This window comes from Acidaminobacter sp., assembly GCF_030247605.1.
GTDB lineage: Bacteria > Bacillota > Clostridia > Peptostreptococcales > Acidaminobacteraceae > Acidaminobacter.
In genome coordinates this window covers 1-57,184 of the sequence record NZ_JAOTSB010000006.1, presented here as the reverse complement: position 1 = coordinate 57,184, position 57,184 = coordinate 1, and the positions used below count along the sequence as shown (strand labels likewise).

The window sequence follows — 57,184 nt, the reverse complement described above, 5'->3', positions numbered from 1 at the left end:
GCCGCCAGACCAAATACCGCCTGAAAATCCGCATCCGCCTGCCTGGAAATGGTGATGATCCGGCAGGCGCCTGCAGCAGCATCTGCGGCGTTTTTTCGATACCGCTCGTCCCGCCTGTAGCCCATGAGGTCGGTACCATGTGAGGTTATCACATAAGGCCTGCCCGTTTCCCGGACCAGATCCGCCAACACCCAGACATGTCCTGCATGGATCACCTCAGCTTCAAAGGTCTCCAAAATCTCAGAAAGCCTCACTCTGAAGGCCTCTCTGTAGGCGTCGATCTGCTCCTGGTCCATGTCGTAAAAAGTGAAGTGGCTTCTGGGATGCGTCGTAAAGCAAGGAAAAGGAAAGCTGAGTGCGGTTGCTGCCCGTGGTTCCCTTTCCACCCCCATTTCCTCAAACAACACTGTATGGGTGATGAATCCCTCGCCAGAGGTATCTACTGACTTATATTCCGGCACCAGCACCTGAACCTCGTGCCCCCTCGCGACCAGGGCTTTGGCGAGATTTCGGGTGTACACCCCGCTGCCGGATCCCTCAAGAGGAAAATGGTTAATCAGGAGCAGCTTCATGGCCTTCCATGTTTTTAAACCGGACGTCATAACTTTGCGCCTCCCGCCTCTGCTTCCGCCTCTGCTCCCTCCACCTGCCGAAGCAGCCAGGCGCCCTCCACCGCTTTGTGCCAAAGCCGCTGAAGGGTGTCATAGGCTTCCAGGGCAGCTGGCAGCTGATCCAGCGCGGCCTTTGCTGCCTCCGGCAGCTTCAAAAACCTGTCATCGCCAAAATAGGCTGCCGCTGCGTCAACACTGCGCGACAGACATTCGATCTGCCGGTTGGAAATTGCCACCGCATCTTTTCCGTCAAGGGCATTGAGAATGGGATTCCGGCCGATCCATCCCAGGCAAGTCGTATAAAAGCGGTCCCTGATCCCTTCGTCACTTAACACATCAGGCACCTCTGGAAAATTATCAAAAGTGTCGTGAAACAGCCTCAGATCAATGTCAACAACTTTCCATTTTCCATCTGCCGCCAAGGATTTCCCCAGCAGCGTATCCTCCCCCCGGGTGAGCCACCATGTCCCTTCAAAGTTATAGGCCGTCGAAAAAAACGGCAGACACGCTCTGAAAATCTCAAGCCGCATGGCGACGTTGCCTCCGAGAATCTTGTCCGTCGAAAAAGGCTGCCTGGCCGCTCCGGCATCAAAAGTCAGCGCGTGGTGCTTACCCGAGTGCCGGACAAAGTCCAGGGCGCCCTCCTTTTGGAGGCCTTCCAGAAAAATGTCGAGGCCCTCGAAGGACATGGGCGGGATTATGTAGTAGCCCGAGTAATCGCTGGTGGTGACCCCGACCATCGGCAAGCCCGGCTCTGTTAAAGCCGCCAGGTGACTGCCAAACACATCCGCCTCTTCGAAAAAATGCTGGTGGGGCGTGCCGCTGAGAAGCAGCGGTGACACATCCGAATCCGCGAAGAACAGAACGTCCCCGCCCGCTTTAATGGCTGCGAGGATTACACCGTTGCGGTTGGGGCCGTAAGGCATGCGGCCGCTGCGTTCGAATACAGGATGAGCGAACAGGGCCGACGCTTCAGCCTCTGTCAGGCCTAATTCGACCAGCTCCGCCATTCTGGCGACCGGACGTTTCAGGTCGATTACCTCAAGGGGCGCATGGGCTTCTATGGCTCGGACCGCAGTGGGGTCGATCTCGCCCGACACAGAGACTATGACGCGTTCAATCTTTCGTTGATGGCGGGCGGCGTTGCTGAGAAAGGCGACTATAGGCCCGGGGTCCGTGAGCTGGCGGGCGATCATGCCAAAGATGATTTTCAATGTGAACGAGCCTCCTTGTTGTGGGGGATGTGTGGCAAAAGAGGACGGCTGGAGTGTTCAAAAAAGCCAGAGTCAAAGGCACGGCCGCCGAAGACGCCGGAGCGAGGAAGCCGTTGCAGACACCCTCTTACATACCTTATGGTGAAAGATGGTGAAGTTGGATGACCGGGTCAACAGGCATAGCCGCAGACACCCTCTTCCATGTTATAATGAGAATGGTTTAACTCTAAATCTGCGCTGTATGCTCAAACGTCAAGGAGGTGCTTTCATGTCAAACGCTGCCGTCATAAAGGTTTCCGTCAGGGAACTCGTCGAGTTTACCCTGCGCAGCGGCGACCTGGACACCTCTTTTAAGTCCAGCATACGCGCCCAGGAAGGCACCCGCCTTCACCAGAAGGTGCAAAGGAGTAGAGACGCGGATTATCAGGCGGAGGTCCCCCTCGCTGTCAACCTCACTCGGGATGGCATCGAGCTAAGGCTCGAAGGCCGAGCCGATGGCATCTTCGAGGAAAACGGCACCACCTTTGTCGAGGAGATCAAAAGTACACTGACGCCGCTGGACAAGCTGAGAGAAGATGACCGGCCCCTTCACTGGGCACAGGCTCAGTGCTACGCCTATATCATCTCGAAGGAAACCTTATACCATGGCAGCCTCAAACTGGGCATACGTCTGACCTATATCCATGCCGAAACTGAGGAAATCCTGCAGTTTGACAAGCCCATGACCAGCCAGGCGCTTTCCGACTTCATGGAGGACCTGATTCAGCGCTACCTGAAGTGGATCAAGTGGCAGCGGGACTGGCGCCTTCTGCGAAATGCCTCCGCAGCCGCTTCAGTTTTCCCTTATCCGGCTTACAGAACCGGCCAGAGAGAACTCGCGGTCCGAATCTATAAGACTATTCTATCAGGTGGAAGAATGTTTGTCCAAGCGCCGACCGGCACCGGGAAAACCATGTCCACCCTGTTTCCGACCATCAAAGCCCTTGGGCTGAACCACGCGGACAAGCTCTTTTATCTTACCGCCCGCACCACGACCCAGGCCGTCTGCGCCGACGCCCTCTCTCTGCTCAGCTCGGGCGGCCTCAGACTTAAATCCGTGGTCCTGACCGCCAAGGAAAAAATCTGTTTTCTGGACAAGCCCTCCTGTAAACCCGAGGACTGCCTCTACGCCAAGGGCCACTACGACAGAATCAACGATGCCCTTATGGAAGCCTTGGAAGGCCACGATATCCTGTCCCGGGAGAGCATCAGCGACATTGCCGCGCGCCACCGGGTCTGCCCCTTTGAAATGGCTCTGGATCTCACACTTTGGGCTGATCTTGTGCTCTGCGACTATAATTACGTCTTTGATCCCCGCGTCAGTCTCAAACGGTTTTTCGATGTGGACCTGGGCGCCAGCTACGTCTTTCTGGTGGATGAAGCCCATCATCTGGTGGATCGGGCAAGAGAGATGTATTCCGCAAGCCTTCAAAAGACCGCCGTCATGGATCTTAAAAAGCGTCTGAAGAAGCCGGCCCCCACCGTCAGCCGGGCTATGGACAAAATCAATACCCAGCTGGTCGCCCTCAAAAAAGAGGCGGCAGACCGGCGCTATACCACCTATGAGGACATGCCCGAACCCCTTCTGGCCAGCCTGAGGCGCTTCGAAGAAGCCGCCCAGAAGTTCCTGGCAAAATCAGAAAAGAGCAGTATAGACCCCGAGCTCAAAGACGAGCTGCTGGATTTTTACTTTGACGTCCTTGGCTTTCTCCGTATTTCCGAGCTTTACGGTCCGGACTTCATCACCTATACGGAGTCCTGGAAGAACGAACTCCAGATCAAGCTCTTCTGCCTGCATCCTAAGCGGCTTCTGAACGACGCCCTCTCCAAGGGGAAAGCCGCCGTACTGTTCTCAGCGACACTCCATCCTCTTCCCTATTTTCGGGATGTCTCCGGGGGAAGCAGGGAGGATCTGTGCCTGCGGCTGCCCTCGCCTTTTGACCAGTCCCACCTGGGCCTCTACGTCTACAGCGCCCTGTCGACGCGGTACAAGGACCGCCTTCAGACGACCGCCAGCCTGGCAGAACTCATTCATACTGTCGCTTCTGCCGGCCGTCCGGGGCACTACCTCGTCTTCTTCCCCTCCTATGAATACCTGCGGCTGGTCCTTTCCGACTTCCAGGCTTTGCTCCAAGACATCAGCGCGTGCACGGACCCGGATGCCGGCCTCACCGTGGACGTTCAGCAGCAGACTATGGACGACGCCCAGCGCGAGTCCTTTATCAAGAGCTTCGACATTTTGCCCCGGCAGAGCCGCGTCGTCTTTGCGGTCCTCGGCGGCCTGTTTTCCGAAGGCATTGACCTTACCGGCGACAGGCTCAGCGGTGTCATTGTGGTGGGCGTCGGCCTCCCGCAGCTCCATTATGAAAATGATTTGCTCAAAGACTTTTACGAGGTAAACACCGGCGACGGCTACGGGTTCGCCTATCAGTTCCCGGGCATGAACAAGGTTCTCCAGGCCGCCGGCAGAGTCATTCGTACGGAGACGGACCGCGGCGTCGTTCTCCTCGTCGACGACCGGTTCACCCATAGCAGGTACCGCAAACTGTTCCCGCCGGAATGGTCTCACGCGGTGACCCTCCATTCCCCTGAGGCTTTGGCCGGCGCGCTGAAGACCTTTTGGAGCAATGGGTAATCCCTAAAAAAGAAAATTTTGCCGATGGTCAACCACCCCACAATTGGCCGGGGTTTTCGAAATGTGACCATCGGCAAACCTCTTTATAGAAAGCTTTTACTGAAGCCGCCTCCAGAATGCAAAAATCCCCTGTCCACGCCGACGTTTAAAGTCGCTGCCACAGGGGATTTTTTTGTATGCGCTTGACGTACACGAAAGTACACAGAGGACTGGTGCTAATCGTTGAAAGCAACGTATTTGGCTTCAAGCTTCAGGACTTTTTTGGAATAGCCCGTCGCGTAGGTCCCATTGCGCTGATAGTAACGCGCCAGGTTATACGGTCCGCGGTTGTATTCCGAAAGGATGCGGTGAAAATTGTCACCGTAGGAGTCCTTCAGAAACGCCAAATAAGTCGCTGCCAGTCCTATGTTGTATTCTGGTTCAAAAATTCTCTTTGGATTGTAATCAAGTCCGATCGCGTGGCCCATATCTTTGGCCAGCCACTTTTCCGTGGGTGGGATGATCTGCATCAGCCCCCGGTCTTGATGGGTTCCTACCTCAGTGGGGTTAAAATTGCTTTCTGTCTCGATGATTGCCAGAATCAGAGATGGCTTCAGACCGAACTGTTCCGCATAGCCGACAACGACTTGCGAAGTTTCAAGGTCCAGCGGAGTCTGTTCTGCAATCGCCTCTGCCTTTTGCTGTAATTTTTTTAAGGTAAGCGTCTCAGGATCCTCAAATTGGATAGCCTCATCAACCTGATTCGCCATGACCGCATAGAGGCGGTTGGCGGCTTCAAAATCGACGGCGTCAAGATTGGACGCGGCTTCAATTTGGATTTCCTGTGCCGAAGTTGTCAACAAAGATCCCAGAATACGTCCCTCGTTATTTAGATGGGCAGGCCCACCTGTCAGCGCCGCAGACCACGTGATCATAAGACCAAGCGCGGAGGCGAACACCTCTCTATAACCAGACATGTATTGGTTCAACACCTTTCAAACATATGAAATATCTATGATCAACATTAAACCCGGGTCATCTTCATAGGACACACCCTCGGATTTAACAGTGACCCGATTATATCACACTGTTACTTTTTATCAACCGTGCGGCACCAGGTGTTAACTGGGAAATACTAGGTTTTTTGTGGTAAATGCATTAAACAGCATACATATTTTAGTTTATTTTGTTATTATTTTACTTATTTTATCTTGCTTAAATACGCAATTTTGGATTTTCATTTTGTCGGCTGTTCCACATTTTTAGCGGTTTATAGGACCATTTTACCCACTCGGCCTCCAAAAACCTCGAATTTTGTCGTTTCACATGCCCACTTAGCTAAATTGGTCATTTTGGATCATGGTTCCGCCCTTTTAATCCATTATTTTACATTTCTAAATGGTAAAACAGCTTGGCAGGTGCCGTATTTTCCATTATATGTTACGCTTTTTATAACTTACTTACAACACCGTTTGACGAAAGACGGAAAAAGGTGTCAGACACCTTCTTCCATCTCCCGCAACCTATTTCTCCTCACTTAAAAAGGCAATTGGCGTCCCGCGCCAATTGCCTTTCCCAGCTTCACGCCTGTTTACTTTTCCGCCCGATGAGCCGCAGGCAGGAACAAGGTTCCAAGATGCTCGCCGGCCATAATTCTGTTGAGCACTTTGTCCGTTGAGCCGTTGGCTATGATCATATACGCGCCGCCCTCCAGGGCAATTTCCGCTGCCCTCAGCTTGGTCGCCATGCCGCCGGTGGCCAGGTCAGAGCCTGCGCCTTTGGCGAGTGCCTTCAGGTCATCATCAATACGCGTCACCGTCTGGATGAGCGCCGCATCTTCATTGGCGCGGGGGTCGTCGTTATAGAGACCGTCTATGTCCGAGAGCAGGATCAGGAGATCCGCATCAATATTGCGACAAACGTAGGCTGACAAGGTGTCATTGTCCCCCACCTTGATCTCGTCGACAACGACGGCGTCATTCTCGTTGACAATTGGAATCACCTGCATGCCGAGAAGTGTATTGAAAGAGTTCCGGGCATGCTGTCTGTGGTTTTCATTTTGAAAGTCCACGTTGGTCACCAGGATCTGTCCAATGATCTTTCCATACTCACTGAAGAATTTCTCATAGAGGTGCATGAGCACCCCTTGGCCGACTGCCGCAGCGGCCTGCTTTTCAGGAATGGTCTTTGGCTTTTCCTTGAGGTTCAGCTTGCCGACACCGGCACCAATCGCGCCCGAGGTTACGAGGATGACCTCATAGCCCTGATTCTGCATATCCGCCAGCTGGCGCGTCAACAAATCGATCTGATTGAAGTTCATATGACCTGTAGGGTGTGTCAGCGTTGAGGTCCCGACCTTGACGACCACGCGCTTGACCCTTTTTAACATTTCTTTTCTTTCCATAATTTCCACCTCTGCCTTTTTCACTTGGATGTCTGTGTCTTTGAAAACTCGAATCCCAGCGGTTCGACGTGCATTGCCCTGTAGAGCCGCCTTTTTTCTCCCGCCCGGAGATGGTAGAGCTTGGCCCGGTCTGTGAGATTCAGGACCATGGGCATCACATCCCCAGCGGTAATCCTCAGGCCGCCGAGACCGCAGGCGACTTCATCAAAGGCGCTTCCCAGGTCGCCGCGCGTCATGGTTCCCAGGAACACCACCGGCACGGATTCGCCGGAGTGAATCAGGCTGCCGCTGCTGGCGGTGCTGTGATCCCCCGTGACAATATACAGATAGTCGTCACTGGCGTGCAGCGCCTCAAAAGTTTGATCCAACGCTTCGAGGACACGGACTTTTTCTTCCGGTCTTTTGGTATGGGCTGCCGTATCCGGCGCCTTTGTATGAACGTGAATGTAATCGTAATCGAGCTGATGGCTCAGCTTGACCGCCTCATGATAGTCCCCGCACTCGTAGTAATCCATTTGCAGGGAAGCCGCGACGCCTTTCAGCAGCTTGCTCGACGCTATGATCGCGCCGCGCATGCCATTTCTGAGCTGGAACGCTTCCGGCAGTTGCAGCCGTCCGGCCCATTTGGTGAGCATGAAGTTGCCGGGAAGCTGGCCGCACGCCACCCTCTTTTGGTTGAGTTCGGAGGTGCTCAGGCGCCTGTGAACCTCTATGAGGTACCGGTTGATCCAGCCGGCCAGCGCCGACGCTTTTTCCGAGGCCGTTTCGAAAGGCTTGCATGCCATCACCTGCTGCCCCTCATAAAAAGGGTCCGTATCCGAGACCTGTGGGTCGAAGTGGGCAGCGCAGTCCCTGAGAATCAGAAACCCATGGCTGTCGTGGGAAAAATGCCACTCCGCGCGAATGCCCTCGAACATCTCGGGCAGCGCTGCAGCAAGGATTTCAGCGGCCTGCCGGTCGATCCCGGGCGTAAATCGTTCCTGAATGATAAAACAATTATACCCCTCACGGGGCGGTTCAGTTTCCATACTTGAGTATACCACTGCCGTACTTGGGCGTTCCACAGCCGTACTTGGGCGTTCCACAGCCGTACTTGGGCGTTTCTGGGCTGCACCCGGACCCACTGTGGCCCAGGAGGTCCGAAGAACAATGTCCTCTGGCGAGAGCTCAAGACCTTCGCCGATGGTATCTATAACCGCCCGCCCCGGATATTCTTCAGGCTGGTAGCCAAAGAGCAAATAATGGGCGTGATCTGTCCCCAGCGGAATTCCGGGCCGGAAAGGCACCATCAGGCCCGTTTCGCCCGCTTTGGCGATTCGGTCCAGATTAGGCAGCCGCGCCGCCTGCAGGGGGGTCAGCCCGCCCAGGGCTGGCTGGCCCCGGTCACCGACGCCGTCCAGCAAAAACATAATGGTTTTAATCATGGATTGAAAATCCCCTTCACAGCATGCTCGAGTTCTCGACGGTCATAGTCGAAGCCTGTGCCGAGGGCCCTCGCCACCAAGCGGTGCACGGGACCGAGATAGTCCGTCAAGAATGTCGCGAGCGCAGCCGGGTCATAGTCCACGCGGCCGTCTGCCAGCTTGTAGTTGCCGCTGAAGGTGCACTCCGGATGGTTGACGCCTTCCTTCCACGCCCAACCAATCATGGTCTCGACAGCATCCCCGTCAGACAGATCCCGAATGGGCTGGAGAAGCTGCACGCCTTCGGCTCCGATCTCACCGCTTAAAAAATCCAGCACCTGAGGCAGCTGATTCAGCTTGACCCGGCCGTCGTGACTCTCGCGCTCGCCGGAGATGATAACCTTGCCAAGACGCTTCGCGAAAGGGAGCTTCAGCAGATGAAAATAGGCGTGGCAGCCTATGCAGGGCGTATAAAAGCCAAACTGACGGGTGAGCTGCGCCACGTGTCGACCATTGATCAGACCCCAAAGAAAGGGATCGCTGTAAAAGATCAGATCGCCGATGGTTTTGGCACCCCCATAGCGGGCTTCGATTTCCGATCGCAGGTGAGCGTGATTTTCCAGAAGGTCCCGGGTATCGCCATATTCAGTGCCCGCAAAACTGGCCACGGGCAGCACAAAGTCACAGGCGTCGTGTTCAAACGCCGCTATGATGGCCGCAACGCTGTCGCGCCCGGAAAATTCGCCAACCCAGGCGTGGACTGGCGCAGACTGGATCGCCGCTTCAATGATTTCAGGTTTTGTGTTGAAATAAATCACCGGGACCACCTCTTTCTATCCAACTATCATACCGCATTAAAGGCGCCTCGAAAATACTTTAATGCCTGAAAATTCAATTTTCTGATGCTTCAGAGCATTTGAGGCTGCCTTATTTCACACTTACGCATTGAACATGACGCGCTCGGAATTGAACATTTTTCTGATGACCGCGACCAGAATCGCCAGAAAAACAAGGGAAACCCCTGTATTCAGCGCCAGCATCTGCCAGGTCATCTCATAGGACAGCGACATTTTCATGAGCATGACGTTGCCGTAGATCGGGATGCCGAATACCCACAAGGCCGGCTGCCCGGTGCCAAAGGTCGTCAGGACCCCCAGCAGCATGACCAGCATGTAGACCGGAGTAATGTATGTGCCGGCCTCCTTGACGTTTCGAGCGTAAACACTGACCAGGCTGATCAGCGCCACGTAGAGCATGGTCAGCACAATGGAGATGAAGAGCAAGGCGGCAATGTAGCCAGGAGAGATCATGAAGCCGGCTGCAGCTGCCGCCCCTTCACTTTCGGCTTCAGGATTGCTGAATAGAAAAGTCGCGAATGGTGCTGAGGCGACCATGCCAATCATGGTAGATATGCTGCTGAGAAATGCCACTACTCCCAGGCTGAGAAGCTTTCCAAAAGCAATGGCCTCGCGGCGCACCGGCGTCACCAGCATGGTCGCCATGGTGCCCCGCTCTTTTTCTCCGGCAATGGCATCAAGTCCGACGCCCATCCCGCCTGCAAAGAGGAATATGGAGAGCAGCAGCGGCAGGAAGCTGCCTATGCCTTTCCCGGCGACTTTCTTGGGATCTGCCACGACTTCATCTGAAGTCTCAAAGGCAGTCAGGTAGCTAGCGTCTCCAAACCTTGTGGTCAGAACACCGGCTTCGTAGTCCTCCAGGAGTCCGTTCATCAGCCTGCTTCGAGCGTCCACCGAGTAATCCTCAGCGGCGTTGTAGTAGATTTTTATCCCTGGCTGCTTTGTCTCACTCTTGTAGTTGATGAGCTGCGTGTCAAAGCCTTTGTCGAAGGCTAAAACGGCGTCGAGCTCCCCAGTGAAGAGGAGGCCCTTGAGTTCCGGAAGGCGTGAGGCATCCACCAGTTGAAGGGTCATGTCCTCCTGAGGATGATGTTCAATATAAGTGGCAAAAGAGGCCGGCGCGTCGATTACAGCGATTTCCGTCTGGTGTTCCTGACGGTCTTCGACCATGCGCGTGATCATGACCCCCATGACGCCATACAGCAGCGCGATGGTCAACGCCGGCATAATAAAGGCTGAGATGACGAGCCTGCGGTCGGTGAAGACGCGGGCAAGTTCCTTGCGCAGGACGGTCAGGATTTCGCGGTTCATGAGATCACCCCACTAGCTTGGTCTTCCAGCTCTTGGCGCTGATAGAACCTGAAAAAGGCGTCCTCGAGGTCCAAGATTGTGTCCGGGACTTGATCCTGGGTTTGGCTTCCGGCGGCTTTCAGAACATCCTCCAGGGTGCCTTGGGCGACGATCCTGCCGCCAAGGATCACAGCGAATCGATCACAAAGTTTCTCAGCGACGGACATAATGTGCGTCGACACAATAATTGTTTTTCCTTCTGCCTTCAGACTCATCAGATAATCCGTGACCGTTCGGGCTGTGATAATATCAAGCCCGTTGGTGGGTTCGTCGAAGATGACGACTTCAGGATCGTGAATCAAACTCACGGCAATGGAGAGCTTTTGCTTCATCCCCGTGGATAGATCGTCGATTTTCGTGTCCTGAAACCCCTCAATGCCAAAGGTTTTGAAAAGCGAGGCGGCTCGGGCTTCAATTTCTTCCGGCGCCATATTGTAGAGGCTCCCAAAATAGCGTATAGTGTAGCGCGGCGTGAAATGGCCGTCCAGCTTGAGCTCATTGGTGAGAAACGCAATGCGCTTTCTGACCTCGACGCCCTGAGCGGCTGTATCAAAGCCGCAAACGCGAATGTCCCCCTCCGACGGAGAAAGCAGCGTCGAAACGCACCGCAGCGTCGTGGTCTTCCCGGCGCCGTTCGGCCCCAGCAGTCCAAAAATTTCACCGGGCCTGGCTTCAAAAGTGATGCCGTCGACCGCGATTTTGACTTTGTCTTTTTCCTTCCGCTGACGCATCTGCCGCTTCGTCAGCTTGTATATTTTCACGAGTCCATTGACTTCAATCATGTCGCGCCCTCCCAATAAGATAAGGATAGATTGCATTTATTGAATGTTCTAAGTCCATCATAGCCCCCTTGGAGAAGGATTTCAAGTTGGGGACGCGGACAAGTTTTGAGTTGGTGACAGGCACTGAGATGAACTTGGTGTCTGACACTCAGTTGAACTTGGTGTCTGACACTCAGTTGAACTTGGTGTCTGACACTCAGTTGAACTTGGTGTCTGACACTCAGTTGAACTTGGTGTCTGACACTCAGTTGAACTTGGTGTCAGGTGTGGTAACATTTCTGTAACATTACATGAGCACGCACCCTTCTTCGTACAGGGTAAGCTGCAACTCACACCAACTGACGTGCACAGTCGCTTCGCCTGTGCTTTAGTCTTTGGCGTCACCTCAACCGAGGGCTGCGCCCTAATAAATCTGCAACTCACGTCAACCGACATGCACCTCGCTCCGCTTTCAACCTCGCTTCGCTCGGTTAAAAGCTGCGCTTCGGTCACGGGCTGCGCCCTATATAAATAAAGACAAAACCGCCAATTCGAGAGCAAGCTCTCGATCTGGCGGCTTTATCTTTATTTATGCATGTCTTTGCTTTCTAATCACCCGGTACGTACGGGTTCTCAATCTTTCCATCCTTGAGGTCCTGAATGGTCGTTTCTATTGTCGCTTTCATCTCATCCGTAACGCCATCTGTCCATTGGACGTCCAGGACACCATCGGCCCAGCCAAGGGATTTGCCGGTGGCTGTCAGTTTGCCGTCAAGGAAATCTTGAACCGCAACTTTGAAGAGACCCGGGGTGTTGTAAGTGACACTTGAAATAACAGTGCCAGGCGCGACTTCATTTTGAGGTGAGATATAGCCAATCGCTTTGACGCCCTTAGTCTTAGCAGCATCAATAGAGCCAAGGCCAACCTGGTTAGCCGAGCAGAACACGAGGTCCGAGCCCGCTTCGATCATAGCAAGGGCAGTCTCCTTACCCTTTTGGATATCATCCCAAGAGTTGACATAAGTCTTGGTGACTTTGATCGCCGGATCCACTGCAATGGCAGCAGCTTCAAACGCGTCAAGGGTCCCCTCGATTACAGGGAACGGGAATGAGCCAATCGCGCCCATTTGCTTGCTGGTGGTGTTCATAGCTGCGAGGGTTCCGGCAACATAGCCGCCTTCCCACTCACGGATGCCAATGCCGCCAACGTTCGGCTCAACGCCCTCTTCAGAGTTGATGACCATGAAGAACGTGTCCGGATACTGAGGACCAATGGCTTTAGCTGCGTCAAAAAATTGAGTGCCATGCGCGAAGACGAGATCATAGCCTTTTTCGCCGTAATCTCTGAAGGTTGACTCAAAGTCTGCCTGCTGAACGCTCTCAACGTATTCCATAGTCACGCCGAGGTCTTTTTCAACGAGCTTCAGGCCTTCATAAGCTGTCGCGTTCCAACCTTGGTCATTGATCGGTCCCGGTAGAATCAGGACGATTTTTGGAGCCTCTTCTGCCGGTGTTTCCGCGCCAGGTGCTGGTTCTGCCGGCGCTGCTGGTTCAGCCTTCGGAGCGCAGCCTGCGAGGCTGGCCATGACGAGCACTGCGACCATGAGCCAAACCAACCACTTCTTGTTCACCATTGCTTCATTCCCCCTTGAAATTTTTGCGCTTTACGTGCACCCGTAAACACGCTATTTTGCATAGGCTTTTCCCAAAGCCTTTGGTGCCACTGTTTTGCCCACAATCCCCGTCAAAGCCACTACCGTCAGGAGATAAGGGAACATCAGAAGAAACTGGTACGGAATCCCAATGCCGGCCGTTTGAAGCCGGATCTGCAGCGCATCCGCCACGCCAAAAATCAGCGAGGCGATCAGGATGCCTTTGGGGTTCCATCGGCCAAATATCACTGCAGCGACGGCGATAAAGCCGCGTCCGGAAATCATGTTGTCGACGAACATATTGAACTGCCCCAGGGACAGAAACGCACCGCCAAGGCCGGCGAGGGCCCCGCTGGCCAGCACGCAAAGGGTGCGGACGCGGTTGACCGGAATGCCCACGGTGTCCGCGGCGGTTGGATGCTCACCAACAGTGCGAATGCTCAGGCCCCAGGAGGTCTTATAGAGGATGAACCAGGACACCGGCACCAGCAGAAAGGCTATATAGACCAGCGCGGTCTGGGAGAACAGGACCTCCCCCACAAAAGGCAGCGTCGACAGTCCCGGAAGTGACACCGGCGAGAACGCGTTAACCGTGATAGGCGTCGTTGTGATGCCAAACAGAGCCCGGAAGAAAAAGCTGGTCAGGCCCACCGCCAACAAGTTGATGGCAATGCCGCTGACGATCTGGTTGATCTGCACCTTCACCGTGATCAGCGCGAACAGCGCGGCAAGGGCGATCCCGCTCAGCATGGCCACTAAAGCGCCCAGCCACTGGCTGCCGGTAAAATAGGAGCCTACGACGCCCGCAAAAGCGCCGGTGAGCATAATCCCTTCCAGTCCAATATTGACGACCCCGGAACGCTCAGAAAACATACCCCCGAGGGCCGCGAACAGAATGGGGACAGAAAGTCTCAGCGCCGCGGACAGCAAAGCGACAATAAAAGCTGCGTTCATGATGTCATTCATGCGTCGATCCCTCCCTCTTGATGTCCCTGACTCTCTTTGCGCGCTTCGCGTTCTTCGCGTTCTTCGCGTTCCTGGCGCTTGACCTTCAATCTCATTTCAAGCTTTGGCCGCATCATGTTCCCGGCGAGAACCAATATGATGATCAGCGCCTGAATGATGCTGACAATGTTGGCCGGAACACCGACCCCGCGCTGCATGGCGCTGGCGCCGGTCTGCAGCATCCCCAGCAGGATCGAGGACACGAAGACCCCACCCGGGGTCGCGCCGCCGAGCAGCGACGCCGCTATGCCGTCAAATCCCACATTTCGCGAGAAGTTGTCCATCATCCGGTGATGGATGCCGTTGATCTCCGTGAAGCCCGCCACACCTGCCAAAGCCCCGGAAATGACCATGGCCAGGATCATGTTGCGCCGTATGTTGATGCCGGCGTATTCCGCGCCGTCCGGGTTGTAGCCCACCGCCCGCAGCCTGAAGCCCAGCGGAGTCTTCCAGAGGACGACATAGACCAGAATGCTGAGAATAATGGCTACGACGAGACCAATATGCAGCCTCGTATTCTGAATCAGAAATGGAAGGAACGCGTTTTCGCCAATCATGTCCGTCTGCGGGTAAAAGCCTGCTGCTTCCCGGAGGGGCTTATCCACCAAAAAGCTCAGCAGATACACCGCCACATAGTTGAACATGATGGTGACAATGATCTCGCTGGACCCAAACACGCCCTTGAGCACCCCCGGGATGAATCCCCAGATGCCCCCCGCCACAATGGCCGCCGCAAGGCACAGTCCAATCGTCACAAAAGGAGGCAGATGACCCGTCTTCAGTCCCACGAAGACCGCCGCCATGGCGCCCGCGAACATCTGTCCCTCGCCGCCTATGTTGAAGAGTCCCGTCCTGAACGCGAAGGTAAACGCCAGGCCCGTGAGCGCAATTGGCGTCGCCTTGACCAGCACTTCCGCAACGTTATAGGTGTTGCTGAAATTGGAGAAGATCAAATACCAGTACGCCTCCAGCGGGTTGATGCCAATAAACAGCAGCAGCACGCTGCCCAGCACCAGCGCCAACAGGACGGAGACAATAGGCACCAGCAGCGAGTAGACGCTCCACCGCCGCGCGCCCGGTTTCAAAAAGGCGTCTTTAATGCGTTTGTCCAGCGCGCTCATGCGTTCACCTGCTCTTTCGTGGGTTCTGCGTTTTGGGCGGGCACATGACCATCGGCTAAAAACTCACTTGCTTTTGTCCCCTGGCCCGTCCCACGGTTTGCTGCCATGGCCTTCTCATAGGTCATCCCGGCCATCATCAGGCCAATCAGGCTCTCCTCGAAAGCTTCATGCGGTATTTCCCCCATGATCTGCCCCTTGTAAACCACCGCGATCCGGTCCGACAGCTGGTTGATCTCCGACAGCTCCGTCGAGATCAGCAGCACCGCCGTGCCGTTTTCCTTCGCCTTCAAAATCTGCTTATGGATGAATTCCGTGGCGCCAATGTCCACGCCCCGGGTCGGCTGCACCGCGATCAGCAGCTTCGGCCCCTTGTCCACTTCCCGGGCCACGACGATCTTCTGCTGGTTGCCGCCGGACAGCTTGCGTGCCTCGGACTCCCGCCCCGCCGCCGACGTCTTGATGGAGTATTTCTTGATCATGTCGTCCGCGTGGCCGTGAATCTTCCCGAAGTCGAACAGCCCGCCCTTCGTGAATGGCTTCTTATTATAATCCTTAAGGATCAGGTTTTCGCCGATGGTGAAGTCAAGCACCAACCCGCGCTTATGTCGATCCTCCGGTATGTACCCAATGCCTTTGCCGATGATTTCAAGAATCGACTTCCCCGCAATTTCCTCACCGCTGAGGAAGATACGCCCGCTTTTCAATGCACGCAGCCCCACGACAATCTCAGCGAGTTCCTTCTGTCCGTTGCCGTCAACACCCGCGATACCTAGAATCTCCCCTGCGCAGACCGATAGCGAAACGTTTTCCAGAGTGTGATTGCCCATTTCCCCTTCGCAGGTCACATGATCCAGCTCCAGGACCAGCTTGTCCCCGCAGCAGCGGCCTTCCCGGCACGCCGGCGACAGCTCCCGCCCAATCATGAAGCGGGTCAGCTCGTACTCGCTGGAGTCCCTGGTCATGACCGTGTTGGTGACCTTGCCGTCCCTCAGCACCGTCACCCGGTTGGAGACCGACATGACCTCATTCAGTTTATGGGTGATGAGGATGATGGACATGCCCTCGTCCGACATGCGCCGGAGGGTTTTGAACAATTCCTCTGTTTCCTGGGGCGTCAGGACAGCTGTAGGCTCGTCCATGATCAGGAGCTTGGTACCGCGGAACAGCGCCTTGACAATTTCGACGCGCTGCTGCTCCCCTACCGACAGCTCGGACACAAGGGCCCTGGGGTTGATCTCCATGCCGTAGCGCGCCGCAATCTCGAGCACTTCCTTTTCCAGCTGGGCTTCCTTGACCAGAAACCCTTTCTCTTTGCCCATGCCCATGATGATGTTTTCAAGAACTGTATGTACCGGTACCAGCATGAAATGCTGATGTATCATGCCAATCCCCGTCAGGATCGCGTCCCGGGATGAGGCGAAGTGCCTTGTCTGCCCGTCAAACCAGATCTCGCCCTTATCCGGCCTGTATAGTCCGTAGAGCACATTCATTAAAGTCGACTTGCCAGCCCCGTTTTCACCCAAAAGCGCGTGGATTTCACCGGGCAAAACATCAAAATCGACACCCTCATTAGCCGCGAAGGTGCCAAAGTACTTGCTGATGCCTGTCATTCTCAATATTGGATCCATGAAAGTCCCCCTGACACGATTAGGTACCACCCCTGGACGAATTGTCGAAATAGGTTGAAAATTCGTAGAGTTAAGATTCTACAAAACACGAACGTTCGCCTTTGTTACTTTAGCATAAAAACCATTGGTTTAGGACAACAAATAACATTACGTTTTTATGTTTTTTTACTCAAGAAGGAGAGAAACTCAGTGTCAGCGGCTTTGGCCTATCGTCCTCGAGTTTCTGAAAGGGTGTCTGTCGTTAGAGAAACTCGGTGTCAGACACCGAGCTTCCCTCCCTAAAAAAAAGTGCCTGACACCGATTTCCAAAAAGGAAATTGGTGTCAGGCACCTTATTCTCATTTACTTCAGCACAATCCTGTGATAAATCTTCTTGCCCTTGCGGATCATCAGCGCGCCGTCTTCGAAGCGCTCAGCTCCGACGACCAGCTCGTGGCTCTCCACGACTTCGCCGCCAAGAGTGATACCCTTCTGAGCGATCAGTCTTCTGCCCTCGCCCTTGGACGGGATGAGTCCGGCAGCCATGAGCAAATCTATAATGTTCATGCCCTTGCCATCAGCGAAATCAGCGGCCGCCATCTCCGTAGTCGGCATCTCTGCCAGATCCCCGGAATTGCCGAAGAGCGCGCGAGCCGCAGCCAATGCCTTGTCCGCCTCGTCCTTGCCGTGAATGATATTGGTGATCTCGTAAGCCAAAACCTCTTTAGCCTTGTTGATCTCTGAGCCTTCGACCTCAACAAGCGCCTCGATTTCCTCCAGCGACAGGAAGGTGAGGAGTCTGAGGCAGTTCTCGACGTCCGCGTCTTCCACGTTTCTGAAGTACTGGAACAGCTCGTATGGGGACGTCTTCTCCGGATCGATCCAGATGGCGCCCGCTTCGGTTTTGCCCATTTTGCGACCATCGGAAGTCGTCAGCAGTTTAAACGTCAGGCCGAACACCTCGCCCTGATCCGCCTTGCGCACGAGCTCGACGCCCGCCAGGATATTGGACCACTGGTCGTTTCCGCCAAGCTGCATCTTGCAGTTGTAGCGCCTGTAGAGCTCCAGGAAGTCGTAGGCCTGCATAATCATGTAGTTGAACTCCAGGAACGACAAGCCCCGCTCCAGGCGGGACTTGAAGCATTCCGCCGACAGCATGCGGTTGACCGAGAACTTCGAGCCCACATCCCGCAGGAACTCAATGTAGTTCAGGTGGTCCAGCCACTTGGCGTTGTTGTCCATGAAGCCCGTCACGCCGTCAATGGTCAGGTGATTCTGAAGCTGGCGCTTGATCTTGGCAGCGTTCGCGTTGATCGTGTCGTAGACCAGCATCTGCCTCATCTCCGTCTTGCCGGACGGGTCCCCGACCTTGACCGTGCCGTCGCCCACCAGCGCAATTGGTTTGTGGCCGTGGCGCTGCATGTGCATCATGACCATGATCTGGATAAAATGGCCTATGTGCAGGCTGTCCGCCGTTGGGTCGAAGCCGATGTAGAACGTCACCGACTCCTTGCCCAGCAGCTCCCGCAGCTCTTCCTCGTGCGTGGCCTGCTCAATGAAGCCCCGCGCCTTCAGTACATCAAATACGTTTTCCATGTTAATGTGAACCTCCCTCACAAAATTGACTGATTTTATATTTCCATACTTCAAAAACAACAAAAAACCCTCCCGTCCTGGTTAAGGACGAGAGAGCTCGTGGTACCACCTTAATTCATACCATCCTTTTGCCGCCAGGACCTTAAAAATCAAAGCCCCTGCCGATGGTATCTTGAAGGCGTCTTAACGCGCGCCCGCGCAGCCCGGCCCCTGGCTCACCCCTGTTTGACAGCGGCGAAAGAAACCGTTCTGAAGCTCGGAAAACCGTAATTCATCCCATACCTTCGTCAGGCCTCGCACCACCGACCTGCTCTCTGAATCCCGTGTACCGGACTACTTTGTTTCGTCATAGCTCTTTATTCTTTAAAATAACTATGTCCCTATCCTAGCCGTTTTGCAGCCGGCTGTCAAGATGTTACTCATAGTCATCTTCAAGAACAAGGGCCTGACGTGAGAGATGCTCCTCAATTTCGCGGATCAGCTCCTCAGGGATAAACTCGATCAGTACCCGGGTCTCATAGCCCATGGCGGTCTGCCGCACGCTGACGACCTTGGCGACGACGCTGTGCACGTCCTTTTCCAAAATCATTTCAAATCCAATCACAGATCTGGGTTCTGCGCGCCTGGAGAGCACCACAGTCACAAAATTATCAAACAATGACGTCATATCGATATAAACGGGTCGTTCCACATCTGCCATCTGGCCGTTGTAGAAAATCTTCCGCGCGCCGTCACTATAAATTTCAGGAGCCTGGGACTTTTTGCCTTGTAGTGTCATATCAATCCCACCTTTTCTGTCGTTTCTGATATTTATTTACCCAGACGGAGGCGAATCACGCAGAGAAATTTGAAGTCAGGAAGGCGGGACAGCAGGCAAAACCGAGGCCGCCCTCTTCCGACAGTGCTTGAGCCGAATATCTGCGGCGAATGCCTATCACCCCGCCTTCCCCCTCTTTTGAAAAACCCCCGCCGGCACGCGCCTGCGGGGGTTCAAAACATCTTACAGCCAACCCTATGATTTTCGCCCTGCACCGCTGACAGCCCTCAGCAGAATGACCACACCCACAAGGATCAGCACCGCCGGCAACCCGTAGAGCGCTAATACCTCACGGGAGATCCAGTGATTCTCTGCCACAAAGGTCAATGCTGCAATGACCAGCAGAATGGCCCCCACTAAAAGCGCCCAGTGGGCTGTTTTCGGACCGAGGACTGAACTGGCCACATAAATAACCACAAAAGACAGACCAATAAAGACAAGAGGTGCCATGCTTTCGAGTGACCTGGGCAGCAGATTCAGCGACTGCATCAAATCATTGAAGCCCAGGAATAAAAGGATGGAACCCGGAATCAAAAATCCAATGTTGCGGCCGCCATTCTTCTGAACCCCAAAATAGGCGGCCAGAAACAGTCCGCCCAGCACAAACAGCGTCACATCGAAATCAAAGCTGAACACGTTCTTTAAGAGCAGCAGCGCGCCTATGACAATGAACGCCAAGCCCATCCATTTGCCTTTCATGGATCCATGCACCTCACAGTTTTTTCAGGATCGTCCGCATTTTTAAGATCTGCTTATCTTTTCGAAACAAGGCAATTCCGACATAGGCAAACACAAGAAATATGAAGCCTGTCAGGATTCCCACCAGCTCAGGATTCGCCGGCACAAAACCCGCGAACACCTGCATGCCCAGGACTACGCCCAGAATAAAGACTACCAGCGGAAGCGTGTACATAATCATAGTCGATTGGATGATCGCGTGCTCCGGCGCCTCGAGGACTACAAAATCCCCTTGTTTTGCCTGAAGCGCGTTGTCCACCTCTACCACCAGAGGCGGTGTACTGCATCCGCCTGCGCAGGTCGCGCATTTGTCTCCGCAGCTCGACATGCGCGCTATTTCTATGATAGCCTTACTCCCCCGGAGTCCGACAACAAGTCCGTTTTTTTCCATTTTTAAAGCCTCCTGATTCAGGTTGATGTTTAGGAACCCCCTGTGTACGGGGTCCTATTTAAATTATACCCCTTTTCAGGAAAAAGTGTGACTTTTTTTGAGAGCGATTCTCAAATTGCCCTCACTTTTCACTCACCAGCAAACGATACAGCCTTTGTCTCAGTGCATTAAGCGTCGGATCAAACATGGATCTGCCAACCTTGGCCAGAGGGACTTCAAGCACCTCCACAATCCGCAGCGGCGGCCCGCTGACCACCACAACAGTGTCCGCCGTCAGGAGCGCCTCGTCTAGATCATGGGTGACTAAAACTGCTGTCACCTCTGACTGTGACATAATGATCCCGAAGTCCTCCATCAGCTCAAGCTTAAGCTCCAGGTCGAGACCTTTAAAAGGTTCATCAAGCAGCATCAGACGCCGGCCGGTCGCCAGCGCCCGCGCCAGATCAATCCGGCTCGCCTGGCCGCCGCTGAGGGCGTTTGGCAGACGCCGCCTGAGAGACGTCAGGCGCGTCAGCGTCAGACTCTCGTCGATCGCTTGCTCTCGCTGCTCCGCTGTCCAGTCCTCCGGCAAAGCAAAGGCAACGTTCTCCTCCACATTCAGCCAGGGGATGACTCGGTGATCCTGGAAGACAAAGGCCGGCCCTGTTTCAGGAAGACCGCGAAGGACGCCTTGATCCGGGAGGTCTATCCCCCCCAGCAGCCTCAACAGAGTGGTCTTCCCACTTCCCGATGGCCCCAGGAGCGCGGTGACCCGCCCCGTCTTAATCTCAAGAGAAAACTCATTCAGGATGACGGTTCCGCCCTTTTTCTTCGACAACGCTTCAGCTTGAATCATGCCGTTTCCCTCCTCTTACGCAGACGATTCAGGAATACCTTCAACCAAACCTCAAACAGCAGGCTCAGGATTAAAATCACAAAGGTCCAGGCATAAGCCTCTTCTGTGTCCAAGTATAGCTTGCTGACATAGAGCCGGTAACCAATGGCATAACGGGGACTAGTCAGGACCTCTGCCGCCACGGTGACCTTGAAGCCAAGACCCAGGCACGTAAAGAGTGCCGCGCTCAGATAAGGCCAGACCGACCGCAGGTAGAGCTGCTTCCATACCCTGGCACGCCTGACGCCATACAGCGTCGCCATCTCCACCAATCGCTCATCCACTGCCCTAAGCCCCTGCAGTACGTTGCCCCAAACCACCGGGAGGCACATTAAAATTGAAATTAGAATTGGAACATAATTCGAGTCCACCCACAGCGTGGCCAGGACTATAAAAGACACCACCGGCGCGCTCCTAATCGCCAGCATGGCAGGCGCGATCAGCCTTCGCAGTACCGGCGACACAAAGGAAACGCCCCCCAGGATTACCCCAAGGCCAACCGCCAGAACCAGACTCATCACCACGCGATAGACTGACCACAGAACCGCCAGCAGGAAATCCTGCTCAAAAATCAGCGTAGAAAGCCTGGCAAACACGCTCAGTGGCGAAGGCAGAATCAGCGACGACCCCACGAGCCGGTACCCCGCGTGCCAGAGCAGCATCCAGAAGACAGCTACTCCAATTCCCCCCGCGATCCGGCTTAGACTTTTGCCGGTCGCCACTTTATTTCACCGTTGAAAGATCAGCAGGCGCGAACAACGCATCATCCGGCATAGCCCCGCCGATGGTCTTAGGATCATAAGCCATCATAATCTCAAAGAACGACATCAGGAACGTCTTCGAATCCTCTGCGTTGATAAAGACGATATTGGACATTGGAATAGCCTTCTCTGCGATGGCTGCCTTAGGCAGAATCCCGAACTGCTCTACCAGCAGCGACGCCGCCTTAGGGTCCGCGTTGACCTGCTCCACAGAAGCCGCGTAGTCCGTCAAAAAGCGCTGCACTGCCTCAGGATGCGCTTCCAGATAGTCCGTTCTCACGATCATACCGCCGGTAGGAAGAACCGCGTCCTTACCTTCCACTTCTGCCCAGGCCGCCGTTAAGTCTATAGCAATCTTAATATTTTCGTTGGCCATCATGGATGTCGTCACGAAAGGCTGCGGCAGCACCGCAATATCAACTTTACCCGCTGTCAGCATTGATGCCAGGTCCGCATGCTGAAGCGAAAAGTCAAGTGTGACATCCTTTTCCGGATCAATGCCGTTTTCGGTGAGCAGGTGTCTGAAAATAAACTCCGCTGTAGTCCCAAGACCGCTGATGCCGATGGTCTTGCCCCTCAGCGCCTCAAAGCTGTCAATCGACGGATCGGTGGTCAGCACGTAGTTGACGCCCAGGGTGTTCGTAGCAATATAGCGCACGCCGCCTTCCGTCTTTTTATAGAGGGACGCCGCGAGGTTTGTCGGCACTGCCGCCATGTCGACCTCTCCGCTGACAATTTTTCCAACGAGTTCATCCGGCGCGCCAAATAAGCTGAACTCATAAGGTCTGGCCTCATCCGGCCCGCCCATGAGGTAAACGAGACCCATACCTGTTGGGCCTTTCAGTGCCGCTACCTTGATTGGCGTTTCAATGGCTGCCGGTTCTGCAGGCGCAGGTGCCGGAGCCGCCTCAGGAGTTTCAGCCTTAGGGGCGCAGCCCGCCAAGAGGCCCAGCGTCAGAGATAATACCAACAAAAGAGCAAAAAAACTGCGAGTTCCTTTAACCTGTTTGTGAATGGATTTGAATGTCATAATGCACCGCCTTATCGTATTTGCCCCAAAGGGCCTTTCTTACAGAAAAAACGCCGCGCAGGCACGTGCAGGGCGTTTGTCTGGCAGAAGCAGCTTGAGTTTGGTTCGCTTTTATTCGACCGGCTTCAGGTAAAAGGCCGCCAGGACCCCCGGTCCGGTATGAGCGCCTATAACCGCGCCGACCTCACCAATGATAAAGGACTCCGCGCCGTAGGCTTCCCGGATCAGCTCCTGCAGCTTGTGGGCCGCTTCCAGGTCGTCACCGTGATAAATGAACACCGTCTGCCCTTTGAGATTGCCGTCCGTCCGCTCGCCCATCAGCTCGGAAATCCGTTTGATGGATTTCAGGCGGCCGCGGGTCTTCTCGAGAGGCGTCAGCTTGCCCTCTGCTACTGTCAGGATTGGCTTTATGTTCAGAAGCCCGCCTATGAGGGCGGATGAACGTGACAATCGGCCTCCCCTGAAGAGATATTCCAGGTCGTCCACCGTAAACAGGTGCTCGCTGCGCGGAATCAGGGACTGGGCATAGGCAAGGAGCCCTTCGAAATCAGTGCCCGCCTTGGCGCGCTTCGCGACTTCATAGACGATCAGGCCAAAAGCCCCCGACGCCGCCTGGGTATCCAGAATCTCGATTCTCGCCTTGCCACCCTCCTCCTTGTAGAGGTCCCGGGCGATCAGGCCGGAGTTGTAGGTGCCGGACAGACCGGAGGAGAACGCCAGATACAGGACTTCATCCTCGTCCGAAAAGGATTTAAAGATCTCCAGGAAGGATTCCGGTGTCGCTTGGGAGGTCTTGAAGCTCTGGCCCCCGCGCATGCGGTCGTAAACCGTTTTAGGCTGAATGTCCACCGCGTCCCGGTACTGGTGCTCGTCATCATGGACGAGGAGCGGCGCGACGCTGAGATTATATTCCGCGATCAGGTCATAGGACAGGTCGGAAGCGCTGTCCGTTACGAGTCGAATCATGTGATCGTCTCCTTTCAAAAATAAGTTTTTGCCGATGGTCACCCACCCACACCCTTCAGGCAGAGGTTCAATTCTCTCGGCTTCAAGTCTTTATAAAACCATCATCACCTACCATGTTAACCATTTGTCAGGTTTTTTTCAATATCCGACAGGCAGGTTTCAAGGATTAAGTTTTTGAAGCGCTCTGCTTTGGGTAAGAATTACCAAAACACTAAAGGAGGCAACAGCATGATGAACTCCGTAAAATATAGCGTACTAACGGACAAAACACCGGCGCAGGCCATTGAGGCCCTCAAGGCGGAGCTCGCCAAGCAAAGCTTTGGGGTGCTTTGGGAGCTGGACTTCAAAGAAAAATTGAAAGAAAAAGGCATCGAAGCGGACATTGAGTTCCATCTTCTCGAGGTCTGCAATCCTTCTAAGGCAAAAGTGGCACTTGAAGAAGACATTGAAACCGGCTATTTCCTGCCTTGCCGCGCAGTGGTCTATGTCAAGGAGGGCAAGACCCGGATGGGGCTCCTCAAACCGACGGTTCTTCTGATGGAAGCCGCCAGCCCCGCTTTGATGGCTGTAGCCCACGAAGTTGAAGCGGTACTTGAGGACGCTTTGGTGAAGGCAAGATAAAAAAATTAAAATATTTTATAATAAACCGTTGACACTTCGCCCATTATGCTTTAACATTAGTTTTGTTCTGATTTGCGGGCGAGAGTGGCGAAACTGGCAGACGCACTATCTTGAGGGGGTAGCGGGCTAATGCTCGTGCGGGTTCAAATCCCGCCTCTCGCACCAAACTGAGAAAATGGAAAAGCGATCCTGAGGGATCGCTTTTTTATTTTGAAGATTGCGAATGTTACAAAATCATTACCGTCCCCAAGTTGAAAGTTGTCCGCGTCACCAACCTGAAGCTTTGTCCTGATTGCTTAAAAATGTGAAATCTTCGGTCAAAAAACAACGAAAAATGTGTTTTGAATGCGGTGATTTATATAGAAAAATGTGTTTTTTTTGATTAAAAAAACTCGAAAAATGTGGAAAGCTTGTTATATCAATGGATTCACCAGCCCTCCGAACTTCACTTCCGAACAAGTATGATTACCCCTCACAAAACACGAAAGAGGCGCCCGCGGGCGCCTCTTTTCCTTTTGATTTTTTCAGTTTTCCTAAAGCGCCGCACTCTCCGCTGCCAGAATCAGACTTGAGTCGCTTTCGCCGAGACCTAGTCTTCGGAGCTGCCAGTAGATTCCTTTTTGCTCCAGGAGCTCATCTTCGGTGCCCTCTTCTGCGATTTTGCCCTGATCCAGGACAATGATCCGGTCAGAGCTGCGGAGGGTCGATAGACGGTGGGCTATGATGATGGCGGTGCGACCATCGGCTAAAGCTTCTAAGGAGCGCTGGACAATGGCTTCGTTCTCATTATCCAGGGCGCTGGTGGCCTCGTCGAGGATCAGAATCTCGGGATTCTTCAGGAAAAGGCGGGCAATGGAGAGGCGCTGCTTCTGGCCGCCGGAGAGCATGATGCCGCGCTCGCCCACAATGGTCTCGTAGCCCTTGTCCAGGGAGAGGATGAAGTTGTGGATGTTGGCGCGCCTGGCGGCCTCGAAGACCTCGTCGTCGGTGGCGTTCGGGCGGCCGTAGAGGATGTTCTCCTTGATGGTGCCATAGAAGATCAGGACGTCCTGGCTGACTATGCCAATCTTGTCCCTCAAAGCGCTGAGCTTGATTTTTCTGATGTCCTTGCCGTCCAGGCGGATGGCGCCTTCCTGGATCTCATAAAACCTGGGAACGAGTTGGGCGATGGTCGTCTTGCCCACCCCCGAAGCCCCCACAATGGCCACTTTCTCGCCGGGCTTGATCTTCAGGGTGAACGCCTTCAGGACGTCGCTATCCTCCTGGTTATAGCGGAAGGAGACGTTGTCAAATTCGATCTCGCCTTTGATGTCGTCAAGGTCTACGGCGTCAGGCGCATCGACGATCTCGGGGTCGGTGTCCATGATTTCCGCGAAGCGCTCAAGACCCGAAAGGCCAAGCTGCAGCTGCTGGGTGAATTCCATCAGGCGGCGGACCGGCTTGAGCATGAAGCTGACGTAGAGGATGTAGGCCAGCAGGTCCCCCAGGTTGATCCAGCTCATGAAGACGAAGTATCCGCCCACAGCGATCACAGCCAGGTTGAGGAGATCGGTGAGAAAGCCGTTGACCATCATGAAGATGCTCATTTGGAAGAAGGATTGACCTTTGGACTCGTAGTACTGGCGGTTGTAGTATTCAAACCGGTCCTGCTCGTAGCCTTCGTTGGAGAAAGCTTTGGCCAGGCGGATGCCGGTGACGCTGTTCTCAAGCTTGGAGTTGAGGTCGGCGTGCCGGGCCTTTTGGGCGCGGAAGGCCTTCAGCATGGCGACGCGGCGCCAGAGGGTGAAGATGATGAGGATCGCAATGAAAGAGAAGACGATCAGAGTCAGAGGTACGTTGATGGTCAGCAGGATGAAAAAGCTGCCCAGCAGCATGACGGCGGAGATGAAGAGATCCTCCGGGCCGTGATGGGCCAGCTCCGCGACCTCGAACAGGTCGCCGGTGAAGCGGTTCATGATCTGGCCGGTCCGGTTCTTGTCGAAGAACTTGTGGTGGAGCTTCTGCATGTGGGTGAAGAGGTCCCGCTTCATGTCGACCTCGATTCTGGCGCCCATGATGTGGCCCCAGTAGCCCACGACATAGGAGCTGAACATCCGGATTACGAAGAGGCCCAGGGCGATCAGCGAGTAGTTGATCAGCATAGCCAGGTTTTGATTGGGAATGAAGTCGTTGACGATCTGACGGGACAAGACCGGGAACACCAGGTCAATGGCCGCGATCAGAAACGCGAAGACCATGTCGAGTACGAATAAGTGAAGGTGCGGCCGGAAGTATCCGGCAAACCGTTTGATCATATAGGAATCTCCTTTTATTACAAATTCATTACCGTCCCCAAATTGGTTTTTGTCCGCGTCACCAAGTTGAAAGCCGTCCGCGTCACCAAAGCGAAAATCTACCGCCCCAGCGCTGCCATGACAGTTGGAATCAGCCCATAAAAGCTGACGAACAGCTTGAGGCCAAAGTAGATCACAATGACACCGCAGACCAGGTTCACTATTTTGAGCACCTTCAGGTCGATCAGTTTGTTGAAGTGGTTTGTAACCAGGGAAAGCCCCGTAAACCAAGTCATGGACGCCGCGCAGACGCCAAGGAGAAACAGGTTGCCCTGGGCTGCCGTCAGCGTGGCCTTCATCCCGCCAAGGAGCAGCGAGCCGTCAATCAGCGCCTGGGGGTTCATCCAGGTCACCACAAAGCAGGTCAGCGCTATGGCCTGGATCGTCTTTGGCGTCCGGTCTGTTTCCAGCTTCGGTGTCGACCGCATGATACTCACGCCAATACTGACGACCATAATGCCGCCCACGAGAAGAAAGGCCGCGCGAATCAGGTCATTGGCCCCAACAAGGGTGCCCACGCCCAGAAAACATACCACCGCCAGGGAAATGTCAAAGAGAACCGTGATCCAGGCCACCATGAGCGCCCGCCATCGATCCATAGTCAGGGCGGAATTGATGACATTGAGATTCTGCATGCCAATTGGCGCCACATAGGCCAGCCCCAGCAGGAAGCCCTGAAACAGGCTATTCATCTTGATCGCCTCCCCTATTAATGACTGTCTCATCCAAATAGCCGGCAGAGGCGCCGTCAGTTCCTGAACCAGCCTCATTGTCCATTTCCAGCCAGCTCTTAGGCATCCTTTCCTCATAGGCGTCCAGGAAAGAGTGCACGGCGCCGTCCTTGCGCCAGCCCAGGACCATCCCCATATCCACGTTTTCCGCCGCGTGGAAGAGGCACTTCTCCACATCCGGGTTCATGGTCTTCAGAGTCTCAAGCAGCGCCTTCAGCTCGTAGCGGCGGTTCGAAGTCCGCTTGGCGGCTACCATGCAGGCGCAGTTCAGCGGCCAGATGCCTGAGGACTGGGTGAACCTCAGGATGTCCTTTTCGCGGATGTAGTACATCGGCCTAATCAGTTCTATGCCAGGATAATTGGTGGATTTCAGCTTAGGCATCATAGTCCCGAAGGTCCCCTGGAAGAACAAATTCAGCAGGGTCGTCTCAATGACGTCGTCGTGGTGATGCCCCAGCGCCACTTTGTTGCATCCCAGCTCCCGGGCTTTCTTGTAAAGGATCCCCCGTCTCATCTTCGCACAGAGGTAGCAGGGATAATCCGACGCGAGCTTTTCAATGGATTCAAAGACCTTCTTATCAAAGATTTCCAGTTGAATCCCCAGGTGCCGGCAGTTCTCCTCCATCAGTTTACGGATCTCCGGATGATATCCCGGATCCATGGAGATGAATTCCACCTCAAAGGGGAACTTCTGATGGCGCTTCAGCTCTTGGAACAGCTTCGCCATCAGCATGCTGTCCTTGCCCCCGGAAATGGCCACTGCCACCTTGTCCCCGGGCTTAAGCATGTCATAGTCGTTGATGGCCTGCACAAACTTGGACCACAGGTCCTTCTTGTAAGTCTTCGTTAGACTGCGTTCGATCTCCCGCAGCGACTTCAGCGGCCCCTCCGGCTCAATGATCTCGCAGCCCGGCCCGGACAGCCCAGGCCCCGCGATACCGGGTCCAGTATCCGCCGCGTTTGAAAGGACGGTGTCTGACACCGCTTGTCCAAATGCTTCTATTTCCTTCAACCTCTTCACCTCATAAAAATTACATATTCACGACGCCAAGACGCGGCACCGGACTCAAAGATTGGCCCGGCACCGCGCGGCAGTAAAAACACTTCTCATCTTTTCAATGTTACCTGATCTCGCGCCCAAGATCAAATGCTTTCAGGTTCAGCGCCAGCGTCTTTTCCGGCACGTGAGCCTCTATGGCTTGGCGCCAGCAGTCCACCGGAATGTCCTCCAGCACTGCAGAGAGCATACCGATAGTCACCATATTCACCACTTTCAAATTACCCAGCTTCCGGGCCTCTTCCAGCGCATTGACCGCCCTGACCTCGACCGCTCTCTGGCCATCCCCCGCAATCAACCCTTCGATGTCCTCCGGATACGCCGCCTTCTCCGTAATCACAGGCACCGGCGGAATCTTCGCAGTATTCAGGATCACCACGCCGCCAGCCTTCACGAACCCGCTCCACCGCAGGCCTTCCAGCGCCTCCAGAGCCAACAGCACATCCGCGCGGCCAGGCGCAATGTTAGGCGAAAAGACCTCTTCCCCATAGCGCACGCTGCCCCATACCTTGCCGCCCCGCTGAGACAGCCCGATCACGTCGTTCGTCTTGACGTCGAAGCCAGCCAGGAAAGCAGCCTCGCTGATAATGGCCGTCGTCATGACGAGCCCCTGGCCGCCGACGCCGCCCAGCATAATGTTTTTAACCATCACCGCTTCCCCCCTTCTTCCGGAGACTTGTCCGCCGGCAGGGCTTCAACCAGCGTTGAGGCTTTTTCCCCGTTTCGGCCTTTGTCCCCGACACGCGAAATCGCGCTGACCGGGCACACTTGTGAACAGACCGAGCAGCCCACGCAAAGGTCCGGGTCAATGGAAGATTTGAGCTTTTCGATGCCGTTGTAGGCTTTCATGACTATCGGCGGGCAATTGGTTTTGACACAGCTGCGGCAGCCAATACAAATCTGCGGGTCCACGACGAAATAAGGCTCGCGGATCTTGAAATTGAGGGCACACGGCCGGGTGGTCATCACGATGGACAGCCCCTCAAACTTCAGCTCCTCCTCAATGGCCGCCTTGGCCCCCTTGTAGTCAAACTGGTCCACGACCCTGACTCTCGGGAAGCCCATGGCCTTCAGCAGCTCCGGAATGGAGGTGTTCATGTCCCAGTCCTTCGTGTAGCTGCCGGAGGTGGCGGTCATCTGGCCGCCTGTCATGGCTGTGGTCCCGTTGTTCAGGATGATCAGCGTCAGGTTGGCTGCCGGATCCAGCTGGTGCAGCAGGTTCAGCGCTCCCGTCATGCCCGAGTGGAAAAACGTGCCGTCCCCAATCACGCTGACCAGTGGCTCCGCCTTCCCACTGAGGGACAGCGCCTTGCTCATGCCCTTCATTATGCCGATGGTCGCCCCCATACTAATAATCGTATTCAGCATATGCAGCGGCTCCAGCACCGCCAGGGAGTAGCAGCCAATATCGCCAATCACGCTGATTTTGTTCTTCTTCAGTATGTCAAACACCGGCCGGTGCGGACAGCCCGCGCAGAACATGGAAATCCGGGCTACTGTGTCCACTTCTCCGGCGGTCTCATAATTCGCTGCCTTAAGGACACCGGCTTTCACCAGCCCCGCCTCAATCAGCTCCGTATGCAGCTCTCCGGTAAAGCTGAAGTATTTTTTGCCTTCACAGGCAATGCCGTGGATCTTGAGCTCGTTCTCAATGAACGGCGTCAGCTCCTCCAGAACCAGCACCTGCTCGTAATCCTCTGCCAGAGACCGGAGTGCTTCTATTGGCAGCGGATACACCATGCCCAGCTTGTATATGTCGACAGGCGCCTCCAGCTCTTTCAGGTTGTAGTACAATAGCCCCGAGGTGATAATCAGGGTCTTGTGCGGAGAGAGAAACTGGGGGTCGATAGGCGCTAGCCGCTGCACCGAGTTTCTCCCATCTCCCTCCCAAACCTCAAGGAAGTTGATGTCCCATCCGCAGGCTTCCGCCGTCAAGCGCTCGATGCGCTTTTTCATCTCAAATTGCTTTGGAAACGTGTTGGGCGGCACCATGCCAAAATCCTCCGGGATCTTGGAAAAGCCCGAGATGTCCCGAACTTCCCGCTCCAATTCTTCAACCGGCCCCCGGCTGTGGCAGACCCGGCTTGTCATGCGGAGCATAACCGGCAGACCATAGTCCTCGCTGAGGGAAAACCCAAGCTTGGCAAAGTCCTTGGCTTCCTGGGAAGAGCCCGGATCCAGAATCGCCATATTGGCGAATTTCCCCAGCACCCGGTTATCCTGCTCGTTTTGGGAGGACGCCATGCCGGGGTCTTCCCCTGACACCAGCAAAAATCCACCCTGAATAGGCGTTTGCGTAAACGTCATGAGTGGATCCATGGCTATGTTGACCCCCACATGCTTCATGGATACCATGGCCCTAGCCCCCGTGAAGGACGCGCCAATCCCGACCTCCAACGCCACCTTCTCATTGACGGAAAACTCTGCATAGACCTCTGGTGAATACGCCCGGACCGCCTCCAGCAGCTCTACTGTCGGTGAGCCCGGATAGCTTGACGCCACCAGACCGCCGGCCTCGTAAAACCCCCGGGCCGCCGCCTCATTCCCTGTCATCAGCTTGACTTCCAAGAAGATCCCTCCCTCAAAGACTATTGCCTTAAGTTCCCTATCACGCCTGCTCAAGCACAAGAAATTTCAAATTGTATTACGCTGTCTTCCAAGTCAGAATTCGCATCCAACACAGCCAACAAATTCGATTACCCTCTGTCAAAATAAGGGCTCTTCCCCTTGACCGACAGCGGCATCCCATACGCAATCTTAACCTCAGACTCAAAAAGACCCAGCTCAACCGCCGCCTTCCCAATAGAAAACATCACCCGGTTGTCCACCCGTCGATCCGCCGCCAGTGACACCGCCGACCCCACCGCAATGCCCAGGTCTGTCACGTCGAAGGTGCAGATCCCGCCCGCGGCCTTGCTCGCCCCGCAGTCCTTATACCCGCACATCCCGCAGAGGGGCACCCCGCGCTGAGACAGCGTCGTGCCTATGAGCACCACCGCCTCCGAATTCAGAACGTTGGCCGCGTCCCGGACAAAAAACGCCGCGCCGCCCTCTTCACCAATCGCCTTCATGCGCTCTGCCAGCGGCTCCAAAGCCTCCGCCCCAGACAAAACCACCGTTTCAATATGATCCACGCCGCGCCCCTTTGGCGCCGTCTTAGCCGCCACGCACATATCCTGAGCCGTTCTCAATACCGCATCGTGATAGACATTGTTGTTTTTCACTGTTAACCCTCCCTGATTTTCGACAGCTGACCCCTCGGCCCGCCTAACCTGTTCCCTTCAAAGCTTCAGCCGATGGTCACCTAACCCAGCCACCCGCAAAATTGACATCCCGGCAAACCCTACAACCCGTAAAAGAACGGCACCAGCACCGGCACCAGGGCAGACAGCACCACCCCGCTGAAAAACGCCATGATGGCCGCCTCAGGATCCGTATACCTCGAAATCACCGGCAGCGTCGAGTCCATGGCAGTCGCCCCCGCTGGGGCAATTGCCGAATAGTGGTTCAAATATTTTGCCAGGAACGGCACGCTGATGATCGTCATGAGCTCCCTGAAGATATTGGTCATGAACGCCACCGCCCCCGTCTGGGCACTGTCCAGCGTCGTCAGCAGGATCCCGGAAAGGCTGTACCAGCCGTACCCCGCCGCTATGGCGAGCCCCGTAGATGCGGGCTGGCCAAACATCAGACTCGATACAAATCCCCCCAGAGCGCTGCCGGCAATGATCCCAAGGGGAATCGCCACCAGCATGGTCCCGTGCTTCCGGATCTCCTTAAACACCGAGAGGTTCTGGCCCACCTCGATGCCAATCATCAGAATCAAAAAATTCAGCGCCCACAGGGTGAGCTCCCCAATCAGACCTCCCGCCTCAGGCGGAAGGGCGACGTATCCCACGCCAATCCCCGCTGCGATCGCACCAATCAGCATCCAAATCATTTGTGGCGCACCTCCCGAACAAGCACCCGGCTGAGTCCGTAGACCACCAGGATGCTGAATACACTGGTCAGCGCCGCGTAGGTAAACGCCTGCATCCCCAGCGACCGAAGGTTCCCCAGAATCTCCTCATTGAGGCCTATGGACAGCCCCATGGAAAACAGCAGCAGGACGACCCCAATTTGTTGAAGCCTCCCAACCCACTTCTTCTGCCGCTCCCCAAACTTCACTACCGCGCCGATGGTCACGCCCACCGCCAAAAACACCAAAATTCGCCACATGTCAAATTTTCTCCCTATTGTTGAATTGTTACTTCTATTCTACACGAAAATTTGAACAGCGGCTTTGGAAATTTGGAGGATTTAATGACCATCGGCAAAGTCTTTGAAAAGTCTTTGAAAAGTCTTTGGAAGGGAGGTTCAAAACGGGGCTTCTGCGCTGAAATCACCAGTTGACAGCCGCCGGAAGTCGTATATAATTTTAAAGGATGCTACTTAAGAGAAAATTTCCCCCATGCGGATGTCGCGGCGGGGGTGTGCTGCGAGGGCCTGTGCTCTCAATTATAAAGGAGTTTGAGCATGAGTATTTTGAATGTCAGAAACCTGAGCCACGGGTTTGGCGACCGGGCCATCTTCCAGGACGTCTCGTTCCGCCTGCTGAAGGGTGACCACATTGGGCTGATCGGGGCTAACGGCGAGGGCAAATCCTCGTTTATGAACATCATTACGAACAAGCTGATGCCGGACGAGGGCAATATTGAATGGTCCAAGCGCGTGCGCGTCGGTTATCTGGACCAGCATACGTCCCTGAGCCCGGACCTGACCATCCGGGACGTGCTGAACAAGGCGTTCCAGTACCTCTTCGACCTGGAGGCGGAGATGCACAGCCTCTTCGAGGCTATGGCGGATGTGGAGCCGGACGAGCTCGAGGACATCCTCGAGGATACCGGGACTATTCAGGACCTGCTGGATCACAATGACTTTTACAACATCGACTCCAAGGTGGAGGAAGTTGCCCGCGCGCTGGGGCTGTCAGAGATCGGTCTCGAAAAGAGCGTCGCGGACCTTAGCGGCGGTCAGCGGACCAAGGTCTTGCTTGCGAAGCTATTGCTTGAGAAGCCGGACATTCTGCTCCTGGACGAGCCGACGAACTACCTCGACGAGCCGCACATCGAGTGGCTCAAGCGCTACCTGAACAACTACGAGAACGCGTTCATCCTGATCACCCACGACATTCCGTTCCTGAACTCGGTGGTCAACCTGATCTATCACATGGAAAACCAGAAGCTGGATCGTTATGTGGGCCAGTATGAGGACTTCATGGCGGTTTACGAGATGAAGAAGAGCCAGCTGGAGTCTGCCTACAAGCGCCAGCAGCAGGAGATCTCCGATCTGGAGGACTTCGTCCAGCGGAACAAGGCCCGCGTGGCGACCCGCAACATGGCTATGTCCCGCCAGAAAAAGCTGGACAAGATCGACCGGATCGAGCTGGCCAAAGATAAGCCAAAGCCGGAGTTCAATTTCAAGGAAGCCAGGGCGTCCGCCAAGGTCGTCTTCAAGACCACGGATCTGGTGATTGGTTATGACACGCCGCTGTCGAGACCTTTGAACCTGCAGCTGGAACGAGGCCAGAAAGTTGCCCTGACCGGCGCTAACGGCCTGGGTAAGACGACGCTTCTGAGGAGTATTTTGGGACTGATCCCTTCCATCAGCGGAACAGTAGAACTGGGGGATTATCTGTCAATTGGGTATTTCGAGCAGGAGATCAAGGAAGCCAACTACAACACCTGTATCGAGGAAATCTGGCAGACCTTCCCGTCCTATAATCAGTTTGAAGTGCGCTCCGCACTGGCCAAATGCGGTTTGACCAACAAGCACATCGAGAGCAAGGTGCTGGTCCTCAGCGGCGGTGAGCAGGCGAAGGTGCGCCTGTGCAAGCTGATCAACCGCGAATCCAACCTTCTCGTCCTGGACGAGCCGACCAACCACCTGGATGTGGACGCCAAGGAAGAGCTCAAGCGAGCCCTCAAGGCCTACAAGGGCAGCGTCCTTCTCATCAGCCACGAACCGGAGTTTTATCGCGACGTCGCGACTGAAGTTTGGAATTGTGAGGATTGGACTACGAAGATTTTTTAGTTTTTATGATAAAATGTTTAAAGGTAAAAAATGAAGGAAGGCGGGGGCACCGCCTTCCTTCATTTTTCTTGAATTAAGTTAAGAAATTAACGTGGTGACAGTCACTCATTCAACTTCAGTGCCTGTCACTCATTCAACTTTGGTGCCTGTCACCAATCTAAATTTTGTACCAGAGCTTGGTGTAAATTTACACCTCGTTTTTTAATGGAAGGCGGTGCCACCGCCATCCTTCCCTATTTCCTTTTTCTTACATTTTCTTCAACAAACCTCATTCTCCCAAACCCGCTGATACTCATGACTGACCACCAGATACACTGAATCCAGGTCCTCGAAGGCCAAGCTTCGAAAATCGCTATAGGTAAACCTGGCGCAGACGCCGCAGCTGGAGCTGATCGTTCTCGGGACTGGCAAGAGCTTGCAAGCCTCATTCAAAGCCTTGAGCTTTCGCTCAAATTTCAAAGCGCCTGCATGGGTGTGAAAGGTGGCTACAAAATAGGTTTCCGCCATTGTCAGACCGCCTATTTGCTCGCGCGAATCAGCGTATCATCGCCATTCGGGCTGGCATCCACGTTCTTGAAGCCCGCGCTTTTCAGAAAGCGCGTCACATTGCCGAGCGCTGCCGCGTTGTCCACGAGGACTTCCACTTTTGAAGTCAACCCAGAACCCGCCACAGCCTTTTTCGTCATAAGCACAGGCTGAGGGCAGGACATGCCACGGGTATCGATGACTGCCATGTTACATCGCCTCCTTGAGTTCTTTGGCTTTTTCGGTGACCATCGGCAAATTCATGACGGAAATGACTGCTACTACGACCAACAGCAAGATCACTGCCATTTGGCCATTCGCCGTCACGCCCTTGGCACTGGAAGCCAGGCCAAAGTTGTGGGAAATCGCCGCGCCGACAATAAGACCAAACACCGTCACCGCCGAGTCGGAGTTGCCCTCCCCGGAGAGGATGAGCTGGCGAAGCGGGCACCCGCCGAGCAGCACGCTGCCCCAGCCCGTCAGGAACAGGCCTAGGAAGTTCCACAGACCATCCGTATGGGCAATAGGCTGGCTTTCAAAGCCAAGGGCAAACGTCCCAGTCGCCAGATTTCCAATAAAAGCGGTCACGAGAATGGCGCCAACACCCATCAGCAGGTAGAAGTCCTTGAAAAGGATCGCGTCCCGGATCCCACCCATGGTGCAAAGGCGCGTCCGCTGCGCTGCCACGCCGGCAATAACGCCAGCCCCCAATGAAATCAGCAGCGGCGCGTGCAGGGATCCTGGACCCTCTGCGCTAAAGAAAACAAACGCCGGCGCTATGACGAGCAGCCCTAAAAGCCCCATCATCACCACAGGCAGCAGGCTGCCTTCCAAGGTGTTTTGCTTATAATTCCGCTTCAGGGAAAAGCCCTTATTCAGGAAGACTATTCCCATGCCAATACCGCACGCAAAGCCGGCTAGGCCTATCAGGGCGTTCAAGTCACCCGCCGCGAGGCGAAGGATCATGCGAAGCGGACATCCCAAAAAAACCAAAGCGCCTATCATGACTGCCACAGCCAAGACAAACCGCGTCAGCGGCGATGATCCCCCACGCGCCGAAAACTCCTTAAAGTACATAGCCGACCCCATGGCACCAATGACAATGCCTATAACTTCCGGCCGGATATACTGCACCACTTCTGCCCTATGTAGTCCCAGCGCCCCGGCAGTGTCCCTCAGAAAACAGGCAATACACAAGCCCATATTGGCTGGGTTCCCAAACTTGACCAGTGCCACTGACATCAGTCCGATCAGTGCCCCAGCCACAATTATACTGCTTTTTCTCATGACTTCTTAACTCCTCTCATTACCTCAATTTATTTAGTTCATTTTGTTCACAGTTACCATAATATCGCAATTACCATTTCGCATCCAATTGCAAATATAGATTGAGAGTCATTCTCGATAAAATAGTTCTATAGCAACCATCGGCAAAAATCCAGTATTCTAGAAGTAGATAAAAGAGGAGGACACACCATGCATTATTTCGACAACGGCGCAACTTCTTTTCCGAAAGCACCGGGCGTTGCCGCGGCCGTCGCTGATTATATCGAAAACATTGGCGTCAACGTCGGGCGCGGTTTTTATTCCGAAGCCCTGGGCGCAGCGGGCGTCATGCTGGACTGCCGCGAAAAGCTGCAGCGGCTCTTCAATGCCCCGGAAGGCTTTGAAACCATTTTCACCATGAACATCACCGAGGCCCTCAACCTGATCCTCAAGGGCTGCCTCAAGCCCGGGGACCACGTCATAGTCTCGAGCCTTGAGCACAATGCGGTTATGCGACCCGTGGTCTCCCTCGAGAAACGCGGCGTCACCTTCACCCGCGCGCCCTTCGACGAGGAAGGCGAGCTCGACACCACAGCCCTGCCCGGCCTGATCCGGCCAGAGACCAAGCTGATCCTGGTCACCCACGCATCCAATGTCTGCGGCACGGTGAATGACATTGAACGCATTGGCGAAATCGCAGCAGCCCATGGGATTCCTTTGGTGATCGACGCGGCCCAAACCGCCGGCGTCATCCCAATCGATCTGCAAAAAAATAAAGCCAAGGCTATCTGCTTCACCGGGCATAAAAGTCTTCTCGGGCCGCAGGGCGTTGGCGGAATGGTCATCGACAAGGCGTTCGCGGTGCTGGTCGACCCCCTGATTGAAGGCGGCACCGGCAGCCGCTCGGATTCTGAGGAGCAGCCGTCCATGCTGCCGGACAAATTCGAGTCCGGGACCCAGAACCTGCCGGGAATTTACGGTTTGAACGCCGCCCTCGACTATCTGTTCAAAACGGGCATAGATAACATTCACGCTAAAGAGATGCTCCTGACAGAGCGCTTTATGGCGGGCGTTAAAGACCTCATCGGCGTCCGTCTGGTCGGGCGGTCCGGTGTCGATAACCGCACGGCGGTGGTCTCCATTGATTTCGAGCTCCACGACAACGCGGACATAGCCTTTCTCCTCGACAGCGAGTATGACATCAAGACCCGGGTGGGCATGCACTGCGCGCCGGCCGCTCACAAAGCCCTCGGTACGTTCCCCCAGGGCACTGTCCGCTTCAGCTTTTCGTATTTCAATACGGAAGAAGAGATTGATTATTTGATTGAAGCGCTGAAAAAGATTTTGGCGTAAATCGCCCAGTGTTCCTAATGTGGCTGAGTAAACCATAGAAGTACAAAAAATAAACCCCTGCCGATGGTCGCGGTTCCAACCACCATCGGCAAGGGCTTTTTAGTTTTATCAGGCACTTCACAGCTTGGGGACGCGGACAGCTTCTGAGTTGGGGACGGTAATGTAAATGTAACATTCCACATGCGCTATCGTTCATTTTTATACCCAGATCACTTCGACCTCCGTGTCTGGTGTAAATTCAAACTCACACCACCAAACGTGCACCGTCGCTGCTGACGCCTATTGCTCCGCCATGCTGCGCTCCGGTCGCGCCCTTGCTTCGCTCGGTTATAGCTGCGCCCTATATAAACAAAGAAGACGCCGTACGGCAGAGAGCAAGCTCACTGTCCCACGGCGTCTTCTTTGTTTATGCACGTCTGTTAGCCTTTGCCCTTTCCACCGCATCCCGGATTCCTTCGTAGCCGGTGCAGCGACACAGGTTGGCGGAGAGCCACTCCCGCTGAACCGCCTCATCCGCTTCCGGATGGGCCTCCAGCATAGCCCAGGCATTGACCAGAAAGCCGGAAGTACAATAGCCGCACTGGAAGCCGCCGCACTCGATAAAGGCCTGCTGAATCGCCGTATTTTCCAGCCCTTCCACGGTCATGACCGCTCTGCCCTCTGCCTCAACCGCCAACATCAGGCAGGACTTCACCGGCCTTCCTTCCAGAAGCACCGTACAGGCGCCGCAGTCCCCGTTCTCACACCCCGGCTTGGCGCCGGTATGGCCCGCCGCCTGCCTGAGCACATTCAAAAGTGTTTCGGATGGCCGCACAGCCAAAGTCCTCAGCTTGCCATTGATCGACACAGAAATTTCAGTCAGCCCCGAATAGCACGCCGCTGCTGATGATTTGCCAGCTTTAGCTTCAGTTTCAAGCAAACGCCCTTCAAGCCTTGCCAGATCCTCAATCCGCACTCCGGTGCCTTTTCCTGCTCCAGTCTCAACCGGATCTCCCAGCTTCGAAAACGCCTCCACCAGATCCCGCTTCAGCAGCCCTAGCTTGTAGACCTTCGACGCTCTTAGGTCATCCACCGCCAGTTCCGAGAGCCGCTCCCAGATGACCATGGCCCGGGCTTCCGGCGACGCCTCCGCCTCAAGTCGCGCCGAGGTCTTCTCCCCGTACCAGACATACGCTGAAACCCCGCTGACCGCCACGCTGTAAGCATCCCCCCGCCGCGTCACCACAGTGTGGCAGATAGGATAATCAATATCCGTCTGCTTTTGGCGGCGACGCCTGAAATAGCGTGTCTCTGCCAGCGCTGCCGGCTCCAGCTCAAACCCCAGCAAAAACTCGCCGGCCTTCAGCTCCAGCCGCTTGTGGAACACCTCCGCCATAGGCCGCTTCACCAGCCCTTCCGGCCCATAGAGCACGACCTCCGCCCCCAGCGTCAGCAGCCCCAGCGCCATTTCCCTATAAGCCAGGCGCCCACAGATGTTCCCGCCGATGGTCAGCGTACCGCGCACCGTATGATCCGCAATCCCTCGGGCAACTTCCGACAGCAGGGTCCCCGGCAACGCTTCCTCAAGCGCCCCAAGGGCCAGGCCGCCACCGATCCAAAGGGCGTCAACCGACACCGGACTGTTCCCAATTCCCAGCGTCTTATAGGCTTCAATGCCCTTTAGGTCAATCACAACGTCCGCTTTGACGGTCCCTTTGCGCATGGCAGTCACCACTTCTGTACCGCCGCTGAAATAGAGGGGCTTTTTGCCCGCCTCAACCGCCTGTGACCACAACTTGTAGGCAGCCTCCGGGTTGACCGGACGTTCAAATACAAAATCAAAGGCGATCATTCGAGGCCACCTGCCTTCTCTGATATTTCTATTTCGACTACTTCTTCAATGTTTTTGCTGGAAGCATTGTTTGGAAGGTCACCATCGGAAACAGGTTCTTCCGGTTCTTTTTTTGTGAAATCCTTGTTGCCCGCCATAGCCAGCCAAACGGATTCCGGCGTCAGCGGCAAATGATTCAGAGGCGCGCCGGACGCCCTGGACAAAGCGTTGGCAAGGGCACCGGGCATGCCAATCACAGCCTGCTCGCCCAGCCCTCTGGCCCCATAGGGTCCATCCAATTGAGGCGTCTCCAGAAACTCAATGTGATAGGTCGGCGCATCGCCATAACGCATGATCTTAAAGTCACGGAGATCATCATTCAGCACCTGCCCCCGGCTGTTGAACTGAAAGCCCTCGCAGGCCGCGAAGCCCAGTCCCATAGCCATGGCTCCGGCGATCTGGCCCCTCGCCAGGGCTGGGTTGATGACTTTGCCGGCATCCAGGCAGCAGGCCGCATTCAGGATCTTGTACGTGCCATCTTGAGGATCCAGGAGGACTTCAACCCCTTGGGCCGCCAGGGTCCATTCGAGATCCGGGTGGCCGGCACCCGTTTCAGGGTCAATTCCCGTCAGCCGCCTGGAAATGTAGCGGCCTCGTCCAATCACTTGGCCTTCAATGGCATTGCCGTTTGAATAGGTGTACCCAAGTGCCACGTCTTTGAGAAGCAGCCCCAAATGAGGCTCACCTTTGACATAAATCCTGCTGTTAGCCACCGTCAGATCCTCCGGTGGCACGCGCAGCACAATGGACGCCGTTCTCTTAAGCTGGTTTAACGCATCCTCACAGGCATCAAGGGCTGCCCGGCCGGCCATGAACAAGCCGCGGCTGGCGGCAGTTGCCCAGTCATGAGGTGCCACCCTGGCGTCTACGGTCATCTGGAGGTGAACCTGTGCCGGTTCCAGGCCGAGGCGCTCCGCGACAATTTGTGCCAGGCCGGTCTTGGTCCCCTGTCCCAGTTCCACAATGCCTGTCTGAAGATTGACGGAGCCGTCCCCGTTAAAAGTCAGCACTGCGCCCGCGTCCGTGTTGGTCGGCATGGCCGGCGCTTTCCAGAGGCAGGTCACCGCTTTGGCCAGGATCCGACCATCCTCCAGCACCTGCCTGCTGCCCTCATTCCAGCGGAGCGCCTGCGCCACTTTGCGGATACAGCCCTTCAGGTCTCCGGTGCTTTCATCCAGCACACTTTGAACCGGCGTCGTGTCGCCGGCGGTGACCGCGTTGCACAGGCGTAGCTCTACAGGGTCCATGCCCAAGGCGTCCGCCAGCGTCTCCATAGCCCTCTCAACCGCGAAGGAAGCCTCCACGTGGCCAAAGCCCCGGTAGGCCGTCGCAAAGGGATGGTTGGTGTAGACGCACAGCGAGTCGCAGCTCACGTGTGGGATTCTATATGGTCCGGTGCAGGAAATCGCCGCCGCCCGACTGATGTTGACCGCGTAATCCGCGTAGGCGCCGCTGTCGAACAGGAATTCCAGGTCTGCGGCCAAAAGCGTGCCATCCCCGGCCGCGCCCAGCTTGACCCTGGCTTCCAGTCCCATGTTGCCCGGAGAGCTCAGGAGGTCCTGCTCCCTGGTGTTGACCAGGCGGACAGGACGGCCGCCAACAGATTTGGACAGCAGATACGCCAGCCCCTCCAGCTGAATGCCGGCTTTGCCGCCAAAGCCGCCGCCTATAGGCGGCGCGATCACGTTGATCAGGCCTTCCTCAATGCCAAAGAAGACACTCATCAGCCCCTTGACCACAAAGGGCGCCTGGGTCGTGGAATGGATTTCCACCTCGCCGCTGCCGTGGATGCGGACCAGCGCCGCCCTCGGTTCCATGGCCACGTGGTCGCCTGGCGGGAACGATGTAGAGACTTCTACAATGGTTTCCGCCGCCGCGAAAGCCTCCACGGCGTTGCCTTTTCGAATCTTCGTGCGGTTCGCCACGTTGGTTCCGGGCTCCGGCAGAATCGCGGGGATGTGAACGTAATCCGCCATCTCAGGGTGGAGGAGCGGGGCGTCCGGAGCCAGTGCGGAGGAAGGTCGGTCGACCATCGGCAAAACCTCATAAACGACCTCGATCTGGTCCGCAGCCGCCTGAGCCTGACGCAGGGTGTCTGCCACCACCGCGGCCACGGGCTCGCCGTGATGGCGAACCACAACCCGGGCAAGAGGCGGCTTGTCCCCGAGATAAAGGCCAATATTTTGGGCATGGAACTCACCGGTCACCACGGATTGGACCCCGGGCATGGAAAGCGCTTTTTCTACGTTGATTGAGAGAATTTTGGCATGGGCATGCGGACTGACCTTGACTGCGGCGTGCAGGACGCCGGCTTCCGTGTTGTCCCCCAGATACTTTTGGCGCCCGGTGACCTTGTCCCGGCTTTCCTTGCGCGGGATTGACCTGCTTATTGCGTGATGCGTGTTTGCGTCGACTTTCTTGTCGTTCACTTCCCTAGCCCCTTCCACAATTGAGAATCATTTTCGCAAGCTCTGGCACCGAATTTATTTCTGTCCGCGTCACCAACTCAAAACCTGTCCGCGTCACCACACTCCGTGAAGGCTAACAGACGTGCACAAGTGAAGGTGATTCCGTTCAGAAGAGAGCATTCTCTCGGAGGAATGGAATCGCCTTTACTTGTATAGGGCGCAGCTATAACCGAGCGAAGCAAGCCCGCGACCGAAGCGCAGCACAGCTGTGCGGTGCGAAGCGAGGTGCACGTCTGAAGCAAAAATAAATTATAAAACCGCAACACCCTACCCCAGCACCAGCAGCCAGTGCAGACCGCCAATCAAGACCAGCATCCCAAAGAACGCCATTTCCACGTCCGGCACAAAACGCCCCAGCTGCACAGCCCAAGGGGGCTTGTCCCTGAGAACAAACCAGTACACCCCCAGCGCCGCCCCCACATAGCCCAGATAGGTCAAGACCTCAGAAGACAGCTTGTATAGCGGATCCAGCCCCAGGACAACGACCTCCAGCGGATACAGCACTACCACCAGCACAGTCATCATACCAATGGCAAAGGCCTTCCCGCCGAATAGCTTCATGGATTTTTCGCGAGGCCCGAACAGCATGGCAATCCACTTCGAGAAGGACATAGCTGTCCCCAGGTTGATGAGGGCAAGGGCATATGTGACCCACCTCACAACCGCCGGCGTTAAGAGACCATCAGCCACACTGTATTTGATCAAAGTCTTGCCCACACTGCCAATCATCCAAGGCGCGCCGCTGATCGCCAAAACCCCGACCAGTACAGCCACACCCAAAAACGGATTCGAGCGCATGACCCCGTGGATCCGGGTCAGATTGCGGGTGCCGTACATGCGGGCCAGCGCCCCGGCCGCCAGGAAAAGCAGGCTTTTGAACATAAAATGGTTGAACGCGTGCACCATGCCGCCCAGTCCGCCATCCGCCAGATACATGGAAAGGCCAATCACCATCAGCCCCACCTGAGACACCGTGTGGAAAGCCAGCATGCGCTTGATGTCCGTCTGAAATATGGCCCGCCCCACCCCGTAAAGGGCCGCGCACAGCCCCAGGACCAGCGTGATCCCAAAACCCATGGAAGATCCAAACGGCGCAATGACATTGACATAGAGAAACAGTCCCGACTTCACCACAAGCCCAGAAAGCAGCGCAGAGATAAAGGTCGGTGCATAGCCGTGGGCCACGGGCAGCCATCCTCCAACCGGAAAGGAAGCGGTCTTGACGGCAAAAGTCGTCATAAAGCAGGCCAGGGCAAACCGCGCCCGCACAGACAGAGCCACCCCCGCGGCAGCCTCCGCCCCAAACCACGCGTGAATCCGCGTCAGGTTGAGGGTCCCCACCTCCGTATATAATGCAATGACGCCAATCAAAAAGATCAGCATCCCTACACTGTTAAAGATCAAATAATAAAGCCCGGCACGCACTGACACCGCATCCCGCTCGTAGAGAATCAGGATGCTGGCCAGAATCGTGATCACCTCAATCATCAGGTACATGGTGAAAAGGTCCCGCGTCAGATACAGCGCATAGAGCGCCCCCTGCAGCATTCCCAAAAAGAGAAACAATTTATGGTCCCCCTGATGCTGGTGCCACAGATAGCTGTAGACATACATAAACGCCACAGCCGTCATGATCAAAAAGAGCCGCCCAAAGCCCCCGGAGGCCAGCTCAATGCCTATGCCCTCCGGCCAGCCGCCCAGGACGAGGCTGACCTCCCCCTGGCGAAGCAGCCAGAACACCAGCCCACTCAGCAGCACCTGCTCAACAAAAACCGTCCGCGTGAAGCCCACCCGGTCCACCAAAAAAATCAGCAGCCCCCAGAGAAACGGCAGGAAAATCAGAGTCAGCATGAGCGCTTCCATCAGTCTGTCCTCTCAAAGGTGTCTTTGTGGAAGATGACCCGCCAGTCGAGACTCCCGTAATAGTGGAACAGCTTGCCCGACATGAACAGACCCAGCGCCGTCACCGAAGCCCCTATGACAATGGCTGTAATCATCATGGCCTGAGGCAGCGGATCCACCATGCCCCCAGTACCCATGCCGATGATTGGGATCGCCGACCCCGTCCGGCTGGCCAGGCTCAGGAGCAGAAGAATCACCGCCGTCTGGACCAGATTCATACACAGGATGGTCTTGACCACCTGCCGGGAAGTCACAATGCCGTACAATCCAATCAAAATGACCAGACATGCCGTTACTGTCACGAACATCATAAGCTTCCCTCCTCGAAAAACATGGTGATGATGCCGCTCATCCCAAGGGCGACCTTGGCCCCGATCAGCATATTAAAAGCAATCAGAATGATGCGCTTGAGCCGCATGGCCTCCGGTGTCACCAGGGTTGCCAGTGCGCCTGAAAAGAACAATAGATGCACGACACCGGCGACAATTAAAGCGAAGAAGAGCACTTTTTCGATCCGGATCAATCGGCTAAGCTCCACGGTCTTTTGCTCTGAGATAAAATAGACCAGGATATAGGCCGTAGCCAGGACGACCCCGCCTTGAAAACCGCCTCCCGGAGACAGGTCCCCGTTGAAAACAATATAGAGGCCGAACATGAGCATGAAAGGCAGCAGCAGAAGGCTGATCACTTTCAGCAAATCGTAGCTCTGGCTGATTCTGGGTCTCAATGAATTAAACGGACTCACGGCCTCTTCACCTCATTTCAGGCAGCCCAGCCTGACTCAGGGGTCAGGCCGCTGCACACTCACGTTTCGCAAAAAAATTCAAAGTCGGCAGCACTTCAGCGTCATAAACCTCCCGCCACCACCGGGCATCAGCGGATCTCTTCATCCTTCCTGCCCATGAACAAAATCCCCGCCGTCACCACGAACAGCGTCGCGGCCTCAAACAGCGAGTCAAACAGCCGGTAGCTCAGGTATATGCCGGTTACAAGATTCTGGGAGCCCGTCTCCGGAAGCGTCTCGCCAATAAAATAATCCATGCTGAAGCGGCCATACGCCGGCGCGTTCAGAACGAAAGCCTCAAACAGGCCGTTCCCCACAAAGCCTATGGCCGCCAGGATCATCAGCCCCTTGATTGTCTCACGGGTTCTCATCTTTAACCACCTCCACCGCAATGCCGTATGACCATTTGTGTTCGTGCTTGATCGTCTTATGGGTTCTCCTCTACAAGTACCTCCTGCAGGCTTTAGCCGATGGTCATCCTGCCAAAACCCCTACCACCAAGGCTTTTCAGGCTTCCCATACATTTACGCTTCCACTTCCTCGTTCTCCGACACCCCAACACCCACGAACGCCACACCGGGCGTCTGATTCAGCCATCGCTCCAAGGACTCAATCAGGCAGTTGTTCTCATTGCCTTCAACGCGAATGAGGTCCTGAACAGGATCATAGTCAATCAAAAGATCCGGGCTGCTGGGCCGGAAAATGCCGGCCACCGTTGTGACTTTTCCCTCCAGCCCCCCGACCAGCCTGGCTTCGAGACCGTACAGGTCACAGAAACGCCCAATCTCCTCCATGAACGCCTCCAGACGCTCCGGATTCATATAGCAGTCGCATTGCTCCGAACCCGCGCACCGGACGACCACATTCAGCGTGGTCTGCTTCATGACCGCTATGGTATAGATCAGGGGCACAAAAGCGCAGCCCACGGCTATTTCCGCAAGGGCTATGTCCGGGGCGTACAGGAGCATATAGAGCCCCGCCGCCGTCAACGAAAACGCAGCGAAGTACAAAATCAGCCTGAAATTGTTCTCCGTGATCAGCGTCATGAGCGCCGCGATCAGGAGCGCCACACATAGAACAGCCATCAGTATCATCAGCGGATCCACGGATGGATTCCCCCTTTCTCAGGAAGCAGTCCGCCGCGGTAAGCAGAGGCCGCGATCATCTGATTGGAAACCGGATTGGTCGCCAGATAAAACACCAGAAGGATCAGCAGCCGCAGGGTCATGGGACTGAAGCCCAAGCGGATCATCAGAGAGATAATGACGGTCAGCACTACTACGGAGTCAATTTTGCTGCTGCTGAGCAGGGTCTCATAGACACCCTCCAGCCGGAATATGCCCGCAACGCCAAAACCCAGGAAGATCCAGGCAAGAACGAGAAGCAGATCTGCAATCATTTCAGCCGCCCTCCCTTCAGGACAAAACGCGTCAGGACAATAACCGTCATAAACCCTATAATACTGTAGGTCAGAGTGATATCCAGCAGCTCGCTTTGCCCGGAATACACCGCGTACACGGTCATAATCAGGGCAATTTTAACTGCAATCAGATTGAGCGCGACCAGGCGCTCGTAAATGGTTTTGGCCAGCGTCAGCTGATAGAGAAGAAACAATACAGCAATGCCAATGAGGACCATGGTCATCTCAAGCATGAGTCCGACCTCCCCTCAGCACCTGTTCATAACGGGTGTGCACCTGCTGGCGGAACGCCTGCACCTCTTCCTCGCCGTCCACGAAAGCCAGGACAGTCAGCTCTGAACCATTGACCTCCACCGTCATGCTGCCCGGCGTCAAGGTGATGGCATTGGCGATCAGCGCGATCAGCATAGGTTCCTCCAGTGACAGCGTCACCGTGAACATCTCAGGAGATGGCGATCCATACACCACCCGTTTCATGTGCGCCCAAGCTGAGACAAAGATGTCCTGGCCCACTCGGACCGCGAAGCGCAAGATTCTGAAAAACCCCGTCGCCGCCACCGGCTCAAGGTTGAAGTAGTTCAGGAACCGCCGGTAAAAACTCAGCGTAATCCCGACGGCAAGGATGCCGGTCACCGTCATGCGAAGACCAAAGCGGCCGGTCAGGAGCAGCCAGAACACAAACAAGGCGCCCGCGAGGGTTAGCCCTCCCCTCGAAAGCTCACCGCGTCTTTTCTTTTCAGACTTGTCATTCACCCTTGCCTCACCACCTCTCACTCGCTTTTTAAAAAAACACGCCATAAAACAGCCGCAGTTAAGTTTCTCTCAACTTACCGTCACTGATCATGGCGTGCTTCCTTTTTATTCTATTGCATCAGACATGCCTTCATGACGTCAATGACCGTATCAATGTCCTCTTTTTCAATGCCGTAATGGGTCACAAATCTGTACTCCCCATCCTCCATGCCATTGGACTTGATCCCTGCATCCATGAGCTTTTGAAGGAATGTCGATTCCTTGATCATGCCTTCTTCAAGCTTGAAGAAGACCATGTTGATATCTCTGCGGTGCTTCATAATTTCAATCCCCGGAATCTCCGCCAGGCGGGAAGCCAGATAAACCGCGTTCTGGTGATCGTCCTTCAGACGGTCCACCATGTGGGTCAGGGCGTAGAGACCCGCCGCCGCCAGATAGCCCGTTTGCCTCATGCCGCCGCCCATGCGCTTTCTGTTCTTGCGCGCTCTGCGAATAAAGTCCTTGCTTCCCAGCAGCAGCGAGCCAATAGGCGCCGCAAGGCCCTTGGATAGACAAATATTCACTGTGTCCGCCTGAGCCGCGACGGTCTTGGCCGGTACCCCGAGGGCCAGCGCCGCATTGAACAGCCTCGCGCCATCCAGATGCACCGGAATATTGTGAAGATACGCCAGTCTGTAAATTTCCTTCATATTGTCCAGCGTCAGCACGCAGCCGTTGCCCAGGGCGTTCTCAATGCAGATCAGCGCAGTTTTCGGATAGTGGACATCATTCAGGTCGCGGATCGCGCGACGAACATCCAGCGCCTCAATCTGATTCAGGTGCACCGGCACCGTCTTCAGCTGTACCCCCGCCAGAGCGGCAGCCGCGCCCACTTCATGGGCCTGGATATGCGCGTCCTGTCCTATGATGATCTCATCCCCGCGCCGGGTGTGAGTCATGATGGCCAGCTGATTGGCAAAGGTGCCGCTCGGCACAAACAGCGCCGCGTCTTTTCCAAGGAGCTCCGCCGCATAGCGTTCGAGTTCTGCCGTCGCCGGATCGTCCTCATAGACGTCATCCCCGACCTGCGCCTCAAACATGGCGCGTTTCATTTCCTCCGGCTGCAAAGTTACCGTGTCGCTTCTCAAGTCAATCCAACGCTTCGTCATTCCGCGCTCATCCTCCAAGTCATGGTCAGTTGAAATTTGGTTTGTCTGTGTGGTTTATTTGAGGCGGCGTGACCATCGGCAAACACTCGCCTTAGTCTTTCACCGCTCAAGATTAGGCATGCGAATAATGGTATATGCCGTCTATCAGGGTCCTGTTCAGGCGCCCCCGCAGGTGCAGGTACTCCAGGTGGGCCATGGCCTCGGAGGACGCGAACCACTTCTGGGCCTTGGGAAACTCGTCCCAGCCCGCCGCGCGCAGCTCCCAGTGCATCCTCGCCGCGATCTCGCGTACCGTCTCATGACCCTGCCCCACAATTTCAAAGACTTCTTTCAGCCGATGGTCATGGTGGGCCACCAGCTCATCAATCCGGCGGTCCGGATCATCAATCACGTTGCGGTGAGCGCTGTAAACGCGCTTCAGTTTCATGGCCCTCGCCTTTTCCAGCATCTCGAGGTAAACGCCCAGACTGTCGAAGCCTTCCTGCCAGTAACTGATATTCGGTGTAATCTTGTCGAGGATGTGATCCGCGCCAAAGAGACAGCCCCGTTCGCGGCAGTAAAGGCCAATCAGCCCCGGCGTATGCCCCGGCAGATCCACCACCTCCAGGCTGAAGCGGCCCATCTCAATGCGGTCGCCTTCCTCGACAATGTCGAGCTCCGGCGTGGACTGCGGCGCGTATTTATACCCGGGATTATCATAGTAATGGATCCCATCCCGATCAAGGTCAAATCGTTCGATCAAAGTCTTAAAGCCCTGCGCCATTTCCTCCGTACGCAGCCTGCGGATCCACCAGCTCTCGGTTTTTCCGGCAATAATTTTGGCGCCGCGGTCGTGGAGCTCGCCAGCCAGGCCTGTATGATCCGAATGAAGGTGGGTCAGCACGACCGTCAGCTTGTCAAAGGAGACGCCGAGTGCCTCCAAAGCACCGTAAACCGCCTCCCTGCAGGCATCCATTGCAAAGCCGGTGTCAATCATCACCGCGCCGGTGTCGCCCAAAATGATGTAGCCGTTTAAAGCTTTCAACGGGTTATTGGGCAGGGGTATGGGAAAGGTGTAAAACCCTTCTTCGAGTTGATGCATTTCGGTTTCCTCCAAGTGTCTTTATCTTTGGACGCTGTCACTGTTGTCAGTTTTGTTCGTACCATTCGTCCTATTCGTCCGTTTCGTTCTTGTCGTTCTTTTCGTTCTTGTCGTTCTTGTCGTTCCAGCAGCCTTCCCTGATTTTGTATCTGTTTTTAGGCCGTCCGACTTTTCCGTATTCCAGCTCAATTTCAAGCTTGTCTTCCTTCTCCATGTAGTCGAGATAGCGACGGGCCGTAATCCTCGAAACGCCAATTTTTTTGGCCACCAGCTGCGCCGTGAAGGTTTGGGTACCAAACTCGCGGATGCATTCGCACACCTTGTCATAAGTCAACTGACTGAAGCCCTTGGTGTCGATCATTTCATGATCTTCGTCTTCCTCCCGTCCGCCACTAACGCCTTCGCGCATGACCATCTTGTCGATCACATCCTGTTCCACGTTCTCCGACTGTGTCAGATTTCGCTTGCGCAGGCGGTACTGGGATAAGGTTTCCTCAAAGCGTTTGAATTTGAACGGTTTTATCAGGTAATCCACCGCGCCGTAGCGCAGGGCTTCCTCCACAGTTTCGACAGAGCGGTCCGCGGTAATCATGATGACATCCGAACGCATGCCCTCCCGGCGAATCCAGCGCAGAAGGTCCACGCCCTTCCCTTGAGGGAAAAACACGTCCAGCAGAACCAGGTCCGGTTCTGCGATCTTCATCAGCTCTTTGGCCCGGTCCAGGGTGGAGACGCTGTCGAGAAGCACGTAGCCTTCAATTTTTGCTAAAAACCTTTCATTGATTTCTCTGACCATGGGATCGTCTTCAACGATGAGCACTTTAATCATAATCTAGTGCCCGCCCCCCTTCATAGGGTATTGTAATGCGCCATTCAGCGCCCAGTTCATTATCAAGCTCAATGACGCCGCCCGCCTCATCAATGATTTCCTTGACAATAGTCAGCCCAAACCCGCGGCTGCCCATTTTGGTCGTCACGCCTCGCTCAAATATTTTGTCCGCAATGTCCTCGCGAATGCCCGGACCGTTGTCAGAAATCACCACGTCCAGCGTTTCCTCACCGGAAGTGATGCAGACATAAATCTGCCCGCCTTCGATCTTGACCAGTTCCTCAATAGCATTCTCAATCAGATTGCCCAGCACCGAGCAGAGCTCATCCTCTGAAATTCTGTCCGGCAGCCGGTTCAAGTAGGAAGCAGGATCGATTTCCATGTCAATTTTGGCTTCCGTTGCACGGTTGTACTTTGCCAGCAAAATAGCGGAGACGTGGGTGTTCTCAATCCGGTCATTGATGATCCCAGACAAGCGCTCGCGCTGGTCTGAAACAACGGAAATGTAGTCCACCGCTTCCTCATAGGCCTCAAGCTGAATCAGCCCCGAAATGGTATGGAGCTTGTTCATGAATTCATGATTCTGAGCTCTCAGGGCGTTGGTCATTTTCTGATAGCCCGTCAGCTCCTCCGCCATGAGTTTGACCTGAGTCAGGTCCTGAATGTTGGACACGACGCCTATAAATTCTCCCCTGTGATCTCTCAGCGGTGTGTGGCTGCACAAAATAGTCTTCCCCGGACTGAGACGGATTTCCTGGTTCAGGATCGTCTCTTTTGTATCGAGAGTCCTAAGCATTTGATGGGCGTAAAGATCGCTGTAATCCTTCAGAGGCTTGCCCACATCCTCCGAGGAGAGACCCAGAATGTCCCTGGCCAATTTATTGAAGAGAAGAATCTTTCCGCTGCTGTCTATGGTTAAAACCCCATTGTTGAGACTTTGAAGGATGATGTCCCTCTGTCCCAGAAGCAGGGCGATTTCTTTTGGTTCCAGCCCAAAGATAGTCCGTTTGATGTTGAGACTGAGAATCGCTGCGCCCAGGATCCCCACCAACAGCCAAACCACCAGCGTCGTCTCGAGATTCCTGATCTGCGTCCCCACCTCTTTATAGACCGTGTCTGTCAAGAGGCCGACCAGGACAGCGCCAACCTGAACGCCGTTCTCATACACCGGCGCGAAGGCCCTTATGGCTGAGATCAGCTCGTTGCGGTCCGCAGAGACGTACGCCTCGCCTGAAGTTAAAACCCGTTCCTCGCCCCCGTTGCGATACCTCTGCCCCAGCAGATTTTCCGATGGATACGAGTACTGAATGCCCTCCATATCCATGACGATAATGTATTGAAAACGCGTCTGCTTCCTGAAATCCTCCACCAGCGTCTGAACGGTTTTGTCTTCATTCTGGTCAGCAAGCGCATGCTTGATCTCCGGAATGGCGGCCACCGTCACCGCCAGGTCCATGGCGTTGTTGCCCATCTGAGTCTCAATGGTCCGCTCCATATAACCAAAGGTCATGATGCCAATGCCCCCGACAACGAGGACCAGCATCACCGACAGAAAGAGCGCGATTTTGAATTGAAGTTTCAAGGCACGTCCCCCTCATGTCTGCTATTCAGCGTCTTCGCCGCCGGTCTCCGGTTCGGCCGCGTCCTCAGACGGAATAAGCGCTTTGTCTAACCCGTCCCGGATCGCTTTGATCAGCGCCGTGCTGGTCATGGTCGCGCCGGACACCACGTCCACCTCGGTAGAGTTATTGCGACGAACCCGTTCCGGAATGGTCTCGTAGACAATGTCGACGACTTCTCCCAGCACCTGCTTCTCATGCTCTTCAATTATGACAATGGATTCAATGTCCATGGCGGTGGTCGTCACTACCACACGGATAGGACCATGATATCCCTCGGAGACGCCTTCGTAGCTGCCGGGCACATAAATCTCCTTTTGAATCTTGCAGGCAGACAGCCCCAGGATCAGCAACGCGGCAATGATCAGCAAGGCTGCCCCGCGCCTGATCAGAGCATGGATGCCGATGGTTTCACTAACTTCAACCCTGCGTTCAAACATACCCGGCACCCCCTGCCATCCAAAAGTGTAAACCTAACAATATTTTACCACATCTTATGAACAAAATAGCAGAAAATTCTACATCCTTTGGCATTACTTGTCGCCAGCCTGCCCCCCTGGCATCACGCCGTCCAGTATATGGCACAACTTCTCTGGCTCGTACCTGGCACGTTTTTCGGAACGCCGACGTATAAATGAATTGAAAAGATTGATAATGCTAGTTTTCAACAAAAACAACTTCTTCAACTTCGTTTGGGGTGACAGGTACGGGAAACTGAAGTTAATCAGCAATTTGATGAATTGACGAAAAAAACATAACCACCAAATAGTTTGACACGTGTATAGTACGTGTTATAATAAAGGTGTGGGGGGATTAAATGAAACGAAAGCATTTACTCCGATTACTTGAGCAAGCTGGCTGGATATTTACATCCGGCGCCAAGCATGACATGGCAAAACACCCGGATCATCCAGGCGTCAAAATTCCAATTCCACGTCATTCAGAAATAAATGATTATACCGCTGCTAGTATAATGAAAAGTGCGGGACTTAAATAGTCCGGAAAGGAGACCATCATGAAATTTATTTATCCCGTAATATTCCGTACCGTCGAAGATGGCTTCTACGCTGTCAGCGTACCCGATCTGCCAGGATGTTTCACTCAAGGAAAAGATCTTCAAGAAGCCTACGAAATGGCACAAGACGCCATAGCGCTTTGGATTTGTGATTCAGAAGATAATTCAGAATCAATTCCTTTAGCATCTGACATCCACCTCATGCAGCATGACGAAAACGAGTTTATCAGTTTAGTTTCAGTGGATACAACTGAATACAGAGCTGCAATTGACAACAAAGCCATTAAGAAGACACTCACTATTCCTTCATGGTTAAATCGTGCAGCTGAAAAACAGCATTTGAATTTCAGCCAAATTCTTCAGGAAGCATTGAAAAAGAAGCTTCATATTTAGTCGATTGATCAGTGTTGATTGTGATCTTTAATATTTCGGCTTTAAATTTGCCCGCTAATAACTTAAAAGTTAATGCACATAAGGCTGCCGATGGTTATTAAACCTGCCATCGACAGCCTTTGTCGTCTGCAAGTGACCCAACAGGCTCTGCCTCCGGCGCCCTGCGGGTAATCATTTCTTCTCATCATAAACTTACACACACTCGGATTCCGCTGCGCTTCATCCTTCGCGAGTGACCCAACAGGCTCTGCCTATTCTTTTTTCTGCCTTCCAGGCAGAAAAAAACAGGGCGCCTCCGGCGCCCTGCGGGTCTCTCTCGCTAGCAATCTCTCCCAATCAACTGATTGGCCAATTTTCTCAGCGTCTCTTTCGCCTCATGCTCCGGCAGGGCCTCAATTCTGGCCATAGCCCTCGAAGTGTAGCGGTCCGCCAGCTTCTTGGCACGGCCTACGCCGCCGCTTGACCTGACCAGCGCCAGGAGATCATCCACATCATGTTCGCTCAAGCTGCTGCTCAGCTTAGTCTCAATAGCCTCACCCTGCGGGGTCTCTAAAGCATACAGCAGCGGCAGGGTGTAGAAGCCCCTCTGCAGGTCCCTCTGCGCGCTCTTTCCGAGCTTTTCGGAATCGCCGTTGTAATCCAGCAGGTCATCCACCACTTGAAATGCCATGCCAATGTCATGGCCAATTCTGCCCAGAGCTTTGCACAGCTTCGGTTCACAGCCCGCTTCAAAAGCGCCGGCATAGAAGCTCATGGCAAACAACGCCGCGGTTTTTCCGGAAATGACCTTCAGGTAATTCTTGAAGGACATGTGGGCATTATAGCGGAAGTTGAACTGACGGATTTCGCCCATGCAGATCTTCATGATGGCTTTCGAGATATCCTGAAGATTCTCCCGGGTGTAGTCGTGGGAGGACAGCATCATGAAGCACTGACAGAAGAGCCAGTCACCCAGGTAGACCGCGTAATCCTTGCCATACTTCGACTGTACGGTTTCAATTCCGCGTCTGAGCCTGGAATCATCCACAATATCATCATGGACCAAGGTTGCCATATGCAGCATCTCAATGACGGCAGCAAGCGTCCGGATCTTCTGCGGCTCGACTTCACCAAACCTGGCGGAAAGCATAAGGAACGCCGGGCGCAGCATTTTTCCGCCGCTGCCGACCATTTCCGTCAGCGCCTCTTCAAAACCCGCGTCTGATGACTGACTGTGCTTTAGGATCAAGCCCCTGACCAGTTGAAGCTCATTATTCAATTCGGGGAAGTCTTTCCAGAAAGCGCTCATAGCTTCTCCTTACGATCTTAATTTCAATCTTTATTGTTAGCTTTGGCTTATAGCTTTATCTTTGTTATACAACCCGTCCGGGTTTTGCCTTCAATCCAGTTCAATTGTTCTGAAACAGCCGCGTTGCCTTCAGCGCCTTGAGCAGATATTGTACCGTGAGTCCGACAGCAATACCGGTCCCGATGGCGGCTAGCATGAGCATGGGCAAATAACCCAAAATAAAGGCGTTCTGAATGATAAACGCCGCCATGAGCAGCTGTCCCAGGTTATGGGCCACCGCGCCCACTACGCTGATGCCGATGGTTCCGAGATTCTTAAAATCCAGGTATACCAGCAGGGCCATGATGAAGTAGCTTAGATAGCCGCCGGCCAGACTGTAAAGGAACGACGAAAAGGAACCGACGATAAACGCCGTCATCAGGATCCTGAGGGTGACCACCAGAAAGGACTGCCTAAAAGGCAGCAAGTAGATCGCCGTCAGCGTCACGATATTCGCTAGTCCGAGCTTCGCGCCGGGCACGTTGAAATTGAAGGGAATCATCCGTTCCACCAGACTCAGGACAATAGCCTGGGCCACCAGGACCGCGATGAGGACCATAGTTCTCGTTTTGGAATGCTTACTGCGCAATGGCATCCAGACCCCCTTCAGACGACCCTTTAATCTGCACGACGACCTCATGAGGCAGGCAGACAATGGTGTCTCCCGGCTGAACCGCAGGTACCGTGTTGACGCAGATCTGATCCCTGCAGTCCGCTTCGAACATCAGGATTTGTCCATTTTCGATTTTGAGAAAATTGTACCCTTTCTCAGTCCGGATTTCAATGACCTGAGGCTCAGATAGATTCACAGTTTTAAACAGCTCGCCTTCGACGACGATTTCTGCCTCAATCACATCCGCAGACTCTGCCGCTCTGGCCTGTAAAAGTCTCATTATGCCGAGGGAACCGAGGGCCACCACGGCAAGTACAACGATCAGGATGATGTCCGTTTTTTTCATGATAAAAACCCCTGTCCTTAAGAACGTTGACATAACGAAATGTCCCTTCAAAGCAAAGGCAAACTTCAAAAGGACATTTCATGCCAGACGTCTAGCAGTGCTATTCGGTGTACAGATAATATTTTTTGACGAAACCTATCTTCTTCCAGATCTTCTTGAGGAACGGAAGGACATAGTAGTCCATGCCAAAGGTGCTGCCGGATCCGCCGATCAGCGCCACGCCGCCAGCCATGTACCAGAGCATCTCAAGCGGAGCCATGCCGGAAGCCCAGATCATGCCGCCCATGGCGATGGTCGCAATGGAAGAAACCGCCGTAAACAAACCTGCCATAAGCGCGAGGCCAAAGAGCACCTCACCAATAACCATACCGGTCTGGAACACAGACGCCAACGTTGTAAATCCGCCATCCGCCGTGTAGAAGAACGCGTCCATAGACCATTGTACCATAGAAGAGATGAATTCAGGAACAGGAAGTGCTTCGCCCCATGCAGACGCCGTTTCAGCAGCAGCGCCTGCTGCAGCAGATGCAGCCGTAGCAGCGTCAGCCACTGTCGCGACCACATTGCCGCCGCCATTCCAGGCAGGGGATGCGGTGGTGCCGCCGTCAATGACCTTCGCAGGAATCAGGAAGATGTTGGACGGATCCGCGAGGACGCCAGGCAGCTTGTGCCAGCCCTGCTCAAACCATTTCCAACCCACAAATAGGCGCAGCGGCAGGAGCCAGAAGTTTGGAGACGCTTTAGCGAAGTGACCGCCGACAAGACTGCGGTTGTCTTCAATATGGAAGATCTCATGCATCAGGTAAGTCCAGCATTTGTTGAAGCCAGCGACCTGAACGAAATAGACGAGGTTGATGAAATGCTTGACGAACATAGCGAAGAATCCGGTGAGACCGAAGAACTTGCCCGGCATACCCAAGTGGGCGACGCCTGTACGTCCGCCAATACAGACCATGGCGCCGTGGAACTCAGGCTTATAGACTTCCATTTGGCCGCCTTTAATTTCAGAGACAATATTGTGCGCGACTGTCGCTGCAGAGTGCTCAGCATTTTCAACCATCTGCGGCACCGGTCTTTGCTCGCCTTCAGGGATAAAGAAGATGTTGTCACCCACGACATAGACGTTTTCATGGTCAACGGACTGAAGCTTGTCGTTGGTAACGATCCGGTTTCTGCCCTCACGCTTGACTTCGAGGTTCGCCATAACGTCAGCGCCTTCAACGCCGGCAGCCCAAATGACAGTTCCCGCTTCAAGCCTGCCCTTGTCGCCAAGCTGTACAAAATCTTTGCCAACTTCAGTGATAGGAGAGCCTGTGATAATCTCAACGCCCAACTTAACGAGAACTTTCTCGGCCTTCTTGCTGAGGTTGTCAGGGAAGATTGGCAGTACTTTTGGCAGGGAGTCCACCGCATAAATCTTGACCTCATTAGGGTCAACATAGAAATCCTTACAGAGACGGCCCTTCCACTCTGCAAGTTCGCCGACCATCTCGACGCCCGTAAAGCCGCAGCCCACAACGACGAAAGTCAGCATTTTCTTTCTTTTTTCGAGATTCTTTTCCTTAACTGCCATGTGGAAAGTCTTCATGATATGAGCATGGATCTGAACAGCGTCGTCATAAGTCCAGAGCTGGAAAGCGTTCTCCTTTGCGCCCGAGACGCCGAAGAAAGTCGGCTTTGAGCCAGCTGCCATGACCAGATAGTCGTAAGGGTAGCTCGTGTCATCAGATTTCAGGACTTTTCCATTGAAGTCGATATCACCTAGATTCTACGTGCAATCTACTCATATAACCCTTTAAGCAAGTATTTATAATCGTTAAGCCAAAACCATTCTTTCACCCAATGGG

Annotated in this window: 56 protein-coding genes and 1 tRNA gene (1 of these 57 cut by a window edge); 7 read left to right on the top strand and 50 right to left on the bottom strand. The window is 54.6% G+C overall.

Annotation, left to right across the window (positions count from 1 at the left end):
• Window positions 1-602: the beginning of a glycosyltransferase family 4 protein gene (locus OEL90_RS04640; RefSeq protein WP_300687307.1), read on the bottom strand. Its footprint begins 682 nt before the window's first position; only the first 602 of its 1,284 coding nucleotides appear in the window; its start codon is at window positions 600-602; the stop codon falls past the left edge of the window.
• The gene (locus tag OEL90_RS04635; protein WP_300687306.1) at window positions 599-1,825 is read right to left on the bottom strand and encodes a hypothetical protein; all 1,227 of its coding nucleotides are present in this window, start codon (window positions 1,823-1,825) and stop codon (window positions 599-601) included. Before OEL90_RS04635 ends, OEL90_RS04640 begins: the two co-directional genes overlap by 4 nt.
• Before the next feature lie 268 nt (window positions 1,826-2,093).
• On the opposite strand from OEL90_RS04635, the gene OEL90_RS04630 reads away from it, so the two are divergent.
• A complete protein-coding gene (locus tag OEL90_RS04630; RefSeq protein ID WP_300687305.1) occupies window positions 2,094-4,499 on the top strand; it encodes an ATP-dependent DNA helicase in 2,406 nt (801 codons plus the stop codon).
• A gap of 215 nt (window positions 4,500-4,714) precedes the next feature.
• Here the strand turns inward: OEL90_RS04630 and OEL90_RS04625 are convergent, their stop codons facing one another.
• The 18 genes from OEL90_RS04625 to OEL90_RS04540 form a co-directional block, all read right to left on the bottom strand.
• The gene (locus OEL90_RS04625) at window positions 4,715-5,455 is read right to left on the bottom strand and encodes a lytic transglycosylase domain-containing protein (protein ID WP_291399676.1); all 741 of its coding nucleotides are present in this window, start codon (window positions 5,453-5,455) and stop codon (window positions 4,715-4,717) included.
• A gap of 614 nt (window positions 5,456-6,069) precedes the next feature.
• Entirely contained in the window at window positions 6,070-6,882 is an 813-nt protein-coding gene (proB, locus tag OEL90_RS04620; RefSeq protein ID WP_307730853.1) for a glutamate 5-kinase, read from the bottom strand.
• 20 nt (window positions 6,883-6,902) lie between these two features.
• A complete protein-coding gene (locus tag OEL90_RS04615; protein WP_300687302.1) occupies window positions 6,903-8,306 on the bottom strand; it encodes an alkaline phosphatase family protein in 1,404 nt (467 codons plus the stop codon).
• Window positions 8,303-9,103 carry a hypothetical protein gene (locus OEL90_RS04610; protein WP_291399672.1) on the bottom strand — a complete coding sequence of 267 codons (801 nt, stop codon included), beginning with the start codon at window positions 9,101-9,103 and terminating at the stop codon, window positions 8,303-8,305. Before OEL90_RS04610 ends, OEL90_RS04615 begins: the two co-directional genes overlap by 4 nt.
• A 120-nt stretch (window positions 9,104-9,223) precedes the next feature.
• Complete coding sequence (locus OEL90_RS04605) at window positions 9,224-10,453, bottom strand: ABC transporter permease (RefSeq protein WP_300687300.1); 1,230 nt, start codon at window positions 10,451-10,453, stop codon at window positions 9,224-9,226.
• Complete coding sequence (locus OEL90_RS04600) at window positions 10,450-11,274, bottom strand: ABC transporter ATP-binding protein (protein WP_291399668.1); 825 nt, start codon at window positions 11,272-11,274, stop codon at window positions 10,450-10,452. Before OEL90_RS04600 ends, OEL90_RS04605 begins: the two co-directional genes overlap by 4 nt.
• A gap of 587 nt (window positions 11,275-11,861) precedes the next feature.
• Window positions 11,862-12,887 carry a BMP family protein gene (locus tag OEL90_RS04595; protein ID WP_291399666.1) on the bottom strand — a complete coding sequence of 342 codons (1,026 nt, stop codon included), beginning with the start codon at window positions 12,885-12,887 and terminating at the stop codon, window positions 11,862-11,864.
• 51 nt (window positions 12,888-12,938) lie between these two features.
• Entirely contained in the window at window positions 12,939-13,871 is a 933-nt protein-coding gene (locus OEL90_RS04590; RefSeq protein WP_291399664.1) for an ABC transporter permease, read from the bottom strand.
• Entirely contained in the window at window positions 13,868-15,031 is a 1,164-nt protein-coding gene (locus tag OEL90_RS04585; RefSeq protein ID WP_300687297.1) for an ABC transporter permease, read from the bottom strand. Before OEL90_RS04585 ends, OEL90_RS04590 begins: the two co-directional genes overlap by 4 nt.
• On the bottom strand, window positions 15,028-16,659 hold the full coding sequence (locus tag OEL90_RS04580; protein WP_291399661.1) for an ABC transporter ATP-binding protein: 1,632 nt from the start codon (window positions 16,657-16,659) through the stop codon (window positions 15,028-15,030). The genes OEL90_RS04585 and OEL90_RS04580 overlap by 4 nt, the downstream gene beginning before the upstream one ends.
• Window positions 16,660-17,001: 342 nt before the next feature.
• Entirely contained in the window at window positions 17,002-18,234 is a 1,233-nt protein-coding gene (tyrS, locus tag OEL90_RS04575; protein WP_300687295.1) for a tyrosine--tRNA ligase, read from the bottom strand.
• A 415-nt stretch (window positions 18,235-18,649) separates the two neighbouring features.
• A complete protein-coding gene (locus OEL90_RS04570; protein WP_291399656.1) occupies window positions 18,650-19,012 on the bottom strand; it encodes a hypothetical protein in 363 nt (120 codons plus the stop codon).
• Between the two features lie 234 nt (window positions 19,013-19,246).
• Window positions 19,247-19,750 (bottom strand): hypothetical protein, encoded by a 504-nt coding sequence (locus OEL90_RS04565; RefSeq protein ID WP_300687294.1) that lies wholly within the window; start codon window positions 19,748-19,750, stop codon window positions 19,247-19,249.
• A gap of 13 nt (window positions 19,751-19,763) precedes the next feature.
• On the bottom strand, window positions 19,764-20,180 hold the full coding sequence (locus OEL90_RS04560; protein ID WP_291399652.1) for a SoxR reducing system RseC family protein: 417 nt from the start codon (window positions 20,178-20,180) through the stop codon (window positions 19,764-19,766).
• Window positions 20,181-20,301: 121 nt separating this feature from the next.
• Complete coding sequence (locus OEL90_RS04555; RefSeq protein ID WP_300687293.1) at window positions 20,302-21,015, bottom strand: ABC transporter ATP-binding protein; 714 nt, start codon at window positions 21,013-21,015, stop codon at window positions 20,302-20,304.
• Entirely contained in the window at window positions 21,012-21,776 is a 765-nt protein-coding gene (locus OEL90_RS04550; RefSeq protein ID WP_300687291.1) for an ABC transporter permease, read from the bottom strand. Before OEL90_RS04550 ends, OEL90_RS04555 begins: the two co-directional genes overlap by 4 nt.
• A 1-nt stretch (window position 21,777) precedes the next feature.
• A complete protein-coding gene (locus OEL90_RS04545; RefSeq protein WP_300687289.1) occupies window positions 21,778-22,845 on the bottom strand; it encodes an ABC transporter substrate-binding protein in 1,068 nt (355 codons plus the stop codon).
• Window positions 22,846-22,956: 111 nt separating this feature from the next.
• Window positions 22,957-23,811 carry a DegV family protein gene (locus tag OEL90_RS04540; protein ID WP_300687287.1) on the bottom strand — a complete coding sequence of 285 codons (855 nt, stop codon included), beginning with the start codon at window positions 23,809-23,811 and terminating at the stop codon, window positions 22,957-22,959.
• A 228-nt stretch (window positions 23,812-24,039) separates the two neighbouring features.
• Between OEL90_RS04540 and OEL90_RS04535 the strand changes: the two genes are divergently transcribed.
• Together OEL90_RS04535 and OEL90_RS04530 are read left to right on the top strand one after the other, a co-directional pair.
• Window positions 24,040-24,432 (top strand): DUF302 domain-containing protein, encoded by a 393-nt coding sequence (locus OEL90_RS04535; protein WP_291399642.1) that lies wholly within the window; start codon window positions 24,040-24,042, stop codon window positions 24,430-24,432.
• A 78-nt stretch (window positions 24,433-24,510) separates the two neighbouring features.
• Window positions 24,511-24,597 (top strand) — tRNA-Leu (locus OEL90_RS04530).
• Between the two features lie 368 nt (window positions 24,598-24,965).
• Here the strand turns inward: OEL90_RS04530 and OEL90_RS04525 are convergent.
• From OEL90_RS04525 to OEL90_RS04490, 8 genes are all read right to left on the bottom strand, one after another.
• Window positions 24,966-26,726, bottom strand: a complete 1,761-nt coding sequence (locus OEL90_RS04525) for an ABC transporter ATP-binding protein (protein ID WP_300687285.1) — start codon at window positions 26,724-26,726, stop codon at window positions 24,966-24,968.
• Between the two features lie 98 nt (window positions 26,727-26,824).
• Entirely contained in the window at window positions 26,825-27,457 is a 633-nt protein-coding gene (locus OEL90_RS04520) for a LysE/ArgO family amino acid transporter (RefSeq protein ID WP_300687283.1), read from the bottom strand.
• Window positions 27,450-28,433 carry a tRNA 2-thiocytidine biosynthesis TtcA family protein gene (locus OEL90_RS04515; RefSeq protein WP_414635015.1) on the bottom strand — a complete coding sequence of 328 codons (984 nt, stop codon included), beginning with the start codon at window positions 28,431-28,433 and terminating at the stop codon, window positions 27,450-27,452. Before OEL90_RS04515 ends, OEL90_RS04520 begins: the two co-directional genes overlap by 8 nt.
• A gap of 184 nt (window positions 28,434-28,617) precedes the next feature.
• The gene (locus OEL90_RS04510) at window positions 28,618-29,202 is read right to left on the bottom strand and encodes a 2-oxoacid:acceptor oxidoreductase family protein (protein WP_291399638.1); all 585 of its coding nucleotides are present in this window, start codon (window positions 29,200-29,202) and stop codon (window positions 28,618-28,620) included.
• Window positions 29,202-31,121: an indolepyruvate ferredoxin oxidoreductase subunit alpha gene (locus OEL90_RS04505; RefSeq protein ID WP_307730852.1), complete on the bottom strand. Its 1,920-nt coding sequence runs from the start codon at window positions 31,119-31,121 to the stop codon at window positions 29,202-29,204. Before OEL90_RS04505 ends, OEL90_RS04510 begins: the two co-directional genes overlap by 1 nt.
• Window positions 31,122-31,249: 128 nt before the next feature.
• A complete protein-coding gene (locus tag OEL90_RS04500; protein ID WP_291399636.1) occupies window positions 31,250-31,777 on the bottom strand; it encodes a ferredoxin domain-containing protein in 528 nt (175 codons plus the stop codon).
• Window positions 31,778-31,896: 119 nt separating this feature from the next.
• Window positions 31,897-32,493, bottom strand: coding sequence for a lysine exporter LysO family protein (locus OEL90_RS04495; protein ID WP_291399634.1), 597 nt, complete (start codon window positions 32,491-32,493; stop codon window positions 31,897-31,899).
• Window positions 32,490-32,771 (bottom strand): LysO family transporter, encoded by a 282-nt coding sequence (locus OEL90_RS04490; RefSeq protein WP_291399632.1) that lies wholly within the window; start codon window positions 32,769-32,771, stop codon window positions 32,490-32,492. Before OEL90_RS04490 ends, OEL90_RS04495 begins: the two co-directional genes overlap by 4 nt.
• Before the next feature lie 297 nt (window positions 32,772-33,068).
• Between OEL90_RS04490 and OEL90_RS04485 the strand changes: the two genes are divergently transcribed.
• Window positions 33,069-34,625: an ABC-F family ATP-binding cassette domain-containing protein gene (locus OEL90_RS04485; RefSeq protein WP_291399629.1), complete on the top strand. Its 1,557-nt coding sequence runs from the start codon at window positions 33,069-33,071 to the stop codon at window positions 34,623-34,625.
• 258 nt (window positions 34,626-34,883) lie between these two features.
• Here OEL90_RS04485 and OEL90_RS04480 read toward each other — a convergent pair whose 3' ends face one another.
• Genes OEL90_RS04480 through yedE form a run of 3 tightly spaced genes read right to left on the bottom strand, consistent with a single transcriptional unit; the run spans window position 34,884 to window position 36,437 of the window.
• A complete protein-coding gene (locus OEL90_RS04480; protein ID WP_291399627.1) occupies window positions 34,884-35,132 on the bottom strand; it encodes a DUF3343 domain-containing protein in 249 nt (82 codons plus the stop codon).
• An 11-nt stretch (window positions 35,133-35,143) separates the two neighbouring features.
• Window positions 35,144-35,359 carry a sulfurtransferase TusA family protein gene (locus OEL90_RS04475; protein ID WP_300687279.1) on the bottom strand — a complete coding sequence of 72 codons (216 nt, stop codon included), beginning with the start codon at window positions 35,357-35,359 and terminating at the stop codon, window positions 35,144-35,146.
• 1 nt (window position 35,360) lies between these two features.
• Window positions 35,361-36,437: a YedE family putative selenium transporter gene (yedE, locus tag OEL90_RS04470; RefSeq protein WP_300687277.1), complete on the bottom strand. Its 1,077-nt coding sequence runs from the start codon at window positions 36,435-36,437 to the stop codon at window positions 35,361-35,363.
• A 189-nt stretch (window positions 36,438-36,626) separates the two neighbouring features.
• Here yedE and OEL90_RS04465 point away from each other — a divergent pair, with 189 nt between their 5' ends.
• A complete protein-coding gene (locus tag OEL90_RS04465) occupies window positions 36,627-37,769 on the top strand; it encodes an aminotransferase class V-fold PLP-dependent enzyme (RefSeq protein ID WP_300687276.1) in 1,143 nt (380 codons plus the stop codon).
• Between the two features lie 406 nt (window positions 37,770-38,175).
• Here OEL90_RS04465 and OEL90_RS15155 read toward each other — a convergent pair whose 3' ends face one another.
• The 15 genes from OEL90_RS15155 to OEL90_RS04385 all read right to left on the bottom strand — a co-directional run bounded on the left by OEL90_RS15155 (window position 38,176) and on the right by OEL90_RS04385 (window position 52,083).
• Window positions 38,176-39,600, bottom strand: a complete 1,425-nt coding sequence (locus OEL90_RS15155) for a 2Fe-2S iron-sulfur cluster-binding protein (RefSeq protein ID WP_331488105.1) — start codon at window positions 39,598-39,600, stop codon at window positions 38,176-38,178.
• A complete protein-coding gene (locus tag OEL90_RS15125; RefSeq protein WP_300687274.1) occupies window positions 39,597-42,068 on the bottom strand; it encodes a xanthine dehydrogenase family protein molybdopterin-binding subunit in 2,472 nt (823 codons plus the stop codon). Before OEL90_RS15125 ends, OEL90_RS15155 begins: the two co-directional genes overlap by 4 nt.
• A 306-nt stretch (window positions 42,069-42,374) precedes the next feature.
• Entirely contained in the window at window positions 42,375-43,970 is a 1,596-nt protein-coding gene (locus OEL90_RS04445) for a complex I subunit 5 family protein (protein WP_300687272.1), read from the bottom strand.
• The gene (locus tag OEL90_RS04440; RefSeq protein WP_291399616.1) at window positions 43,970-44,320 is read right to left on the bottom strand and encodes a sodium:proton antiporter; all 351 of its coding nucleotides are present in this window, start codon (window positions 44,318-44,320) and stop codon (window positions 43,970-43,972) included. Before OEL90_RS04440 ends, OEL90_RS04445 begins: the two co-directional genes overlap by 1 nt.
• A complete protein-coding gene (locus OEL90_RS04435) occupies window positions 44,317-44,754 on the bottom strand; it encodes an MnhB domain-containing protein (protein WP_291399614.1) in 438 nt (145 codons plus the stop codon). The genes OEL90_RS04440 and OEL90_RS04435 overlap by 4 nt, the downstream gene beginning before the upstream one ends.
• Before the next feature lie 128 nt (window positions 44,755-44,882).
• Window positions 44,883-45,164 carry a hypothetical protein gene (locus tag OEL90_RS04430; protein ID WP_291399612.1) on the bottom strand — a complete coding sequence of 94 codons (282 nt, stop codon included), beginning with the start codon at window positions 45,162-45,164 and terminating at the stop codon, window positions 44,883-44,885.
• Between the two features lie 153 nt (window positions 45,165-45,317).
• Entirely contained in the window at window positions 45,318-45,899 is a 582-nt protein-coding gene (locus tag OEL90_RS04425) for a Na(+)/H(+) antiporter subunit B (protein ID WP_291399609.1), read from the bottom strand.
• Entirely contained in the window at window positions 45,887-46,192 is a 306-nt protein-coding gene (locus OEL90_RS04420) for a cation:proton antiporter (protein WP_291399607.1), read from the bottom strand. The genes OEL90_RS04425 and OEL90_RS04420 overlap by 13 nt, the downstream gene beginning before the upstream one ends.
• A complete protein-coding gene (locus tag OEL90_RS04415; RefSeq protein WP_291399605.1) occupies window positions 46,189-46,446 on the bottom strand; it encodes a monovalent cation/H+ antiporter complex subunit F in 258 nt (85 codons plus the stop codon). Before OEL90_RS04415 ends, OEL90_RS04420 begins: the two co-directional genes overlap by 4 nt.
• Window positions 46,439-46,966, bottom strand: a complete 528-nt coding sequence (locus OEL90_RS04410; RefSeq protein WP_300687268.1) for a Na+/H+ antiporter subunit E — start codon at window positions 46,964-46,966, stop codon at window positions 46,439-46,441. Before OEL90_RS04410 ends, OEL90_RS04415 begins: the two co-directional genes overlap by 8 nt.
• A gap of 110 nt (window positions 46,967-47,076) precedes the next feature.
• Complete coding sequence (ltaE, locus tag OEL90_RS04405) at window positions 47,077-48,114, bottom strand: low-specificity L-threonine aldolase (protein ID WP_300687266.1); 1,038 nt, start codon at window positions 48,112-48,114, stop codon at window positions 47,077-47,079.
• 112 nt (window positions 48,115-48,226) lie between these two features.
• Window positions 48,227-49,195, bottom strand: coding sequence for an MBL fold metallo-hydrolase (locus OEL90_RS04400; protein ID WP_300687264.1), 969 nt, complete (start codon window positions 49,193-49,195; stop codon window positions 48,227-48,229).
• A 70-nt stretch (window positions 49,196-49,265) separates the two neighbouring features.
• Complete coding sequence (locus OEL90_RS04395; protein ID WP_300687262.1) at window positions 49,266-50,024, bottom strand: response regulator; 759 nt, start codon at window positions 50,022-50,024, stop codon at window positions 49,266-49,268.
• Complete coding sequence (locus OEL90_RS04390) at window positions 50,017-51,606, bottom strand: ATP-binding protein (protein WP_291399595.1); 1,590 nt, start codon at window positions 51,604-51,606, stop codon at window positions 50,017-50,019. The genes OEL90_RS04395 and OEL90_RS04390 overlap by 8 nt, the downstream gene beginning before the upstream one ends.
• Before the next feature lie 21 nt (window positions 51,607-51,627).
• Window positions 51,628-52,083 (bottom strand): FMN-binding protein, encoded by a 456-nt coding sequence (locus tag OEL90_RS04385; RefSeq protein WP_291399593.1) that lies wholly within the window; start codon window positions 52,081-52,083, stop codon window positions 51,628-51,630.
• Between the two features lie 377 nt (window positions 52,084-52,460).
• Here OEL90_RS04385 and OEL90_RS04380 point away from each other — a divergent pair, with 377 nt between their 5' ends.
• Window positions 52,461-52,640, top strand: a complete 180-nt coding sequence (locus OEL90_RS04380; RefSeq protein WP_291399591.1) for a type II toxin-antitoxin system HicA family toxin — start codon at window positions 52,461-52,463, stop codon at window positions 52,638-52,640.
• Window positions 52,641-52,658: 18 nt separating this feature from the next.
• Window positions 52,659-53,051: a type II toxin-antitoxin system HicB family antitoxin gene (locus tag OEL90_RS04375; protein WP_291399589.1), complete on the top strand. Its 393-nt coding sequence runs from the start codon at window positions 52,659-52,661 to the stop codon at window positions 53,049-53,051.
• 319 nt (window positions 53,052-53,370) lie between these two features.
• On the opposite strand, the gene OEL90_RS04370 is transcribed toward OEL90_RS04375, so the two are convergent.
• From OEL90_RS04370 to OEL90_RS04355, 4 genes are all read right to left on the bottom strand, one after another.
• Window positions 53,371-54,339, bottom strand: coding sequence for a polyprenyl synthetase family protein (locus tag OEL90_RS04370; RefSeq protein ID WP_291399586.1), 969 nt, complete (start codon window positions 54,337-54,339; stop codon window positions 53,371-53,373).
• Between the two features lie 100 nt (window positions 54,340-54,439).
• On the bottom strand, window positions 54,440-54,973 hold the full coding sequence (locus OEL90_RS04365) for a Gx transporter family protein (protein ID WP_291399584.1): 534 nt from the start codon (window positions 54,971-54,973) through the stop codon (window positions 54,440-54,442).
• A complete protein-coding gene (locus OEL90_RS04360; RefSeq protein ID WP_291399581.1) occupies window positions 54,957-55,337 on the bottom strand; it encodes a NusG domain II-containing protein in 381 nt (126 codons plus the stop codon). Before OEL90_RS04360 ends, OEL90_RS04365 begins: the two co-directional genes overlap by 17 nt.
• Before the next feature lie 100 nt (window positions 55,338-55,437).
• Window positions 55,438-57,072 (bottom strand): NAD(P)/FAD-dependent oxidoreductase, encoded by a 1,635-nt coding sequence (locus OEL90_RS04355; RefSeq protein WP_300687353.1) that lies wholly within the window; start codon window positions 57,070-57,072, stop codon window positions 55,438-55,440.
• Window positions 57,073-57,184: the final 112 nt, after the last annotated feature.

What these genes read in the sequence shown, in the direction of transcription:
- yedE (WP_300687277.1), bottom strand. Translation starts at nt 36,437, where the DNA reads ATGAGAAAAAGCAGTATAATTGTGGCTGGGGCACTGATCGGACTGATG.
- OEL90_RS04555 (WP_300687293.1), bottom strand. Translation starts at nt 21,015, where the DNA reads ATGATTCAAGCTGAAGCGTTGTCGAAGAAAAAGGGCGGAACCGTCATC.
- OEL90_RS04360 (WP_291399581.1), bottom strand. Translation starts at nt 55,337, where the DNA reads ATGAAAAAAACGGACATCATCCTGATCGTTGTACTTGCCGTGGTGGCC.
- proB (WP_307730853.1), bottom strand. Translation starts at nt 6,882, where the DNA reads ATGGAAAGAAAAGAAATGTTAAAAAGGGTCAAGCGCGTGGTCGTCAAG.
- OEL90_RS04485 (WP_291399629.1), top strand. Translation starts at nt 33,069, where the DNA reads ATGAGTATTTTGAATGTCAGAAACCTGAGCCACGGGTTTGGCGACCGG.
- OEL90_RS04615 (WP_300687302.1), bottom strand. Translation starts at nt 8,306, where the DNA reads ATGATTAAAACCATTATGTTTTTGCTGGACGGCGTCGGTGACCGGGGC.
- OEL90_RS04480 (WP_291399627.1), bottom strand. Translation starts at nt 35,132, where the DNA reads ATGGCGGAAACCTATTTTGTAGCCACCTTTCACACCCATGCAGGCGCT.
- OEL90_RS04495 (WP_291399634.1), bottom strand. Translation starts at nt 32,493, where the DNA reads ATGATTTGGATGCTGATTGGTGCGATCGCAGCGGGGATTGGCGTGGGA.
- OEL90_RS04525 (WP_300687285.1), bottom strand. Translation starts at nt 26,726, where the DNA reads ATGATCAAACGGTTTGCCGGATACTTCCGGCCGCACCTTCACTTATTC.
- OEL90_RS04420 (WP_291399607.1), bottom strand. Translation starts at nt 46,192, where the DNA reads ATGATTGCAGATCTGCTTCTCGTTCTTGCCTGGATCTTCCTGGGTTTT.
- OEL90_RS04565 (WP_300687294.1), bottom strand. Translation starts at nt 19,750, where the DNA reads ATGAAAGGCAAATGGATGGGCTTGGCGTTCATTGTCATAGGCGCGCTG.
- OEL90_RS04600 (WP_291399668.1), bottom strand. Translation starts at nt 11,274, where the DNA reads ATGATTGAAGTCAATGGACTCGTGAAAATATACAAGCTGACGAAGCGG.
- OEL90_RS04380 (WP_291399591.1), top strand. Translation starts at nt 52,461, where the DNA reads ATGAAACGAAAGCATTTACTCCGATTACTTGAGCAAGCTGGCTGGATA.
- OEL90_RS04560 (WP_291399652.1), bottom strand. Translation starts at nt 20,180, where the DNA reads ATGGAAAAAAACGGACTTGTTGTCGGACTCCGGGGGAGTAAGGCTATC.
- OEL90_RS04465 (WP_300687276.1), top strand. Translation starts at nt 36,627, where the DNA reads ATGCATTATTTCGACAACGGCGCAACTTCTTTTCCGAAAGCACCGGGC.
- tyrS (WP_300687295.1), bottom strand. Translation starts at nt 18,234, where the DNA reads ATGGAAAACGTATTTGATGTACTGAAGGCGCGGGGCTTCATTGAGCAG.
- OEL90_RS04605 (WP_300687300.1), bottom strand. Translation starts at nt 10,453, where the DNA reads ATGAACCGCGAAATCCTGACCGTCCTGCGCAAGGAACTTGCCCGCGTC.
- OEL90_RS04535 (WP_291399642.1), top strand. Translation starts at nt 24,040, where the DNA reads ATGATGAACTCCGTAAAATATAGCGTACTAACGGACAAAACACCGGCG.
- OEL90_RS04625 (WP_291399676.1), bottom strand. Translation starts at nt 5,455, where the DNA reads ATGTCTGGTTATAGAGAGGTGTTCGCCTCCGCGCTTGGTCTTATGATC.
- OEL90_RS04370 (WP_291399586.1), bottom strand. Translation starts at nt 54,339, where the DNA reads ATGAGCGCTTTCTGGAAAGACTTCCCCGAATTGAATAATGAGCTTCAA.
- OEL90_RS15155 (WP_331488105.1), bottom strand. Translation starts at nt 39,600, where the DNA reads ATGATCGCCTTTGATTTTGTATTTGAACGTCCGGTCAACCCGGAGGCT.
- OEL90_RS04475 (WP_300687279.1), bottom strand. Translation starts at nt 35,359, where the DNA reads ATGGCAGTCATCGATACCCGTGGCATGTCCTGCCCTCAGCCTGTGCTT.
- OEL90_RS04590 (WP_291399664.1), bottom strand. Translation starts at nt 13,871, where the DNA reads ATGAATGACATCATGAACGCAGCTTTTATTGTCGCTTTGCTGTCCGCG.
- OEL90_RS04365 (WP_291399584.1), bottom strand. Translation starts at nt 54,973, where the DNA reads ATGCCATTGCGCAGTAAGCATTCCAAAACGAGAACTATGGTCCTCATC.
- OEL90_RS04440 (WP_291399616.1), bottom strand. Translation starts at nt 44,320, where the DNA reads ATGATGTTCGTGACAGTAACGGCATGTCTGGTCATTTTGATTGGATTG.
- OEL90_RS04580 (WP_291399661.1), bottom strand. Translation starts at nt 16,659, where the DNA reads ATGGATCCAATATTGAGAATGACAGGCATCAGCAAGTACTTTGGCACC.
- OEL90_RS04395 (WP_300687262.1), bottom strand. Translation starts at nt 50,024, where the DNA reads ATGATTAAAGTGCTCATCGTTGAAGACGATCCCATGGTCAGAGAAATC.
- OEL90_RS04630 (WP_300687305.1), top strand. Translation starts at nt 2,094, where the DNA reads ATGTCAAACGCTGCCGTCATAAAGGTTTCCGTCAGGGAACTCGTCGAG.
- OEL90_RS04540 (WP_300687287.1), bottom strand. Translation starts at nt 23,811, where the DNA reads ATGATTCGACTCGTAACGGACAGCGCTTCCGACCTGTCCTATGACCTG.
- OEL90_RS04445 (WP_300687272.1), bottom strand. Translation starts at nt 43,970, where the DNA reads ATGGAAGCGCTCATGCTGACTCTGATTTTCCTGCCGTTTCTCTGGGGG.
- OEL90_RS04400 (WP_300687264.1), bottom strand. Translation starts at nt 49,195, where the DNA reads ATGCATCAACTCGAAGAAGGGTTTTACACCTTTCCCATACCCCTGCCC.
- OEL90_RS04415 (WP_291399605.1), bottom strand. Translation starts at nt 46,446, where the DNA reads ATGCTTGAGATGACCATGGTCCTCATTGGCATTGCTGTATTGTTTCTT.
- OEL90_RS04570 (WP_291399656.1), bottom strand. Translation starts at nt 19,012, where the DNA reads ATGACACTACAAGGCAAAAAGTCCCAGGCTCCTGAAATTTATAGTGAC.
- OEL90_RS04430 (WP_291399612.1), bottom strand. Translation starts at nt 45,164, where the DNA reads ATGAGAACCCGTGAGACAATCAAGGGGCTGATGATCCTGGCGGCCATA.
- OEL90_RS04510 (WP_291399638.1), bottom strand. Translation starts at nt 29,202, where the DNA reads ATGGTTAAAAACATTATGCTGGGCGGCGTCGGCGGCCAGGGGCTCGTC.
- OEL90_RS04385 (WP_291399593.1), bottom strand. Translation starts at nt 52,083, where the DNA reads ATGTTTGAACGCAGGGTTGAAGTTAGTGAAACCATCGGCATCCATGCT.
- OEL90_RS04490 (WP_291399632.1), bottom strand. Translation starts at nt 32,771, where the DNA reads ATGTGGCGAATTTTGGTGTTTTTGGCGGTGGGCGTGACCATCGGCGCG.
- OEL90_RS04585 (WP_300687297.1), bottom strand. Translation starts at nt 15,031, where the DNA reads ATGAGCGCGCTGGACAAACGCATTAAAGACGCCTTTTTGAAACCGGGC.
- ltaE (WP_300687266.1), bottom strand. Translation starts at nt 48,114, where the DNA reads ATGACGAAGCGTTGGATTGACTTGAGAAGCGACACGGTAACTTTGCAG.
- OEL90_RS04375 (WP_291399589.1), top strand. Translation starts at nt 52,659, where the DNA reads ATGAAATTTATTTATCCCGTAATATTCCGTACCGTCGAAGATGGCTTC.
- OEL90_RS04595 (WP_291399666.1), bottom strand. Translation starts at nt 12,887, where the DNA reads ATGGTGAACAAGAAGTGGTTGGTTTGGCTCATGGTCGCAGTGCTCGTC.
- OEL90_RS04520 (WP_300687283.1), bottom strand. Translation starts at nt 27,457, where the DNA reads ATGAATAGCCTGTTTCAGGGCTTCCTGCTGGGGCTGGCCTATGTGGCG.
- OEL90_RS04545 (WP_300687289.1), bottom strand. Translation starts at nt 22,845, where the DNA reads ATGACATTCAAATCCATTCACAAACAGGTTAAAGGAACTCGCAGTTTT.